Genomic DNA, 55133 nt, shown 5'->3' on the forward strand with positions numbered 1-55133 from the left:
CTCATGGCTGACCGGTGCGTAGCGTTGAAAAAGGAATAAGGCGAGGCTCCCACAGAGTGGCTCGGGTGGCAATACGCCTCAGTACGGTGCTCCGCTACAATAACCCCACACTCAACAAGAATGATGGAGACCATGAACAACACCGAACTGGGATTGATCCCCTATGAGCAGGGTGTATATGCCCTGGAATCCGGCTATGGCCGCCCCCATCTGGCGGCCATTCATCTCATCGTGGATGAGGGGCGGGTGGCAGTCGTGGATACGGCCAACAATGCTTCCCTGCCCCGCGTCCAGTCGGCCTTGGCGGCATTGGGGCTGACGGCGGATTGCGTGGACTACGTGGTTCTCACCCACATCCATCTGGACCATGCGGGCGGTGCCGGGGCGTATATGCAGGCCTTCGACAATGCCCGTCTGGTGGTCCACTCCCGGGGCGCACGGCACATGGCCGAGCCGTCCAAGCTTTGGGCCGGCGTGGTGGCCGTCTATGGGGAGTCCCGGGCCCGGGACTTCTACGGGGAACTGATTCCGGTGCCCTCTGAGCGGATCATCGAGGCCGGTCACGGAACCCGCCTGCAGTTGGGTAATCGGGAACTGCTGTGCCTCGATTTGCCCGGCCATGCCAAGCATCATTTGGGGCTGGTGGATCGCAAGGGGGGCGGCATCTTTACCGGCGATACCTTCGGCCTGTCCTATCGGGAACTGGACCTCCAGGTTGGGGACGAACTGAAACAGTTCGTCTTCCCCACCACGACACCCGTCCAGTTCGATCCGGCGGCCATGCATGCCTCCATCGACCTGCTGCTTTCCTTTGACCTGCCCTACATGTTCCTCACCCATTTCAGCCGGGTGCATGACGTCAAGCGCCTGGGGGCCGACCTGCATCGCCTGCTGGACGCCCACGTGGCGCTGGTCGAAGCTGTGGAAGGAAGCGGTCAGGTACGCCAGGAACAGCTGGTGGCCGGTCTCAACGACCTGCTGCTGGCAGAGGCGAAGCGCTACGGCTGGACCGTGCCGGAAGCGCAACTGCTGGAGATCTTTGCCCTGGATATCGAACTCAATGCCCAGGGCCTGGCCTTCTGGCTGGACAACCGCTAGGAGTCGGTTGCTCAGCCGATCAGGCGCCGTCGCCAGAAGGCCGCCAGCATGATGGTGGCGATGGCGCCCATCAGTCCCATGGCGAACCAGAATCCATCGGGGTGTTCCAGCCAGGGCATGACATGGAAGTTCATGCCGAAGACGCCGGCAATCAGGGTGGCCGGCATGAAAATGGTGGCCACCACGGTCAGTGCCCGAACCTCCATGTTCACCCGGTTGCTGACTGCGGAGAGGTAGATGTCCAGCAGGCCGGTCAGCAGGTCCCGCAGGTCCTCCAGGGACTCGATCAGATGGACGGTGTGATCGTAGACGTCGCGCAGGTAGAGCACCGTTTCCGCCCGGAAGAAACCGTCATGGCTGCGCAGCAGGACGTTGAGCACCTCCCGCAGGGGCCAGATGGCACGGCGCAGGGTGGTGATCTGCCGCTTGTGCCGGTGGATGGACTGCAATACCCCCGGCCGGGGGCGCCGGTTGATGAGGGAAGTCTCCAGAATTTCAGCATGGTCGCCCACCTGCTCGACCAGGGCGAAATAGCGATCCACCAGGGAGTCCAGCAGGGAATAGGCCAGATAGTCGGCGCCGAGGCGGCGAACCTGGTTGCGATTGGCCCGCAGCCGTTCCCGCAGTGCGCCAAAGGTGCCGGAGGGGCGCTCCTGGAAGGTGAGGACAAAATCCTTGCCCAGGATGATGCTGACCTGGTCGCTGGCCAGTTGGCGGCTGTGGGGCACGTAATCGAAGAGGCGCGCCACCAGGTAGAGATAGTCCTCGTAGTCGTCGACCTTGGGCCTCTGGTCTGTGTTGAGGATGTCTTCCAGCACCAGGGGGTGCAGGCCGAAACGTTTGCCGATGGCGGCCATCAGGTCCGGGTCCTGCAGGCCATAAACATTGAGCCAGAGAGTGCAGCCAGGGCGCCGGACCAGTCCGTCGACCTGCTCCCGGCTGCTCAACTCCTGCTCGTACAGACCGTTGCTGTCGTACTCGAGCAGCATCAGCGTGGGCGTGCTGGTCTTCACCTCGCCGAGATGGACCAGGCTGCCGGGCTCCAGCCCTGCCTTCTGGGAACGCAGTTTCTTGTCATGGCTCATGATGCAACCATGGTAGCAGCCCGGGCCCCGGGCAGCCAGGGAGCTGCGGCCTGGGGTATCATCGCCCGCCATGAACCAAATCGACTCCTCCCCCGATTACGAGCGCTGCTTCGGTGGCGTTGCCCGGCTCTACGGAACCCAGGCCCTGGCCCGCTTCCGGGCGGCCCATGTGTGCGTGGTCGGTATCGGCGGCGTTGGCTCCTGGAGCGTGGAAGCCCTGGTACGCAGCGGAGTGGGGGCCCTGACCCTGATCGATCTGGACCATGTGGCCGAATCCAATCTGAATCGGCAGATCCATGCCCTGGAGGCCACCCTGGGCCAGGCGAAGATCGAAGCCATGGCCGGGCGGGTGCGGCAGATCAATCCGGACTGCCGGCTGACCCTGGTGGACGACTTCGTCGAGCCCGACAACCTGGATGCCCTGCTCGGGGCCTTGCCGCCGGTGGATTATCTGGTGGATGCCATCGACGGGGTGCGGGCGAAAACCGCCATGCTGGCCTGGTGCCGGCGCCATGACTGGCCGGTGGTGACGGCCGGGGCGGCCGGCGGACAGATGGACCCGACCATGATCCGGGTTGCCGATCTCTCCCGTACCGTCCAGGACCCTCTGCTAGCCAAGGTGCGGGGCCAGTTGCGCAAGAGCCACGGCTTTCCCAAGGACCCGAAAAAGAAATTCGGCATTGACGCCGTCTATTCGGAAGAGCCCCTGCGTTATCCCGATACAGCCTGTTCGGCACCGGCCGGTGGCGGCGCAGCCGGCCTCAATTGCGCCGGCTTCGGTTCCGCCGTCACCGTGACCGCCAGCTTCGGTCTGGTGGCCGCCTCCGTCGTTCTGCGCCGGCTGGCCGCCTCCGTCTAGTCGGCCGCTTCCACCTGGCGCCGGATGACGGCATTGAAGGGGACGATCCATTCCGGGGCGAACTGCTTGTCGCAGGCGTTGACCTCGGCAATGGCCCGCAGCACGGAGCGGGTATGGCCCCGCTGGCCATGTTTCAGGGTGACCGCCTCGAAGGCATCCACAATGGCCAGGATCTTGGCCCCGTCGCAGATGTCCCTTTGCCCCAGGCCCTTGGGGTAGCCGGCGCCGTCGGGCATTTCGTGGTGCTCCGCCACCATGCGGGCAGCCTCCTCCCAGCCCTCCATGCGCTGCAGCAGGCCGGCCCCCTGCAGCGGGTGCTGACGCAGTTGCTGCTTTTCCTCGTCCGTCATGCGCCCCACCTTGAGCCAGACCGACTCGGGGACGAACATCATGCCAAGGTCGTGCATGTAGACCGCGGCTGCCAGCTGCACCGGGTCCACCGGCTTGCCTGCTTCCGCATTGGTGTCCAGGGCCAGTTTCAGCAGCCTGGCGCTGCGGCCCTTGAAGAGGGGGGAGCGGTTCTCGAACTGTTGGGCCAGGCTGCGGAAGAAGCGCAGGTCGTTGGCCAGATGTTCGTTGCTGCGCAGAACCGGCCGGGCCTGCCGCGGCGCAGTACCGATGCTGGCGATGGGCTGGAAGCCGGTGACCGCCTCGATCAGTTCGGCACTGTACTGGTCCACTTCGGCCGGCTGGCAGCCGCCCAGGGCGTCGAGGCCCTGGATCAGCTTGTCCAGGCGCAGATTTTCCACCGAGCGACCGGCGCCAATGGCGTCGATGGCCAGCTCCAGGCGGTCCAGGGCCAGCAGCACGGCTTCGCCGATGAGCTCGGAGAACTGCAGCTGTCCTTCCCGCAGGCGGGAGAGGATGGATTCGATGGGATGGGCGATGCGCACCGCCAGGTCCAGCTTGCACAGGGCGGCATCGCCCTTGATGGTGTGTACGGCGCGGAAGAGATCGGCCAGTACGGCCCGGTCCTCCGGGGCATTCTTCAACCGGCCGATGTCTCGCTCGATGGCTGGGATGTGGTCCCCCAGGGCATCCACGAAGTCCTGGAAAATTTCCGGGTCCGGGATCAGCGGGTTCAGCGTCTTGACGTTGCTCATGCTTTGTCTCCCCCTCTTGTTTGTTGGTATCAGTTTAATCCAGGCAGCAGCGCCCACCAGGGAAAAGTGCGGCTTATGGCATATCCGCAATTTTTAATGTGCATCAAAATGGCGGTGCACTTCAAAATGGATAATAACCGTACGTTTTATATGGATTAAGTGATGCCTCTGATGCCCTGGCTGCCCCAGTACGACCTGGGCTGCGCTCCCATGGATCACACCCACAAGGAGTTCGTGGAGTGGATCAACCGCCTGGCCGAAATTGCCGATGACCAGTTCCTGGATGGCTTCGACCAGTTCCTGGCCCACACCGTGGATCATTTCGAGCAGGAAGACCGCTGGATGGAGGCCTCCAACTTTCTTCCCATCCACTGCCATATGGATGAGCATCGGCGAGTCCTGCAGACCCTGCAGAGCATCCGCCGCTTCGTCAGCCGGGGCGACATTTCCATCGGGCGCAAGGCCGTGGCGGAACTGGTGGACTGGTTCACCACCCATGCCGCCACCATGGATACGGCCCTGGCCGTGCATATGCGCAACGTCGGTTACGCTCCCGTTCCGCTGGCGGCCTAAGCCAACATAACTCTCCCGTACCTAGCCCCGCGGACGAGGCTACTGGTCAGCATCAGTGGCGAAAGCGTTTGGCCGTTGTTTCGCCGGTCACGGGCATGTCGCTTTCTGCCAGACCGGAAACCTGGGCAAAGCAGCCATCCAGCGGACACTCCCTCCCCGGCGGGCAGCCGTGCTCCAAGGCGCATTGCCGTTGAGTCTGATCGGTCAGGACCATTTCGTGGACCGCTTCGCAGCGGCCGATGGAGCCATCGAAGAAGCTCATGACGTTCTCCTTAGCGTTCATGCCGGGGGGAAATCCCTACTTCGAGTATAGGCATCCGGCACCGCGTTTGCCGGGAAAAAGCTCGTAATCTCCGATATTTAGGAGTACAGTACGCCCTTCCCGTTGGAAGCCCCCATGTTGCGTATCGTCTGCATCGCGCTTCTTCTTTCCCTGACTGCCTGTGGCCTGGCCGACACCGCCACCACGGCTGCAGCAGGCGGAGCCGCCAAGGCTCAGGAAGTTCAGCAGGCCAAAGAGACCCAGGAAAAGCTGCAGGGACAGCTGGAACAGGCGGGTCGGCAGGGGCAGGAACGGGTTGATGCCGCAGAGCGGGAAGCGCGTTAAGGCGCTTTGATCCTCGCGGTTGTGGCCGTCGGGCCGGAGACATCCGTCTTCGGGGTTCGGCGGAAGTGGGCGCCTCGGCTTTTCCGGGGCTTGGTCGGGTCAATGATGACCCCAAATTGGCTGGCGATTCCCTGCGCTTGACCTGAGCTGCCTCGAGCGGCTCCACCTCATTACTGGAAGCTCCATGACATCCTCTGTCGACACCTTTGCCCAATTGGGCCTCTCCGAACCCATTCTGCAGGCACTGACCGATGTGGGTTATGAAACCCCGTCCTCCATCCAGGCCGAATGCATTCCCCTGCTGATGGAAGGGAAGGACCTGCTGGGCATGGCCCAGACCGGTACCGGCAAGACCGCCGCCTTCGCCCTGCCCCTGCTGCAGAAGCTGGACGTGACCCAGCGTTTCCCCCAGGCCCTGGTCCTGGCCCCCACCCGCGAGCTGGCCATTCAGGTGGCCGAGGCCTGTCAGAAATACGCCAAGCACCTGCCCGGCTTCCACGTGCTGCCCATTTACGGCGGCCAGAGCCTGGGCATCCAGCTGAAGCAGCTGCAGCGCGGCGCTCACGTCATCATCGGCACCCCGGGCCGGGTCATGGACCACCTGGAGCGCAAGAGCCTGGACCTGTCCCGCCTGAAGACCCTGGTGCTGGACGAGGCCGACGAAATGCTGCGCATGGGCTTCATCGACGACGTCGAGTGGATCCTCGAGCACATTCCCGCCGAGCGCCAGACCGCCCTGTTCTCCGCCACCATGCCGGAGCAGATCCGCCGTGTCGCCCAGAAGTACCTGCGCGATCCCCAGGAAGTGAAGATCAAGTCCGCCACCAGCACTGTCTCCGCCATCCAGCAGCGCTACTGGCAGGTTTCCGGCCTGCACAAGCTGGATGCCCTGACCCGCATCATGGAAGTGGAAGACAGCCTGGACGCCGCCATCATCTTCGTGCGCACCAAGACCGCCACCGAAGAGCTGGCCCAGAAGCTGGAAGCCCGGGGCTACGCCGCTGCCGCCCTCAACGGCGACATGAACCAGGCCAGCCGCGAGCGTGTCATCGAGCAGCTGAAGAGCGGCGGCCTGGACATCGTTATCGCCACCGACGTGGCCGCCCGCGGCATCGACGTGCCCCGTGTCAGCCACGTCATCAACTACGACATTCCCTACGACGTCGAAGCCTATGTGCACCGTATCGGTCGCACCGGCCGCGCCGGCCGTACCGGCACCGCCATCCTCTTCGTTTCCCCCCGGGAAATGCGCATGCTGCGCACCATCGAAAAGGTGACGCGCCAGAACATCTCCCCCCTGCGTCTGCCCACCAAGCAGGACGTGGCCGACCGCCGCGTCGCCCAGTTCAAGCAGCAGGTCATCAAGACCCTGGAGGCTGGCGAGCTGTCCTTTTTCGAGGAAGTGGTGACCCAGATCGAGGAAGAGGCCAATGTGGGCGCCCACGAAGTGGCCGCCGCCCTGGCTTTCCTGGTGCAGAAGTCCCGCCCCCTGCTGATGCCGGAAAAGGAAGTGCGCAGCTTCGAGGCCGACTCGGCCGAGGGCCGCCCCGAGCGTAAGGAACGTTTCGAGCGTCCCGAGCGGGGCGAGCGTTTCGAACGCAAGGAGCGTCCGGAGCGGGGTGAGCGCCCCGAGCGGACCGACGCCAAGAAGGGCAAGGGCCGGGATCTGGGCAACGTCGGCAACATGGTGCGCTACCGCATCGAGGTGGGCCGCAACCAGGGCGCCACGCCCAAGGACATCGTCGGCTGCATCGCCAACGAAGCCGACATCCAGAGCCGCTACATCGGCCACATTGCCCTGTTCGACGAGTACTCCACCGTGGAGCTGCCGGACAGCCTGCCCAAGGATGCCCTGATGCTGCTCAAGGAGGTGGAGATCAAGCAGTGTCCCCTGCTCATCCACCGTCTCGACGGCGAATCCGAGGTGATCGCGCCGCCCCGTCGCAAGTGGGGCGGCGATGTGGACGGCAACCGCGCTCCCCGCGGTGCGGCTCCCAGCGGCAAGGGCGGCTTCAGCAAGCCCGGTTTCGGCAACAAGAAGCCCGGCGGCGCTGGCGCTTTCGGCGGCAACAAGCCGCCGGCCAAGCGCCGCGCGCCGCGGGAAGGCTGAGGCCTGAACCGTACCCGGCCCAGCCGGGAGCAAAACAGAAGGGGCGCCGCGGCGCCCCTTTTTTCATGGCAGAAAAACTGCCGTCAGCCCTTGCTGGAAGTGCACATCAGGGTGGCTTCGCCCTCGATCACCGGCTTGCCGCCGACGGTGCAGACGGTGTCCAGCACCACCCGCTTCTTCTCCACCAGGACTTCCTTGACCGTGACCGTGGCGGTGACGGTGTCGCCGGGGCGCACCGGCGCCTTGAACTTCAGGGTCTGGCCCAGGTAGATGCTGCCGGGGCCGGGCAGGCGGGTGCCGAGCACGGCGGAGATGAAACCGACGGACAGCATGCCGTGGGCAATGCGCCCGCCGAACATGGTGGTCTTGGCGAATTCCTCGTTCATGTGCACCGCATTGGTGTCCATGGTGATGCCGGCGAAGAGGACGATGTCCGCTTCTGTCACGGTCTTGGCGGTGCTGGCGCTCATGCCGGGTTGCAGGTCTTCGATGTTGTAGCCGTTCAGTGCATTCATCCAGTTTCTCCGGTTATTGTCATGGTGATTCGCGGGGCTCGCCCGATGGTGCCTCCCGAGCCCATGCAGCCATGATAACGCTGGCATGTGACAAAAAGTTTTGCTGTGCAGCATGGAGGGCGGCCCCTTCGGCTGCCTTGCCGGGCGGCGGCACTTCTTGCCGCCGCTGGTGCCCAGGAAATACCGGGCTTCCCCGGCACCGTGTCGGAGATGGCGTCCCTCTTGGCTCTCCGGACAATGCCGGGAATCGGCCGGGAAACGGGCCTGCTTTTTGCAATACTGGGGACAGGATCAACGGGGGCCTTTTCCCCGAAGGAGGTCATATGTCGATCGACGGAACATCGGATGCGGGCCGGGATCTGGCCCTGCGCATCGCCACTTTCAAGGCCCAGACCCTGTCTGAACTGACCGGCGGCGGCAAGACCGGCAGCAGCGAGGGCTTCGGCGCCCTGCTTTCCAGCCTTAAAGGCGGCGCTGCCGCGGTCGAGTCTGCCGCCGGCAGCAGCGGCGTCCAGGGGCTTTCGCCCACCGGACGCAACGAGGCCTTGTTCGACCCGGAGTCGGCCTATCGCATGATGAGCGAGATCAACTACCGGAACGTGCTCTACAAGGGCCAGTTCGCCGAGCTGAGCCAGATGCAGACATCCCTGGAGACGATGGCCGTAGCGGGCACTGCCCTGGGAAGCGTCGATGCCGGCAGCAGCGACGACGCCATCCGCCAGAAGCTGGCGCAGTTCGTCAGCGACTACAACGCCTGGCGCACCGGCTTCGACGAAGACATGCAGCAGGGTGGCATCCTGGCCGACACCCAGGCGGCCCAGGTGGCCGGCTACGAGCTGGAGCAGAGCGTGGAGAATCCCTTCAATGGCGCCGACCTGGGACTGCGGGGGATGCCTGATCTGGGCTTGAGCATCGATCCGGTGACCAAGCAGGCAGTGCTGGATGAGGCCGCCCTGAGCCGTGCCCTGCAGCAGAACCGGGAAGGGGTGGTGGCGACGGTGCAGCAGTTCAGCGGCAACTTCGTCAAATCGGCCGAGCTGCTGACCTCCTCCAACAACTTCTTCGATCGCCAGCTGGACAACCTGAGCCGGGCCATCACCTATATCGCCGACAACCAGTCCTCCCTGCAGCAGGAATTCGGCCTGGGCGACACCTACCAACCGAAGGGCAAGCTGGCGGCGGCCCTGGCGGCCTACGAGCGGATGCTGGCCTAGGCCAGCTCGCCGACGATGGCACCGAGGCGGCGCAGGGCGGCGTCGATGGCCGGGGTATAGGGGGCGCCGCAGTTGAGGCGGAGATAGCCGTCGAAGCGGTTGGAGTTGGAGAACATCAGCCCCGGCGCAATGAAAATGCCTTCGCCCAGGGCCCGTTCAAAAACCTCCCGGGACGAGACGCCCGGCGGCAGCTGCACCCACAGGGCCAGCCCGCCCTGGGGCCGGGCGGCCAGGGTGCCGGCAGGAAAATACTCGAGCACCGCCTCCGTGGTGCGCCGGCGCTGGCTGCCGAGGGCCGCCCGCAGGCGCCGCAGGTGGCGGTCGTAGGCGCTGGAGCCCATGAAATCGGCGGCCACCAGCTGCCCCAGGGCCTCGTTCTGGCGGCTCTGGGCGTACTTCAGCATTTCCACCCGGGCCTGCCAGCGGCCGGCGCTGATCCAGCCCAGGCGCAGCCCCGGTGCCAGCACCTTGTGCAGTGAGGCGCAATGGATGACGCCGCCTTGCCGGTCCCAGTGCTTGAGGGCCGGCAGCACCGTATCGTCTTCCCCCAGGGGGCTGTAGGTGTCGTCCTCGATCAGGGCAATGCCCCGCTCGGCGCAGAGACCCACCAGCCGTGCCTTGTGGGCCTCGGGCATGGTGCAGCCGAGGGGGTTCTGCAGGTGGGGCACCACCACCAGGGCGGCGATGGGACCGTAATGGTCGCAGGCCAGTTCCAGGGCTTCCAGGGACAGGCCGGTCTGGGGGCTGGTGGGAATTTCCAGAGCCTTCAGGCCCAGGGTTTCCAGCACCTGCAGCAGCCCGTAGAAGGTGGGCGATTCCACCGCCACCGTGTCGCCGGGCTGGGTCACGGCCCGCAGGGCCAGGTTGAGGGCCTCCATGCAGCCCTGGGTGACGACGATCTCCTCCGCCCCCAGGTTCATGCCCGCGTCCAGGGCGCGCCGGGCCAGCACCTGCAGGAAGTCGGGACAGCCGTTGGGCGGCGGGGCGCTGACCAGCAGGTCTGGATGGCGCCGCAAAGCCCGGGCCGCCGCCAGGCGCAGGGCCTCGCCCGGATACAGTTCGGGGGCGCTGCGGGCGCTGGAAAAATTCACGCTGACCGGCTGCTGGCGGCCCCGGGCGATGATTTCCGAGACCCGGCCGTGGATGCCGACGAACTGGGCCGGGTCCGGCAACTGGCCGGCCCGGGGCTCGCTCGGCAGAGGCCCGGCGGGGCGGGCGGGGCGGCGGACGAAATTGCCGGAACGGGGCCGCGCCTCCAGCCAGCCTTCCTGTTCCAGCTGGCGGCACACCTGCACCGCCGTGCTCAGGCTGACGCCGTGGCGGCCCATGAGGGCGCGCACCGAGGGAAAGCGGTCGCCCACCAGCAGGGAGCCGTGGGCGATGGCCTCCCGGTAATGGGTGGCGAGACGCTGGTAGAGGGGGAGGGCGGTGTCCATGGCCCATGTTCTCCTGTGGCGGGGGCGGCGGCCAGATATAGATGGCCGGAATTTGCACCATAACAGATGGCGAAAGCCGGTGTCTGTAGCGGTTCTCCCGGGCGGCGCCTGTGCCTGCCGCGCCGATGGGGCTCTCTCTAGCATGGAGGCCGTCCCATCAACTCGCGGAGAACGGTCATGGAATCGAGACAGGTAAGCCGGCAACAGGTGCAACGGGGGCCGCAAGGGCAGGAGCAGGCCCAGTCCATCGAGCTGGCCGCCGGCATGGTGATGCAACTGGCGGTGCAGCCCGGCTGCCGCCTGTGGGTGGCGGCCGGGCGGGTGACGGTGCAGGGGCCGCCCCGCTGGCTGGGGGCCCGGGTGTGGTGGCCGCAGCGGCGGCTGGGGGCGGAGGAATGGTGCGACTGGTCGGAACACGGCGTCCTCGAGCTGCGGGGCGAGGATGGCGGCTCCACGCTGCTGTGGTGGCAGCCCGAGACCTACTCCCTATCTCTGCCTTGGCGGCGCGCCTACGGGGCGATCTGCGCCTGGCTGTCGCAGGCGCTGCCGGCGGCGATCCAGCGCCGGGTCAGGCGCCGCGCCATGCCTTCGGCCCAGGCCGGCAGCCCCGGCCAGTAATGGCAGGGGCGGCGCAGCAGGCCGCAGCGGTAGCAGGCTTCCTCCGCCAGCCATTCCAGGGCCGGGCAGGGGCCCTGCCGCCGGCGGAAGCGCAGCCTGGCCAGGGGGCAGGTCTCGGCCGCGCAGCAGACGCCGCAACCGTTGCAGGGCTGGCCGGCGTCGGGCTTGGGCGGAGCCTTGAGGTGCAGGTGGATGGTCTGGGTGTCCATGGTCGGGGCGGCTTGCTGGAGGAACTGCCTGCAGCGGGCGGCGTCCAACGGCTTCCTCAACGTGGGAAGGAGTGGTCCATGCAAAAGTGGTGCGCGAGTGTGTTGGCCGTGCTGCTGGCGGCTGTCAGTGTATCGGCCCTGGCCTGTCCTGGCGACAAGGCCAAGGATGAGGGCAAGCAGATGAGCACGCCGGCCAAGCCCAAGGGCTGAGATCCGGCTCAACCAGGAGAAGGCGCCCGCGGGCGCCTTTTTTATCGGCCCTTGGCGGGGGGCAGGAACAGTTCCGGATCCACCGCCGTGCCGTTGAGGAATACGGCCCAGTGCAGGTGGGGGCCGGTGACCCGGCCGGTGGCGCCGACGGCGCCCAGCTGTTCGCCCTGGGCCACCCGCTGGCCTTCCTTAACGTCCACGCGGGAGAGGTGCATGTGGGCGCTGATCAGGCCCTGGCCGTGGTCCACGAACACGGTGTTGCCGTTGAAGAAGAAGTTATCCGTGTTGACCACGGTGCCGGGGGCGGCGGCCCGCACCGGGGCGCCGCTGCCTGCGGCCACGTCGAGGCCGGCATGGGGCCGGCGCGGCTCGCCGTTGAAAAAGCGGCGCAGGCCGAAGCGGGAGGAGAGGCGCCCGTCGGCGGGCAGGCGGAAGGCGGTGACCGGCGCCGTGGCGGCGAAGTGGCGCTTGAGGCGGTCCTGGATTTCCTGCTCCCGGGCGATGCGCAGCTCGTCTTCCGGTGTCGGATTGACGTGGCGCGGGTTGCGCACGGTCAGGCGCTGCACCGGATAGTCCTTGGCCCGCACCTCCACCTCGGCCGTGGCTGCGTCGCTGCCTTCCAGACGCAGGCTGAGGCGCCCCGGCGGCATTTCCAGGGGAATGCCGAGCAGGGCCAGCCAGCGGCCCTCTTCCCGCACCACGGCCAGGGGCGTGTCACCGAAGAAGGCCCTGGGCGCTTTGCCGGCAGGCGCCTGCAGCGGCACCACCGCCACCCCGCCGGGAACCGGCAGATGGCGCGGCGCCGCCAGGGCGGGCCAGGCGGCGAGGGCCAGGAGGGGCAGCAGGAGGCGTTTCATGGGCGATCCGGAAGGGGGGGGAAAAGGCCGGGAGTGGTGCGGTGGCGAGGGGACGGTGGAGGATTGCAGGGCTGTGGCTGGAAAGGCAATAAGGACGGCGGTCTCCGGCAATGGTGCCCGGGAAAGCCCGTGTTTCCTGCCTGACGGCCATGCCATTGCCGGCATGGCCGTCCCGCCTGTCTCTCAGCGATAGCGGTTGATGGCGTCCCGGGTTTCCAGGGCCACCCGGCGGGCGGCAGCGGCGAAGTCCTCGCCCTTGCCGGCGTAGAGAATGGCGCGGGAGGAATTGATCATCAGGCCGGTGCCGTCGGCAGTTTTGCCGGCCTTGACCGTGGCTTCGATGTCGCCGCCCTGGGCGCCGATGCCGGGCACCAGCAGGGGCAGGTCGCCGGTCAGTTCCCGTACCCGGGCGATTTCGGCGGGGAAGGTGGCGCCCACCACCAGGGCGCATTGGCCGGTGGTGTTCCATTCCGTGGCCACCAGACGGGCGACGCGCTCGAACAGCTTTTCCCCGCCGCTGTTGCCAATTTCGAGGAACTGCAGGTCGCTGCCGCCGGGGTTGGAAGTGCGGCAGAGCAGGATCACGCCCTTGTCCGGGTAGGCCAGGTAGGGCTCCACGGAATCCTTGCCCATGTAGGGGTTGATGGTGACGGCGTCGGCGCCGAAGCGCTCGAAGGCCTCCACCGCGTACTGCTCGGCGGTGCTGCCGATGTCGCCCCGCTTGGAATCCAGGAGCACCGGGATGCCCGGGTGCTTTTCATGGATGTGGGCGATCAGGGCTTCCAGCTGGTCTTCGGCGCGGCGGGCGGCGAAGTAGGCGATCTGGGGCTTGAAGCTGCATACCAGGTCGGCGGTGGCGTCCACGATGCTCTTGCAGAACTCGAAGATGGCGTCGTCGCGGCCCTGCAGGTGGGCGGGGAACTTGGCCGGGTCCGGGTCCAGGCCGACGCAGAGGAGGGAGTTGTTTTTCTGCCAGGCGGCAGCGAGGGATTGGCGGAAGTTCATGGTCATCGGCTCGATCGGTGCGGGCGGCCGCCCAGGGCGGTGAAGGCCGCCATTGTACCGCCGGCGGCACCTCGCCCCAAGGGAAAGGCCGCGGCGGCCGGCGCCGAAGGGCCTACAGCCGCGCCAGTTGCCGCAGCCAGGCGATGGGGGCGGAACCGTCCTCGGAACTGCTGTTGCAGCGGCTGTCCCAGGGGATGTGCTGGCGCGGCAGGGTGGTGGTGCAGCGCCAGACGATGCGGGCGGCCGTGTCCAGGTAGGGGTAATAGACGATGTTGCTGCCTTCCGTCAGGCCCAGGGTGATGCGGCCGTTTTCCTCGTCCATGTGCACCCGGGCGATGCCCAGGGGCAGGCGGCCGAAGCCCAGCTCGGCAGGGGTGGCGGTCAGGGTGTGCTCCGCCTCGTAGCGGATCTTGGCAGCCTGGGCCAGGTTGTGGGCATAGGAGAAGAGGGGGTGGTACACCGTGCTGTGGCGGTAGTCCTCGTAGGCCGGCAGGGCCACCAGCATGAGGCTCAGCCCGAGTACGCCGAGGGTGGCCAGGTTGGCGAGGAAGCCGCCGCCGCCCACCGCCGGCAGCACCGCCGCCACGGGCCAGGCCAGCAGGTGGCGGCGCGGCACGGCCATGGGCGGGGACGGCAGGCGGGCCATGCGTTTGCACAGCCAGGGGGCGGTGGCGGTCAGTTCCTGCAGGGACATCCAGAAACCGCCGCTATGGGCGGCCTGGTCCACGAAGGCGTGGGCATCCAGGTTCTGCCAGCGGCGGGGGCCCGCCGCCAGCAGGGCCAGGGCCCGGATGGACGAGTGCAGGCTGCGGCAGCACAGGGTGCCGCAGCGGTCCGCCGTATATTCCTTGGCCCGCCGGTAGGCGCTGCCGAGCAGGGGCAGGGGCAGGGCGGGCAGGATCCACCAGCCGTAGCCGGCATGGGGCCGGGCCAGGTGGCTCAGTTCCCGCCCCAGATAGAAGTCCACCGCGTCCACATCGCTGTCCAGGGCGTCCACCAGTTCGGCCCGCAACATCACCAGGCGGTGCCGCAGCAGACGCCAGGCGAGGCTGTGCAACCGGCTCCAGCCGTGGATCAGGTAGGTCCGGGGCACCCGGGCCAGGCCCAGCTTGCGGCAGCAGCGCTCGAGGCGCACGTGCAGGTCCGGGTACTGGCGGGTGGTGATGCGGACGCCGTTGCCTTCCAGATGGGAGGTCAGGGCCTGGCGCAGGCAGTGGAGCAATAGTGCGGCAGGCGGCAGGGTGGCCCATATCCAGCCGTCGCTCCAGTAGGTGGCGAAAAACCAGGCGACGGAGGCGGGCAGGGCCAGGGCGGCAAAGAGGTATTCCTCCCGCCGGAAGAGCCTGGCCGGCGGCTGGAGCGGGCGCTGGGAGCGGATGACGGACATGGCGGCTCGACGGGGCGAATCGGAATGCCTGCATGATAGTCGGCCGGGAGCCGTCTGTAAGCCGGAGAACCGCGCCAGTTAAGGCTTTCGGGATATGCGGAAGGTCTGCTTTCATGGCTTTTGGCATAGCACCAAAAGCCGGTGGCGCCGGAATGGGGCCGGCCGATATGCTGCCGGCGCTGGCTCAGGCCAGGACGGCCCGGTTGCGTCCGGCCGCCTTGGCGGCGTAGAGGGCGTCGTCGGCCCGTTTCAGGGTGGCGTCCAGGTTCTCGCCGGGGCGGAACTGGGTCAGGCCCATGCTGACGGTGATGGGGGGCAGGTCCGGCCGGCGGCTGGCGTCGGCCTCGATGGCATTGCGGATGCGCTCGCCCAGCACCAGGGCGGCTTCGCCGCCGCAGCCGGGAAAGAGCATGAGGAATTCCTCGCCGCCCCAGCGGGCGCAGACGTCGTATTCCCGCAGGTTGCCGGCCAGGGCCTCGGCCACCTGGGCCAGGGCGGTGTCGCCGGCGGCGTGGCCGCAGCTGTCGTTGATGGCCTTGAAACGGTCGATGTCGGCCAGGGCGATGCAGAAGTCGCTGCCGTTGCGCTCGGCCTGGGCGATTTCCTGGGTCAGCCGGGCCTGCATGAAGCGGCGGTTGGGCAGGCCGGTGAGTTCGTCCTGGGTGGAGATGGTGTGCAGACGGTCGTTCAGGTCCCGCAGCATGGACTGGTACTGATCGCTGATGCGCACGATCTTTTCGATCTGGCGCACCTTGCGCTGGTAGTTCTCGGCGTAGGACTGGCCCCGGTCCCGCTCGGCCCGCTGGAAGCGGTCGGAGATGTGGGTCAGCCGGTCCAGCAGCCGTTCCTGGGTGCGGTAGCGGTCGTACAGCTCCTGCAGCAGCGCCAGCACGGCCGGATCGGCGGCGTTGTCGCGCAGCAGGGCTTCGATGCGGGCTTCCAGGTCCGGGATCTCGGACATGTCAGACCTTGGCCGCGATGTCGAAGGGGAAGGTGCAGTCTTCCTTGAACTCGGCGGCCAGTTCGCCCACCCGTTCGTTGGCGCCGTCGTAGGACCAGCGCACGCTGACCTGGCGGCCCTTGCGGTGGGCTTCTTCGAGCAGGTCCAGGATGTCCATGAGGGCGCGGATGCTGCTGGTGTTGAGGTACAGCAGCTCCAGTTCCAGGCGCAGGGGGCGCTCGGGCTGGGCCAGGTAGGCCTCGACCCAGTCGATCAGGGGCTGGAACAGTTCGAAGGAGTTTTCCGGGTAGGAGTCGCCCTGCATGGCGATCAGGCCGGCTTCCCAATCGGCCCGGATGGCCGGGCTGGCGTTGGTCTGGGGGATGTCGAGATTGTCCATGTTGTTTTTTTCCTAGAGCACGACCCGCAGGCTGAAGAAGGCGCGCCCGCCGTCCAGGGGGCGCAGGCTGCATTGCAGGGGGGCGGAGGCCTTGCGGGCCATGTCGATCAGGCCCAGGCCGGCGCTGCCGTCCAGGGCTTCCCGGGGCTGGCGCAACTGGGTCTTGAAGGCGGCCTTGAGACCGTCCTTGTCGAGCCGGGCCAGGGGTTCGACCCGCTGCAACAGGGCTTCGCCGTCGGCCGCCTCGAGCACGTTGCCGGCGCTCACCACGTAGCGGCCGTCTTCGTCCCGGGAGACGAAGACGCTGGCCGTCTCCATGGCCAGGGCGGGGCGCGACTGGGTGTAGCGGCGGATGTTCTGGGTCATCTCGATATACACCGAGAAGACGTCGGAAACGGCGGAGGGGGATTCCTGCAGGCCTTCCATGTGCTTGCGCAGGGCCGTGCCGATTTCCTCGATGAGGGTGGCGGTGATGGGGCCGTTGAAGCAGAGCATGATGCGCTCGCGGTTGAAGGTTTCCCGCAGGGCGAAAATGTCGAGGGAGGGTGCCGTCTGGGTCATGGAATCTCCTTGGGTGGCCTATCTTACCGCTGATCGTCGAAACGGAAAGCCAGGAGGGTGATGTCGTCCCGCTGGGCCAGGGGGCCCTGGTAGGCCTGGATTTCCTCCAGCAGGGCGCTCTTCTGCTCGGCCAGGGGCAGGTGGGCATGGGCCCGGATCCAGGCTGCCAGGCGGCGGGCGCCGAAGCCGTAGCCCTGGTCGCCGCCGGCCTGGTCCAGCAGACCGTCGCTGACCAGGTAGAAGGTGCGGCCAGCTGCCAGGGGCACCTGGGCGTTGTCGTAGCTGCCGCTGCGACGGTCGTTGACGCCGCGGCGGTGGCCCGGGATTTCCTCGCAGTTGTCGCCGTCGCTCCAGAACAGGCCCAGGCGGGCGCCGGCGAAGGTCACCAGGCGCCGCTCCAGGTCCACGTGGCACAGGCCCATATCCATGCTGGTGGCGATCTGGCGGCTGCGGTCGTCCCCGGGCAGCATGCCCCGGGCCACCTGGTCGGTACGCTGCAGCAGGGCCGCCGGGTCCTGCCAGGGTGTGTCGCCCAGGGCCACCTCCAGGGCGGCGTGGGCGATCATGGTCATGCAGGCGCCGGGAACGCCGTGGCCGGCGCAGTCCACCACGCCGAACAGGCACTGCCCGGTGGCGCTGCGGTACAGGTAGAAGTCGCCGCCCACCACGTCCCGGGGGCGCCACAGGACGAAGTACTGGCCCTGCAGATCGGCCTTGAGGGCCCTGTCCGGCAGGATGGCGTGCTGGATCAGGCTGGCGTAGCGGATGCTGTCGGTGACCTTGCGATGGGCGTCGGCCAGTTCCCGGGTGCGTTCGTCCACCAGCCGCTCCAGGTTCTCCGAGTGGGCCCGCACCTGCTGGGCCATGGTGTCGAAGGCCCGGGTCAGTTCGCCGATCTCGTCGCCCCGGTTCGAGCGCAGGCGTTCCCCGTAATGGCCGGCGCCGATGCGCTGTACGGCGGCGGTGAGGGCGGCCAGGGGGGCCAGCACCAGACGGTTGAGGCCGGCTGTATACAAGCCCACCAGGAGGGCCAGCAGCAGGAGCGAACCCAGGGCCAGGGCGGTGATCAGGGGCGCGTCGAAAACCCGGCTGGTGTTGAGGTCCACCGCCGTCAGCACGGTCCAGCGCAGGGAGGGAATGTAGGTGGCGGCAGCCAGGCTGGGGGCGCCTTCCAGCTTCAGGCGCAGGGTCGGCGTGCCTTCCCCTTCGTCGGAGGCGGCCGCCACCAGGGTGCGGCGCAGGGCCTCCTTGTCCGCCGGCCGCTCCAGCAGGCGGTAGATGGTCTTTTCGATGTTCTGGTTGCCGGCGGTGGCGTAGGCGATCTGGCGCGGGTCCGGGTGGGCGATGATGGCGCCGTTCTGGTCCAGCACCATGGTGACCACGCCGGTTTCCCGGTTGGCCAGGACGTTGCTGAGGAAGCGGCTGAGGTTGAGGCCGGTGCCGGCGATGCCGATGGGGCGCTCCCCTTCGTCCCGTACCACGATGTTGATCCAGACGTTGGTGACCTGCAGCTTCTTGTCGTAATCCACATTGAGGCTGTAGCCCTGGCTGCTCTTCAGGGTGGCGAAGAACCAGGCGTCGTCCGGGTTGGCCGGGTCGGCCGTGTAACGCATGGCGGCCCGGGGAGCGGCCTGCGGATCGGCGAAGTAGAAATGGCGGCTGCTGGCCAGGGCGGCGAAATAGGCCTGGTCGGCGAAGGCGCGGCGGAAACCTTCGCCTTCGCGGAAGAAACGCTCGGTCTTGGCTGCGTCCTGCTCGCCGGTCATCCATTCCCGGAGCACGGTGGATTCGGCGAAGCGCTGGGCCAGGGCCATTTCCCTCCCGACGGCGGAGAGAATGCGCTGCTTGGTCAGCTGGGCGTGGTTGCGGGCCAGGGCGGTGCCCAGGTTTTCGCGGATGTCTTCCGCCACCCGGATGCCGATGAGCAGGGCCGCCAGCAGGATGACGGCGGTGGCCGCCAGCAGCAGGCCCACGGTCTTGCTGCGCAAGCTCCAGCCGGCGCGGCCCGCCTGGGGCGGCGGCACGGGTGCGGGAAGTGGGGGCATGGCGCCTTTCCTGGCTTACTGTTGCTCGTCCGGGGACGCATCCGCGGCGGGTGGTGTCACTTCCCGCCGCTGCTCGGCCTTCTGGCGCAGGCGCTCGTTCTTGTCGTCGTTGGCGAAGCGGTAGCGGCCGGCGAGGACGCAGCCCTTCATGCCCGGATCGCAGGGCAGGTCATTCACCTTGCCGCAGCGATCGTTGGATTCGTGGGGGCAACCCCAGCCGCCGCCTGCCATGGTCCGCTCCTGGTTCCTGGTTCCTGGTTTTTCGCCCGGAGCCTCAGCCCGCCTTGCCCCAGGAGTCCTTGAGGGTGACGGCCCGGTTGAAGACCGGGGCGCCGGGTTGGGAATCCACCCGGTCGGCGACGAAATAGCCGTGGCGCTCGAACTGGAAGCGCTGTTCCGGCAGGGCATCCTTCAGGGCCGGTTCCAGTTGCACGGTGATGGCCACCTTGGACGCAGGATTGAGGTCGTCGAGGAAATCCCGGTCGCCGGCACCCGGGGCGGCGGCCTGGAACAGGCGGTCGTAGAGGCGCACTTCGGCGGTGTAGGCGTGGGCCACGGAGACCCAGTGCAGGTTGCCCTTGACCTTGTAGTTGTCGGCGCCGGGGGTGCCGGACTTGGAATCTTCCATGTACTCGCACAGCACGGCGGTGACATTGCCGGCGGCATCCTTCTCGCAGCCGGTGCACTTGACCACGAAGCCGTAGCGCAGGCGGGCCATATTGCCCGGGTAGAGCCGGTGGTAGCCCTTGCTGGGCTCTTCCATGAAGTCCTCCCGCTCGATCCACAGCTCCCGGGAGAAGGGCACCATGCGCTTGCCCAGTTCGGGCTTGAGCGGGTGGTTGGGGGCGAAGCACTCTTCGCTCTGGCCTTCCGGGTAGTTGGTGATGACGAGCTTGAGCGGGTCGAGCACGGCGATGCGGCGCTCGTCCAGCTCGTTCATGGTTTCCCGCATGCAGTCTTCGAGCAGGCTGTAGTCGATGAGGGAGTCGTGCTTGGAGACGCCGACCCGCTCCATCAGCAGGCGGAAGCCTTCGGCGGTGTAGCCGCGGCGGCGGGCCCCCACCAGGGTGGGCATGCGCGGGTCGTCCCAGCCTTCCACGTGCTTCTCTTCCACCAGCTGGATCAGCTTGCGCTTGGAGAGCACGACGTAGGTCAGGTTGAGGCGGGAGAACTCGTACTGGTGGGGCAGGGGGCGCTGCAGCAGGCCGCCCTCGGCCAGGCGTTCCAGGAGCCACTCGTAGAAGGGGCGCTGGTCTTCGAATTCCAGGGTGCAGATGGAGTGGGTGATGTTCTCCAGGGCATCCTCGATGGGGTGGGCGAAGGTGTACATGGGGTACACGCAGTACTTGTCGCCCGTGTTGTGGTGCGTCGCATGGCGGATGCGGTAGATGGCCGGGTCCCGCAGGTTGATGTTGGGGGCGGCCATGTCGATCTTGGCCCGCAGGATGTGGGCGCCGTCCGGGAATTCGCCGGCCTGCATGCGCTTGAACAGGTCCTGGTTCTCCGCCACGCTGCGGTTGCGGAAGGGGCTGTCCTTGCCTGCCTCGGTCAGGGTGCCCCGGTTGGCGCGCATTTCCTCGGCGCTCTGGCTGTCCACGTAGGCGTTGCCGGTGGCGATCAGGTACTCGGCGGCCTGGATCATCCAGGGGAAGTAGTTGGAGGCGTAGTAGAGGTTGTTCTCCTGGGCATCCTCCCAGTTGAAGCCCAGCCACTTTACCGCGTCCACGATGGAATCCACGTATTCCTGGTCTTCCTTTTCCGGATTGGTGTCGTCGAAGCGCAGGTGGCAGCGGCCGCCGTAGTCCCGGGCCAGACCGAAATTGAGGCAGATGGACTTGGCGTGGCCGAAGTGCAGGTAGCCGTTGGGCTCCGGCGGGAAGCGGGTGCGGATCTTGGCCGGGTCCAGGGCGCCGGCGGCGTGGTCGCTGGCCAGGCCGGGATGGCCGGCCCAGCGGCGCTGGGCGTGCTTGCCGGCGGCCAGGTCGGCCTCGACGATGTTGCGGATGAAATTGGCGGCGGGGGCGATCGGCGCGGCGTTCTTGTTGGGGTTGCTCACAGCGGGGTCCTTGAAGGTCTTTGTCCGCCATTTTAACCGGGGCCAGGGGCAAAACCGAAAAGACCCGGGTTAAAAGCCGCTAAAATTCACCCTTTGTCCCTTGGGGTGCGAGGTACGGCCGTGAACTGGAATGCCTTTCTTGCCATCGGCGTCGGTGCCGCCCTCGGCGCCTGGGCCCGCTGGGGCATGGGACTGCTGCTCAATCCCCTGTTCCTGGCCATTCCCCTGGGCACCCTGGCGGCCAACCTGCTCGGCGGCTACCTCATCGGCGTGGCCCTGGGCGTGTTCCACAGCTACGCCCACCTGTCCCCGCTGCTCAAGCTGTTCCTCATCACCGGTTTCCTGGGCGGCCTCACCACCTTCTCCAGCTTCTCCGGCGAAGTCATGGAGCGCTTGCTGGCCCAGCAATACGCCTGGGCCTTCAGCGCCATCGCTCTGCACCTGCTCGGCTCCCTGGCCATGACCTTCCTCGGCTTGTGGAGCGTCGGCGTGCACCGGGTTTGGCCCTGATTGCCTGAGTTATTTAGCGCTTCCATGCCACCAGGGCGATGCCCAGTGCGATGGGCAGCACCCCCAGCAGGTCGTCGGCGTACATGGTTTCGCCCAGCAGGGTGACGGCGAATAGGGTGCCGAAGAATGGATTGAGAAAGTGGAAGCTGCTGGCCGAACTGGCCTGGCCGTGGCGCAGCAGCCACAGCATGAGCAGGGTGCTGGCCAGGGAGACGGCGACGCTGTAGGCCAGACTGCCCCACAGGGCCGGGTGGGCCTCCAGGCGGAAGCCTTCCAGGCCCCAGGCCAGGGGCAGCAGCACCAGGCCGCTGGCCATGAACTGCAGTGTGATGGTCGAGATCAGGTCCTGCCCCGCCGCCACCTTCTTGCTCAATACCGTGCCCAGGGCCAGGGCCAGCGTACCGGCACCAATGGCCGTCAGATACAGGGGCTCCAGCTGTTCCACCGTCAGCCGGTGGCGGGTGATCCACAGCACGCCGCCCATGCCCAGGAGGATGCCGGCCAGCCGCAGGGGCGTCAGCCGTTCCCCTTCCAGGGCGGCAGCCATTAGCAGGGTGAGCAGGGGGCAGGAGCTGACCAGGACGGCAGTGAGGGCGGTGGGCACACTTTGCATGCCCCAGTAGGCTAGGCCCAGATAGGCTGCATTGCACAGCAGACCCGCCAGCAGGGCGCGTCCGGCCATGGCCGGCAGGCGCAGGCTGCGGCCGCCGGCCCGGGCCAGCAGGGCGAAGAGCAGGCCGGCGGCCAGGAAGCGGATGGCCAGCAGGGTCAGGGGAGCGGCGTGGTCGAGGCCGATGCGGCCGGCGACGAAGGCCGAACTCCAGATGACGCTGAAGGCGATGCCGGCGATCAGGACCCGGGTACGGGAGGGGGCGGCGGCAATGCCGGCGGGCAGCGGCGGGGCGATGGCGTTCATGGCGGGCTCCTGGGGCGTGGTGAAGACGACGGGCCCAACCCTACCGGGGTGTGGAATATTTGATAAATTAATAAATATCGAATCAATATTTTCAGGAGAAATGATGGCCCGACATCTCGACATGGACCTGCTGCGTGCCCTGGTGGCGACGGCGGAGGCAGCGAGCTTTTCCCTGGCGGCGACCCGCCTGGGCCGTACCCAATCGGCCATCAGCCTGCAGATCAAGCGGCTCGAGGAGCAGGTGGGCAAGCCCCTCCTGGTGCGCTCCCAGGGGCGGCTGGAGGGGGTGACGGAGGAGGGGCTGCTGCTGCTCGACTACGCCCGCCGCATCCTGTGCCTCAACGATGAGGCCATCGGCTGCTTTTCCGAGGCGGACCTGGCGGGCAGCCTGCGGGTGGGGCTGGCGGAGGAAGTGATGGAGCGGGACCTGGGCAGCGTGGTGGCGGAATTCCACAGCGCCTATCCCCGGGTCAAGCTGGCTCTGGAGTGTGATCTTTCGGCCCGCCTGGCGGCCCGGGTCGAGGCCGGCGAACTGGACATGGCCCTCATCAAGCGCATCGGCGAGCGGCCGACGGCGGCGGGCCGTACCCTGTGGCGGGAGCCCATGGTCTGGGCCGGCGGTGCCCACAGCAGCGCGGTAGCGGAGCGGCCTTTGCCCCTGGCCCTGTTTCACGAAGGCTGCATTTTCCGCGTCGTCGCCCAGGCGGCCCTGACCCAGGCCGGCATCCCCTGGCGTCTGGCCTTTGCCGGTCACAGCCACACCGGCATCCGCCACGTGTTGCGGGCCGGCCTGGCGGTTTCTCCCCTGCCGCTAAGCCTGCTCGGCGACGGCCTGCAACGTCACACCGAGGGGCTGCCGCCCCTGCCTGAGGTGGAGTGGGTGGCGCTGACCGGCGCCAGCGGTGAATGGCCCGCGGTGCAGCGCCTCATCGCCATGTTCGAGGCGCGCCTGTGGCAGCCCCTGCCCTGGCCGGGCGGTGGGCTGCCCCGGGTGGCGGCCTGAAATGGCGGGTTAGATGCGGAAGCGGGCCGTGGCCTGATTGAGGGCCTGGGCCGTCGCTTCCAGGGCGCTGGCGGCTGCTGCGGTGTGCTGCATGCTCTCGCTGGTTTCTTCCACCTGGTGGGCGATGCGCTCCACCTGCTGGGCCAGGGCGGTGCTGGCCTCGCTCTGTTCCCGGGTGGAGTCGGCCACTTCCCGCACCAGGGAGCGGGCGGATTCGGAACCGGCGGCGATGCGGTGCAGCAGCTCCGAGGTTTCGGCGGCGGCTTCCTTGGCCTTTTCCGCTTCCGGCAGGGCCGCGTCCATGACCTGGGCAGCGGTCAGGGTTTCGTCCTGGATGCGGCTGACGATGGAGGAGATTTCCACCGTGGCCTTTTCCGTCCGCTCCGCCAGCACCCGCACCTCGTCGGCCACCACGGCGAAGCCCCGGCCCTGTTCGCCGGCCCGGGCCGCCTCGATGGCGGCGTTGAGGGCCAGCAGGTTGGTCTGGCCGGCGATCTCCTTGATCACCTGGGCCACCCGGGCCACTTCCTGGGCGTTGTCGGTGAGGGCCCGCACCTGCTCCGCCGCCTTGCCCATGGTGTCCGCCATGGTGGCAATGTTGGCGGCGGTGGTGTCCACGCTCTTCTCGCCGACGCCGGCCAGTTCAGCCGCGTTGCTGGCGTGCTGTTCCGTGTCCCGGGCGTTGTCGGAAACGTGGGTGATGGAAACCGTCAGTTCCTCCATGGCGGCGGCCATGTTCTGGGTCGCTTCCGTCTCGGTTGCCGCCGAGTCTGCCACCCGGGTGGCGGTGCTGTTGATCTCCTGGGCGGAACTGGCTACCTGGCCGGCGCCCTGGGCGATTTCGCCGATCATCTGGCGCAGCACCTGCACCAGGCGGTTCAGTTCGCCCAGCATGCTTTCGTCCCGGGCGTTGCCGAGGGAAACGGTGAGATCGCCGCCGGCCACGGCCCGGATGGCGGTGACCGCCTCGGCCGGCTCGCCGCCGATCTGGCCCAGGGTGGCCCGGGCCAGGGCCCAGGAGAGGGCGCCCACGGCCAGCACCACCAGCACGATGATCAGGGCCACCAGGCGCAGCTGCTGGTAGAAGAGGGTGTCCAGGTCGTCGATGTAGAGGCCGGTCCCCACCACCCAGTCCCAGGCGGGGAAATGCTGCAGGTACTGCAGCTTGGGCACCTGCACGTCGCTGCCCGGCTTGGCGGTCATGGTTTCGGTGTAGCCGCTCTTGTCCAGGGCCACCTTGATCAGGTTGCGCACCGTGTAGGCGCCGGACTTGTCCTGCCGGTCCCAGTGGCTCTTGCCTTCATATTCGGGACGGACCGGGTGCATCACCCCCATGCCCTTGCTGTCGTAGATGTAGAAGTATTCCTTGCCCTGGTAGCGCATGCTGCGGATCACCGCCTTGGCCAGGGTCTGGGCCTCTTCCCGGCCCATGGCTCCCTTGGCTTCCTGGGCCTGGATATCCACGATGGCGGTCATGGCAATGTCGATGGCCGTTTCCAGGGTGGCCTTGCGGTCGGCCAGCAACTGCTGTTTGAGATGCAGGGCCTGGAAGGTGCCGAGAACGATGAGGCCGATCAGCGTGACAAGCAGGGAGACGGTCAGCCGCCCCTTGAGACTCATGGTCTTGAACATGGTTTCCCCCGTGGTGATTCCGCCGACCGTGGCCGGCAGGTTTTTATTGGCATGCAACTTTGTTGCTGCCGACAAGATTCCACTTTTGTCCGGGCAAGCAAGTGTGTAATTCCGCGAGACTCTGCCAAGGGAAACAGGTCCTTGTGCCAAAATACCGCCTTGCAATTTTTTCACCCCCCGATTGTGTCCCTCCCCCGTTCCGCTCCGCCCGCCTTTGCCGACTGCCTGACCCAGGATCGTCCCCGTCTGCGCGCCCTTTCCCGCAGCGCCGGCCAGCCCGGTCCCCATGCCGAGAAGGCCAAGGCCGACTACGAGGCCCTGCTGGCCCGCTCCCGCGCCGCCTGTGCCGAGCGGGCAGGGCGCCTGCCCAAACCGGAATATGCGGAGGACCTGCCGGTCAACGGGCGGCGGGAGGAGATCAAGGCTCTCATCGAGCAGAACCAGGTGGTCATCGTCTGCGGCGAGACCGGCTCCGGCAAGACCACCCAGCTGCCCAAGATCTGCCTGGAACTGGGCCGGGGGGCGGCGGGACTGATCGGCCATACCCAGCCCCGGCGTCTGGCGGCCCGCTCCGTGGCGGCCCGGGTGGCCCAGGAGCTGCAGACCCAGATCGGGGCCGGCGTGGGGGTGAAAATCCGCTTCCAGGACCGCAGCGGGCCCCAGTCCTATTTGAAGCTGATGACCGACGGCATCCTGCTGGCGGAGACCCAGACTGATCCCTACCTCAACGCCTACGACACCATCATCATCGACGAGGCCCACGAGCGCAGCCTCAACATCGACTTCCTGCTGGGCTATCTGAAGCAGCTGCTGGCCAAGCGCAAGGACCTCAAGGTCATCATCACCTCCGCCACCATCGACGCAGAGCGCTTCGCCCAGCACTTCGCCCAGCACGGCAAACCGGCGCCGGTGATCGAAGTCTCCGGCCGCCTCTACCCGGTGGAGGTGCGCTACCGCCCGGTGACGCCCCTGGAGGAAGACCAGGAGGAGCGGGATCTCTACGACGCCATCGTGGACGCGGTCCACGAACTGGGCCGGGAAGGCCCGGGAGACGTGCTGGTGTTCCTCCCCGGCGAGCGGGAAATCCGGGAGGCGGCCGAAGCCCTGCGCAAGCACCACTTCCCCGGCCCCCAGCCGGAAATCCTGCCGCTGTTCTCCCGCCTCTCGGCGGCGGAGCAGGACCGGGTCTTCAAGACCGGCGGCGGCCGCCGGGTGGTGCTGGCCACCAACGTGGCGGAAACCTCCCTCACCGTGCCGGGCATCCGCTACGTGGTGGATACGGGCCTGGCCCGGGTGAAGCGCTACTCCTACCGCAACAAGGTGGAAATGCTCCAGGTGGAGCGGGTCTCCCAGGCCGCGGCGCGGCAGCGGGCGGGCCGTTGCGGCCGGGTGGCGGCGGGGGTCTGCATCCGCCTCTACGACGAGGCCGACTTCAACGCCCGGGGCGAATTCACCGATCCGGAAATCCTGCGTTCCTCCCTGGCCGGGGTGATCCTGCGCATGAAGGCCTTGAAGCTCACCGACGTGGAGAGCTTCCCTTTCATCGAGGCGCCGCCGCCCAAGGCCATCAACGATGGCTATTCCCTGCTGCAGGAACTGGGCGGGCTGGACGAGGACAACCGCCTCACCGACGTGGGCCGGGGCCTGGCCAAGCTGCCCCTGGACCCGCGCATCGCCCGCATGATCGTGGCCGCCCGGGACCGGGGCTGCCTCAAGGAAGTGCTGGTCATCGCCGCCGCCCTCTCGGTGCAGGACCCCAAGGAGCGTCCCCAGGAGCGGCTGCAGGCGGCGGATGAAAAGCACCGCCAGTTCGCCGACGAGAAGTCCGAATTCCTCTCCTGGTTGAAGCTGTGGCACTGGTTCGAGGAACAGGCCCGACACCTCTCCGGGCGCAAGCTGGCCGAGGCCTGCAAGGAGCGCTTCCTCTCCTACCTGCGCATGCGCGAATGGCGGGAGGTGTACAACCAGATTCACGCCATGGTCACCGAGCTGGGCTGGCGCGAGAACGAGATTGCCGCCACCTACGAGCCCATCCACAAGGCGCTGCTGACGGGCCTCCTGGGCAACATCGGCTGCAAGTCCGACGACAGCAGCCACTACCTGGGGGCCCGGGGCATCCGCTTCCTCATTCACCCGGGCTCGCCCCTGCAGAAGAAGGCGGGCAAGTGGGTGGTCTGCGCCGAGCTGACGGAAACCACCAAGCTCTACGCCCGCTGCCTCGCCCGCATCGAGCCGGAGTGGCTGGAGGAGGTAGGCGCCCACCTGATCCGCAAGAGCTACTTCGACCCCCATTGGGAGAAGAAGGCCATGCAGGCCGTGGCCTACGAGCGCTCCACCCTGCACGGCATCGTCGTCAATCCCAAGAAGCGGGTGAACTTCGGCCCCATGAACCCGGAAGAGGCGCGCCTGCTCTTCATCCGCCAGGGGCTGGTGGGCGGCGAGATCAACGAGGACTTCGTGCGCCGCTGGCCTTTCTACCAGCACAACCAGAAGGCCATCCGGGACATCGAGAACCTGGAACACAAGCAGCGCCGCCAGGACGTGCTGGTGGACGACGAACTGATCTTCGCCTTCTACGACCACCTGATTCCCTCGGGCATCTACAACGGCGCCGACTTCGACAAGTGGCGCAAGGAGGCGGAGCGGGAGAACCAGAAACTGCTCTTCCTGCAGAAGGAAGACCTGATGCGCCACGAGGCGGCCGGGGTCACCACCGATGCCTTCCCGCCCCAGATGCGCCTCTCCGGTGTGGACTACGCCCTCACCTACCACTTCGAGCCCGGCAGCCCCCGGGACGGCGTCACCCTGGTGCTGCCCCTGGCCCAGCTCAATCAGGTGCCCGCCAACCGCTGCGAGTGGCTGGTGCCCGGCCTCTTGAAGGAGAAGGTGGTGCAGCTGGTGAAGACCCTGCCCCAGCGCATTCGCGCCAAGCTGGTGCCGGTGCCCGAGTTCGCCGAAGAGTTCATCGCCTGGGTGGGCAACGACGAGAAGCGCATGGCGCCGGGCATCATCGCCCCCCTCATCGACTTCATTTTCGAATCCCGGGGCCTCAATGCCCGGGGCTGGGCGGTGACGCCCGATGCCTTCCGCCCCGGCGAGTTGCAGGCCCACTTCTCCATGAACTTCAAACTGGTGGATGAGCATGGCCGCCAGCTGGACATGAGCCGCAGCCTGGCCCAGCTCCGCGGCGAATGGGGCCGGGAGGCGCGCCAGGAATTCCAGGAGCTGCACGAGACCCCCAGCGAATTCACGGGCCTCACCGACTGGACCTTCGGCAAGCTGCCGGAGCTGATGGAAGTGGCCGTGGGCGGCCAGATGGTGATCGGCTACCCGGGCCTGACGGAAGACGGCGAGACCGTTTCCCTGCGCGTGTACGACTCCCAGGAGGAAGCCCTGGCGGCCCACCGCCTGGGCCTCTCCCGCCTCTTCCAGCTGCAGCTGAAGGAGCAGGTGAAGTACTTCGAGAAGAACCTGCCGGGCCTGACCCAGATGGCCATGCAGTTCATGAGCCTGGGTTCTTCCGACGACCTGCGCCAGCAACTGGTGTCGGTGATTTTCGAGCGGGCCTGCCTGGTGGAGCCCTGGCCGGAAGATGCGGAATCATTCAAGGCCCGCTGCGCCGAAGGCAAGAACCGCCTGGGTCTGCTGGCCCAGGAAATCTGCCGCCTGGTGGGTCTGGTGCTGACCGAGTGGCAGGCCCTGGTGAAAAAGCTGCCGGCCTTCAAGGCCTTTCCCGGCGCGGTGCAGGACATCGAGAAGCAGATCGGCCGCCTCATCCACAAACGCTTCGTGCTGGAAACGCCCTTCGAGCGCCTGCAGCACTTCCCCCGCTACCTCAAGGCAGCGGCCATGCGCCTGGACAAGCTCAAGGCCAACCCGGCCCGGGACGTTCAACTGCTGGCGGACTACAGCACCCTGTGGACCCAGTACGAACGCCGCGCCCTGCAGTTGGCCAAACAGGGCGTCAGCGATCCCCAACTGGAGCAGTTCCGCTGGCTGCTGGAAGAACTGCGGGTCAATCTCTTCGCTCAGGAACTGAAGACGCCGGTGCCCGTGTCGGTGAAGCGTCTGCAGAAGCTGTGGGAAGGAATACAGTACGGTTGAAAGACGATTAGCCACAGAGGGCACGGAGAATACAGAGAGAAAATGCCTCTGCCCTGGGAGGTAATAGGGGCGCCACTCTTCCGCCATGCATGGTGGAGATTGGCTTCAGTATTGGTTTACAGGGTAGGTGCGGTTTGCAACCGCTCCGGCAGCTAAGGCGGAGTGCGACCCCTCGGTGATCTCTGTGCCCTCTGTGGCAAAAAAATAGGATGCCCGAATGCCCGAAATGATCCTCGCCCTGGTCCGCAGCCTCGGTACCCTCTCCCGCCGCCGCGTCTGGTGGCTGGTGTTGTCCCCCGCCGTGGCCGCCCTGGCGGTGTGGCTGACGCTGACCTTCCTGGTGCTGGACCAGCTCTCCGCCTGGTTCCTCGAGCAGCCCCCCATGAGCTGGCTCTCCGGCTGGGGCGCCGTGTGGCTGGCCAAGCTGCTGGCCGCCGGCGGCGGCTGGCTGGTGATCCTGGCCCTCTCCTATCTCACCGCCATGGTGCTGGCGGCGGTGTTCATCATGCCCATCCTGCTGCAGGTGGTGGCCGCCCGGGATTACCCGGAGGTGGCGGCCATGGGCAAGGACAGCTTCTTCGCCGGTGCCTGGAACAGCGTCTGGGCCGCCCTGCTGTTCATCGCCGGCTGGCTGCTGACCCTGCCCTTGTGGCTGATCCCCGGCCTGGGCCTGGTGCTGCCCCTGTTCTGGATGGCCTGGCTCAACCGCAAGACCTTTGCCTACGACGCCCTGGCCATGCACGCCACCGACGACGAGTGGCGCCTGATCCGGGAGCGCCGGGCCACGCCCCTGCTGGGCCTGGGCATTCTCCTGGCCCTGCTGGCCCATGTGCCGGTACTGGGCCTGCTGACCCCGGCCCTGGGCGCCCTGCTGTACATCCACTTCGGCCTGGAAAGCCTGCGCCAGCTGCGCGGCGGGGCCGTGGTGACCGTCGATGCGGTGGTGGTGGAAGAGCCCGTGCCCACCGACCGCTTCCTGCGCTGATTTTCATCCTTTACGACCTCAACGACGCGAGGACCCATGACTGCTTCCGTTTCCCAGACTGCCCAAGCCACGCGCTTCGGCGCCCTCATCATCGGCGACGAAATCCTCTCCGGCAAACGCCAGGACAAACACTTCGCCAAGGTGGCCGAACTGCTCGGCGCCCGGGGGCTGCAGTTGTCCTGGGTGCAGTACCTGGGGGACGACCGGGCCCGCCTGACGGAAACCCTGAAGCGCAGCTTCGCCAGCGGCGAGGCGGTGTTCTCCTTCGGCGGCATCGGCAACACGCCGGACGACCACACCCGCCAGGCCGCCGCCGCGGCCCTGGGGGAGGAGCTGGTGCTGAGCCCGGAGGCGGAGGCGGAGATCCGTGTCCGCTTCGGCGACGACATCACGCCCCAGCGCCTGCTGCTGGGCACCTTCCCGGCCAGCAGCCGCATCATTCCCAATCCCTTCAACCGCATTCCCGGTTTCATGGTGAAGGAGCATTACTTCGTGCCGGGCTTTCCCCAGATGGCCCATCCCATGGTGGAGTGGGTGTTGGACACCTTCTATGCCCATCTCTTCAACCGGGCGCCCAAGGAGGAGAAGGCCTTCCTCCTCACCGGCGACAGGGCCTACGAAAGCGCCCTGCTGGACCTGATGGAGCGCATCGTCGCCGAGTACCCGGAGCTGCGCCTGTTTTCCCTGCCGTCCCTGACCCAGGACGGTGTGCGCCGCCACCTGGAACTGGGAGTGGAAGGACAGCCGGAACAGGTGGAGCGGGCCATGGCGGAAATCCAAGGCGAGGTGGAGCGCCGCGGCATCACCTGGGTGTGGCGCGACTGAGTCCGGACTGAGCGGGTTGAGCGGGTTGAGCGGTTTTGCGGGGGATTTCGGCCCCCGGTTTCAGCTTCGCTTGCGGCAATAAAAAACCCCGGCCATGGCCGGGGTTGTGCTCGCCAAGCGGGGAACGCCCGCGGCAGATCTTACTTCTTGGCAGCTGCCTTGCTGGCAGCGCCCACGGCCTTGGCGGTGGCGTTGGAAGCCACGGCCACGTTGGCATCGGCGATGTCGGCCATCTGCTTGGCCATCTTGGTGAAGTGGTCGAAGGCCTGGGTGGAGGCGGACAGCATGGACTTCATGGCCGCTGCCACCACGTCGCCGCCCACGGGAGCGGAGGCGGAGGTCTTCTCGATGGCGGAGGTGGCCTTCTGGGACAGCTGGTTGTAGTGCTGTTCCATCAGATCGGTCACTTCCTTCTGGGTCGCGGTGATCAGCTCGTACAGGTTGCGGTAGTAGGCCGTGACCTTTTCCAGATTGGGCTGGGCCAGGGTGCTCTGCAGCTTGGCGGCTTCCTGCACGTCCTTGGCGCCCAGCAAAGTTTGGGTGCCGTTGACGGAAGAGTTGAGGAAGTCACGGGCAGCAGCCAGATTCAGTTCGGCGATTTTTTCCACGCCGTTGAAGGCGGTGTGCACCAGGGCCACCATCACTTCAGCGTTGGCTTTCTGGGCGGCGGTAAGCTGTTCGATATTCGGGTTGGTCATTGGGAAATCCTCCGCTTAGCGTTGAGATATAAGGGAATAATCCTGCTGGTTGAATATCGGCCCGGTATTGTTGTTAGTACGGCCTTGGGTCGAATTCCACTGCCTCGGCAGCGGCGCCGGATGAAGCCAGTATAGCAAATACTATATGACCATCACATGTCGCCGGCCACAACGAAAAAAACCCCGGCGCAAGGCCGGGGTTTCGGTGCTGTTCGCCTTAGGCGGTCTTTTTCTTGGCAGCGGAGGCGGCGGCGGAAGTGGCGCCGACGGCCTTCACGGTAGCGTTGGTGGCGGCAGCCACGTTGGCTTCAGCGATTTCGGCAACCTGCTTGGCAGCCTTGTTCATGCTGTCGTAGGCGGAGTTGGCAGCGGCGATGGCGGACTTGACGGCGGCCACGGCCACATCGGAACCGGCGGGGGCGGTCTTGGAAACCTTGTCCAGCAGGCCGGCCACGTTCTTGTTGAATTCGTTGAACTGGGCTTCCACGACCTTGGTCAGTTCTTCCTGGGTCTGGGCGGCGATTTCATAGACGCTGCGGGAGTAGGCCACGGCCTTCTCGACGTTGGGTTGGGCGATGGAGGCCTGCAGGGAGATGGCTTCCTGGGCATCCTTGGCACCCAGCAGGGCCTTGGTGTTGGCGACGCTGTCTTCGATGACGGCGCGGGCGGTGTGCAGGTTCAGGGCGGCGATGCGCTCGGCGCTGGCGAAAGCGGTGTTGGCCAGGGCCAGCAGGGAATCAACGGTGGCCTTGTTGGCGGCGGCGAACTGCTCGGGGGTAGCGAAAGTGGTCATGGTCATCTCCTAGAAAGTCAGTGTGGGAACACTCGCAGAGCAAGGCGGGACTGGCTTTTCTGACTGCGGCCGGTTGTTGCGCTGCAACATGTAGAGCCAATTATAGGGAGCGACAGATTTCTGTCAAGCATTTTTTGTGCGTCGCACAAAAAATTTTCTTTGCTTTGAAAACAGTGGCTTAACAGTCGTTGGGAGAGCCTGGGGATGGAGGCTTTGCGGCGGGGCGGGGGCCTGCCGCGGAGGGGGCGCCCCGGGGCGGCGGCGCGCCCCGGGAGGTGAGGTCAGCGATGCTTGAAGGCGGGCTTGCGCTTCTCGACGAAGGCAGCCATGCCTTCCTTCTGGTCTTCCAGGGCGAAGGCGGCATGGAACTGGCGACGCTCGAAGAGCAGGCCTTCATTGAGGCTGCTTTCGAAGGCCCGGTTCACGTTCTCCTTGATCATCATCACCACCGGCAGGGAGTAGGAGGCGATCTTCTCGGCGGCGCCGAGGGCTTCCTCCAGCAGCTTGTCGGCGGGCACGATGCGGGAGACCAGGCCGGCGCGCTCGGCTTCGGTGGCATCCATCATGCGGGCGGACAGGCACAGGTCCATGGCCTTGGCCTTGCCCACGGCACGGGGCAGACGCTGGGTGCCGCCGGCGCCGGGCAGGATGCCCAGCTTCACTTCGGGCTGGCCGAACTGGGCGCTGTCGGCGGCGATGATGAAGTCGCAGCTCATGGCCAGTTCGCAGCCGCCGCCCAGGGCGTAGCCGGCAACGGCGGCGATGACGGGCTTGCGGCAGGTCTTCACCTTCTCCCAGTTGCGGGTGATGTAGTCGCCCTTGTAGGCGTCCATATAGGAGAAGTCTTTCATCATGCTGATGTCGGCGCCGGCGGCGAAGGCCTTGTCGGAGCCGGTGATGACGATGCAGCCGATGTTCTCGTCGGCTTCGAATTCGGTGAGGGCGTCGCCCAGTTCATCCACCAGGGGGTCGCACAGGGCGTTGAGGGCCTTGGGGCGGTTGAGGGTGATGAGGCCGACGCGGCCCTTGGCTTCAGCGATGATGTACTCGTAAGTCACGAGGCTTTACTCCTTGCGCGATGGTAGGGAAATGGCGGGCTTCAGGGTGAGCGATTCCCGGCTCCCCGTAGCTCCTTGTTGTGATTCGGTGTCCTTGTTCTTCGGCTGGATGATGGCCCGCACCCGGCCCGGCGGCACGCCGGGGCTGGCCTCGCCGGGCATCTTGGAGGCGGTGACCAAGTACTGCTCGGTGAGGGAGTCGTACTGGATGTAATGGCCCTTGACCTCGTCCTGGCCGCTCTTGACCCAGGCCTTGTCGTAAAGCTCGGTCTTTTCCGTCTTGGCGTTGTGCTCGATGCGCAGGGCGATGCCTTCCACGTAGTCGTCCCGGCCTTCGCGCTTCTGCTTGAACTTGGCCGGATTGCCGGTGGCCACGCCCTTCTGGAAGCCGGCATCGTCCTGGGTGACGACGATGCGGTCGCCGCGGATGACCAGGGTGCCCTGGGTCAGGGTGACGTTGCCGTCAAAGACGTGCACCTTCTTGGCGTCGTCCACAGTGACCCGGTCGGCTTCCAGGTTCACCGGCTTTTCCCGGTCCGCCTTTTCGGCGTGGGCCGGCATGGCGGCGGCAAGGCTGAGGGCGCCCAGGAGGGCGGCGAGGCGGCGATTGATCATGTCAGCGCTTTTCATGTTTGCTGGCGAATTGGCCGGTGACCCGGGATTCAAGAATGGAGTTCATGGTGGCGTTATCCACTTGCAGGCCGGTCCCCTTGAGCCAGGACTTGCCCTGGACCATTTCCACCGGACTCTTGGTCTGTGCAGTTTCAGAGTCGGGGAATATGGTCAGGTCGGGACCGGTGGCGATCATGGCTTCCCGGTCCTTGAATGGGTCGCGGACAACGCGGACATTGTCTTTCAGCAGCACTTCGCTGGCGTCGCTGTTGATGTGGCCGGTGTCGCTGCTCATGGTGACCACGGGGCGCCCGGGCTTGATGAACTTGGCCACCGGTTTGACCACATCGGACTCGTCCGTGTCCGGATAATGGTCCAGGCGCTTGGCCGTCATCACATGGCGCAGCTGGCCCTGCTTATCGATCCGGCTCATGGTGAAGTCGTCGATGAAGTAGTCCACGTCGTGACGGAACTTGCCGCTGTGATCCGGCTCCGGCAGCTGGGTGGCCTTGGCCAGCCAGAAGGTGGCCGCAGTCAGGCTGCCCAGCAGGACGATGGGGAAGAGGGCGCTGGCGAAGCGTTCCAGACGTTTCATTGCAGGTAGGCGTCGAGCAAGGCCTGCAGCTGGCCCCGTTCCTGCAGGAGATGTTCGCAAGCTTCGCGCACGGCGCCATGGCCGCCCTGCTGGCGGCAGACGTAGCCGGCATGGCGCTTGACGAAGTCGTGGGCGTTGCCCGGGGCGGCGGAGAAGCCGCAGGCGCGCATGATGGGCAGGTCCACCACATCGTCGCCCATGTAGCCGGCTTCGGCGAAGGTCAGGCCTTCCCGCTGCAGCAGCTCGGTCATGACCTGGCGCTTGTCCTCCACGCCCTGGAACAGCAGGTCGATGCCCAGGTTGGCGGCGCGGGCGGCGACGCAGCCGGACTTGCGCCCGGTGATGATGGCCAGGCGCACGCCGGATTTCTGCAACATCTTCAGGCCGTGGCCGTCCAGGGTGTTGAAGACTTTGAGTTCCTTGCCGTCTTCCGTGTAGTAGAGGCCGCCGTCGGTGAGGACGCCGTCCACATCGAAGGCCATCAGCTTGAGATTGGTGGCGGCGTTCATCAGATCACCTTGGCCTGGAACAGGTCGTGCATGTTGAGGGCGCCCTGCAGGCGGCCTTCGCTGTCGGCCACCAAGAGCTGGTTGATCTTGTGCCGCTCCATCATTTCCACGGCTTCCACCGCCAGCTTGTCCACCCCGATGCAGCGCGGATTGGCGGTCATGACGGCAGTGATGGGCACCGACTTGAGGTCCACGTCCCGTTCGAAGGCGCGGCGCAGGTCGCCATCGGTGAAGATGCCCTGGATGCGCTGCTGGGCATCCACCACCGCAGTCATGCCGAGGCCGCCCTTGGAAATGGCCAGCACGGCTTCGGCCAGGCTGGCCTGGAGGGAGACCTGGGGCACTGCTGCGCCGGCGCGCATGACATCCCGTACATGGGTCAGCAGGCGCCGGCCCAGGGAACCGCCGGGATGGGAGCGGGCGAAGTCTTCCGGGCCAAAACCGCGGGCGTCGAGCAGGGCCACCGCCAGGGCATCGCCCAGGGCCAGGGCCGCGGTGGTGCTGGCCGTCGGCGCCAGGTTGAGGGGGCAGGCCTCCTGGGCCACCGCTGCGTCCAGATGGGCGTCGGCCTCCTTGGCCAGGGCGGACTTGACGTTGCCTGTCATGGCGATGAGCTTGGCGCCCTGCCGCTTGATGATGGGGACGATGGCCAGCAATTCGGTGCTTTCGCCGGAATTGGAAAGGGCGATCAGCACGTCCTGGCGCAGGATCATGCCTAGGTCGCCGTGGCTGGCTTCCGCCGGGTGCACAAAGTAGGCCGGCGTGCCGGTACTGGCCAGGGTGGAGGCGATCTTGCGGCCCACGTGGCCAGACTTGCCGATGCCGCTGACAATGACTCGGCCGGAGCAATTGAGGATGAGGCTGACCGCCTTCAGGAAGTCGTCGTCCAGTCGCTCGCTCAGGGCGGCGACGGCATCGGCCTCGATGCGCAGGACTTGGCGGGCTAGTTCGAGCACGGCGGCCGGGTTGAGGGCGGAAGTTTGGTTCATGGGATGGCAGCGGTTATGATTGTGCGAAGTATACCACCCCTGCCAGTGAAGCCCGGCGGGGCGCGGTTTTCCGCCCATCCGCCCGCCTTCCCCCTATCGGCCCATGAATTCCCTGCAACTGGTCCTGCTGCTGCTTGCCGCTGCCGTCCTGGTGGTGACCCTGTTCCGTCGCCTCGGGCTGCCGCCGATCCTGGGCTATCTCCTGGTGGGCGTGCTCATCGGCCCCCATGCCCTGAACTTCATCAAGGATGTGAGCGGCGCCGAGCACCTGGCCGAATTCGGGGTGGTGTTCCTGATGTTCTCCATCGGCCTGGAATTCTCCCTGCCCAAGCTCTACGCCATGAAACGGGTGGTGTTCGGCCTGGGGCTGATGCAGGTGCTGCTGACCATCGTCCTCGCCGTCGGCCTTAGCGTCGGTACCGGCCTGGGCTGGCAGGCCGGGGTGGCCCTGGGCGGCGTCTTTGCCATGTCCTCCACCGCCGTGCTGTCCAAGCTGCTGGCCGAGCGCCTGGAGCTGGAGTCGCCCCACGGTCGCGACGTCATCGGCGTGCTGCTGTTCCAGGATCTGGCGGTGGTGCCCCTGCTGATCCTGATTCCCGCCTTTTCCCGGCCGCCGGGGGAAATGGCCCTGGAGATCGCCTGGGCCATGGGCAAGGCGGCGGTGGTGCTGAGCCTGGTGCTGTTCCTCGGGCAGAAGCTGATGCGGCGCTGGTTCTACATCGTCGCCCGGGGCAAGTCCGCCGAGCTGTTCATGCTCAATGTGCTGCTCATCACCCTGGGGCTGGCCCACATCACCGAAATGGCCGGCCTCTCCCTGGCCCTGGGGGCCTTCGTCGCCGGTATGCTGATTTCGGAAACCGAGTACCGCTACCAGGTGGAGGAGGACATAAAGCCCTTCCGCGACGTGCTGATGGGGCTCTTCTTCGTCACCGTGGGCATGCTCCTGGACGTGGGGGCCGTGCTCGACTACCTGCCCTGGGTGCTGCTGGCCCTGGCCATCCTGCTGCTGGGCAAGTTCGGCCTGATTGCCGCCCTCTCCCGCAGCTTCGGGGCGACGCCGGGCAACGCCATGCGGGTGGGCCTGTGGTTGTGCGCCGGCGGTGAATTCGGCTTTGTGCTGCTGACCGAAATCAGCGCCTCCAGCCTGGTGCCGGAGGCCGTGCTGCAGGTGGTGCTGACGGCCCTGGTGCTGTCCCTGCTGCTGGCGCCCCTGATCGTGCTCTACAGCGACAAGCTGGTGCTGCGCTTCGCCGCCAGCGAGTGGCTGATGCGTTCCATGGAGCTGACCAAGATCGCGGCCCAGACCATGAGTACGGAGAAGCACGCCATCATCTGCGGCTTCGGCCGCAGCGGCCAGTACCTGGCCCGCTTCCTGTCCCGGGAGAACATTTCCTACGTGGCCCTGGACCTGGACCCGGAGCGGGTGCGGGAAGCGGCGGCGGCCGGCGAGACGGTGGTCTATGGCGATGCCGCCCGGCGCGAGACCCTGGTGGCGGCCGGGGTGTCCCGGGCCAGCGTGGTCATCGTCAGCTTCGCCAACACCATTGCTGCAGAAAAAGTGCTGCACCATGTGCAGGAGCTGAAGCCGGACCTGCCGGTGGTGGTGCGGACCATCGATGAGTCCGACATGGACACCCTGAGCCGGGCGGGGGCGGCGGAAGTGGTGCCCGAATCCCTGGAGGCCAGCATCATGCTGGCTTCCCATGCCCTGGTGCTGCTCGGGGTGCCGATGAACCGGGTGCTGAAGATGATCCGGGACATCCGGGGCCAGCGTTATCGCCTGCTGCGGGGCTTCTTCCACGGTCTTTCCGACCGGGACAGCGATCTCAGCGAAACCCAGCAGTTCCGCCTGCATTCGGTGGCCCTGGGGGTCGGTGCCTATGCGGTGGGACGCAGCCTGGAGGAGCTGAATCTGGCCTACTTCGGTGTCGAGATCAGTGCCGTGCGCCGGCGCGACATTCGGGCCCTGGAGCCCCTGCCGGAAACCCGTTTCCGGGAAGGAGACGTGGTGGTGCTGCTGGGCTCGGTGGCCAGCCTGGAAGCGGCGGAACTGCGCCTGCTCAAGGGCTGACAAGAAAAAGGGCACCCGCAGGTGCCCTTTTTCCCTGGTGAAGCTGGTCTTAGAAGGCGGTGCAGACGATATAGGTGTTGTTGTCCTGAATGCCGCCGGTGCCGGTGGTGGGCACGGCGGTCAGGGCGGTGCCGGCATAGGTGCCGGAAGCCACGCGCACGGAGCCGGTGGCGGTGTTGCCGTCGTCCAGGGTGATGTCGATCTGCTTGGCGAACTTGCCCTGGATGCCTTCGGAACAGACAAAGTAGGAGCCGGTCATGCCGGTGATGGGGCTGGTGCTCTGGATGCCCAGGCGGCCGCCGTCGGCGTTGGTGGGCATGGCGGCAGCCGGATCGGTGAAGTTGGCATTGCCGGCCGCCAGGTTGGCCAGGCGCACCTGTTGCCAGAAGGCGACGCTCTCGTCGGTGGCCGTGGTGGAGTTGTAGTTGCCTTCGATGCGGCCGTTACCCTGGGTGGTGGAGGTGACGGTGAGCAGGGTCACGCTGGCGTTGGTGGCGGCGGAACCCAGGTGGGTGGCCACGTCCCGGTCGTCGCCCGGCAGAGCCCGGTACTTGTCCTGGTAGCCGTAGATGAAGAGGGGGACGGTCTTGAAGTCGTTGATGAAATTTTTCACCTTGGCGCTGTTGATCAGTTCCTGACCCTTCAGCACCCCGCCCAGAAGCAGGCCGATGATGACGAGTACAATGGCAATCTCAACCAGGGTGAAGCCTTTTTGGCGTGCGGACATGGCGGTCTCCTTCCAATTTGAAAATGCGTCTGCTTTTTCCAAGCACATCATATGCCATGGGCCTGGAAGGCATTATGGGTGCAATTCTGACGGGAAAGCGCCGAAAAGTGTCAAATTCTTGACGCACCCGTCGGAGAATCGTCACCCGTTCCTGTCGCGGGAGGGGCCGTGCTAGCCAGAACCCGTCTTGCCCTGGGCCCCGAGAGCCTGCTGGTGGCGCTCCTCGGCCTCTACCATGTGGCCCTCGCGGTGGGACCGGAGCAGCCCTGGGGGCGGGGCCTGTGGCTGGCCCACATCGGCCTGCTGATCCTCTGGCAGCCTTTCGTCGAAACCGGCCGTCGACTCAGTGTGGCCGAACTGGCCCTGATGGGAGCCGGCATCCTGCTGCTGACCCTGGGCCTCAACGACTGGCTGCTGATCTTCTGGACCGCCATCCTCTCGGCCCTGGTGGGCGGCCGGGTCCTCTTTGTCCGCCGCCGGCGCCAGCGCATTTTCCTGCTCCTGGCCTTCGGCTATCTGCTGGGCGCCCTGCTGGCCTGGCAGGTGCCCCAGGTGGTGCCCCGGGAAATGGCCGTGGATCCGGCCCTCAGCCCCGTGTTCATCTACGCCCTGCCTCTGCTGCTGCTGTCCATGCTGGTGTGGCCCCGCTCCCGGGAGGAAGCGCCCCCGCGCCGGGCCGAGATGGTGGACTTCGTCTACAGCCTGTTCGTCTTTCTCCTGCTGGCCGTGCTGGTGCTGGGCACCCTGGCCTTCATGCTGCTAGACCGCAGCGGCTATGGCGTGGCAGTGGCCTCCACCGTGTTCATCATGGCCGGCCTGCTGTTCCTGCTGGCCTGGGCCTGGGACCCCCGGGGCGGCTTTTCCGGCTTCGGCGTGCTTTTTTCCCGTTACGTCCTGAGCGTGGCCCTGCCCTTCGAGCAGTGGATGCGGCGCCTCACCTACCATGCCGAGTTCGAGGTCGATCCGGAACGTTTCCTCGGCCAGACCCTGGAGGAGATGCTGGCCCTGCCCTGGGTCCTGGGCGGCACCTGGGCGGCGGAACACCGGCACGGCGCCTTCGGGCTGGCCGACGGCGCCTTCTCCCAGCGCTTCGAATGTCCGCCCCTGAACGTGACCCTGTTCACCCGGCACAAGCTGTCGCCGGCCCTGATGCTGCATTTTCATCTGCTGCTGCGGCTGCTGGCCGAGTTCTACCTGGCCAAGCTGCGGGGCCGGGCCCTGCAGCAGATGAGCTACATCCAGGCCGTGCATGAGACGGGCGCCCGTCTCACCCACGACGTGAAAAACCTGCTGCAGTCCCTGACCAATCTCTGCCATGCGGCCGAACAGGCGGAAGCGGACGATGCCGAGGCTTTCCAGGCCCTGATGCAGCGCCAGCTGCCCCTGATCACCCAGCGTCTGCGCCAGGCCCTGGACAAGCTGGAGCAGCGGCCCGCCGCCGACGGTGAGGAGCCCGCTGCCGGTAGCTGGTGGACGGCCCTGGGCCAGCGCTACAGCGGCGAGGCAGTGACCTTTACTGCTTGGCGCGGGGGCGAGCAGCCCCTGCCTGCCGGGCTGTTCGACATGGTGGCGGAGAACCTGCTGCAGAACGCCCTGAGCAAGGCCGCCAGGGAAATGGACCTGCGCATCGAGGCACGCCTGCTGCCCGGGGCGGACGGGGCGGGTCTGGAGCTGCAGGTGGAGGACTCGGGCAGTCCGGTGCCGCCTGAGCTGGCGGCGGAACTGGGGCGGGCGCCGGTGAGCTCGGCCCACGGGCTGGGCATCGGTCTCTACCAGGCCGGGCGCCTGGCGGCCGAGAGCGGTTACGAACTGTGCCTGGCCGCCAACGAGCCGGGCCGGGTGTGCTTCAGCCTGCGTCCCCTCAGCCGGTGACCTCGGTCGGCACGGCGCCGAGGCTGCTGCCGGTGCCGCCGTCGCTGCGCTTGCCGGCCAGCCGGTACACCGTCATGTTGCCCTTGCCCTTGAGATAGAGGGTCTGGGGCTCGTAGAAATCGTAGCGGTCCCGCAGGCGACGGTAGGTGGTTTCATCCACCTGGATCATGCCGGGCACGCCTTCCGTGGTGATGCGGCTGGCGATATTGACCGTGTCGCCCCACAGATCGTAGATGAACTTTTTCTTGCCCACCACGCCGGCCACCACCGGCCCGGTGCCGATGCCGATGCGCACTTCCAGGTGCATGCGGTTCACCTCGAAATCCCGGTGCAGCAGATCGCGCACGGCCAGGGCCAGGTCGGCGATGGCGTCGGAATACTCCTCCCGCTCCTGACTGAGGCCGCCGGCCACCATGTAGGCGTCGCCGATGGTCTTGATCTTCTCCAGGCCGTAGGCTTCGGCCAGTTCGTCGAAGGAGGAGAAGATGCGGTTGAGCATGGAGAAAACCTGCTGGGGCGACAGGCCCTCCGCCACCTTGGTGAAATTGACGATGTCGGCGAACATCACCGTGACATCGGCAAAGCCGTCGGCGATGGTCTGGTTGCTGTGTTTCAGCCGTTCCGCCACGGCCCCCGGCAGGATGTTCAGCAGCAGCCGTTCCGAGCGTTCCTGTTCCGCCTGGAGCAGGGCGTGGGCCTCCACCATGCGTTCCTGCAGCTTCTGCTTCTCCAGGGTGGCAAAACGCAGCAGCAGATAGACGATGCTGGAGACGGCGGCAAAGTTGAGGGCGAAGAAGAAGATGCTGGTGCGCAGGGGCACGTGGCTGGCTTCCATGGCCGCCATGTCGGCCAGGTAGAAGTCGAAGAAGCCGGAGAGGGCGGTGAGGAACAGGTAGGCGATGAACCAGGCCAGGGATTCCCGCACGCCGAAAAACAGGATGGCGCCGATGGGCGCCAGCAGGCCCCACAGGCTGATGCCCGAGGCGGTGATGAAGTTGCCCATGCTCCACTGGGCAACGAAGGGCATGAACAGGAACAGCCCCAGCTGGGTGGTGCGGAACAGGGTGAAATTGCGGGTCTTGAAGTAGAGCAACAGGTTGCCGGTGAGCAGCAGCTGGAAGATGAAGGGGATGGTGGAGGAGAAGCGCGGCCCCAGTTGCCAGTAGAGCAGCAGCCAGAGCATGGAGGCGGCGCTGATGAGGCCCGTGGCGAAAATCAGCAGGGACTTGTTGAGGCGCATCTCCTCGCTGTCGTTGGCCGAGAGGCCGACGTCGCGGAAGGAATGGAAGAAGGAGTCGGAGGACATGGGCCGGGGTCGATGCGAAGGCGTGGGCGGATGGTCTGAGTGTGGCAGTTGGGGCCGGGGCCGGTCAATGCTTGAAGCTGTCATTTCCTCACAGGGAACGGCCGGCGGCGATCAGGCGGTTGAACAGGAGATTGGGCGACAGCCACAGCACCTGGTCGTCGAAGCCCTGCTGGGTGACGGCCCGGCTGACGAAGACATTGTCGCCATCGTGATTTTCCACCTCATCGGCATCGCTGCTGGCGCCGTTGGCGGCCCCCTGGGCGTTGATGGCGCCCAGGCCGTTCTTGCCGTGGGAGAGCACCAGGGCCGGCAGGCCGGAGGCCAGGGTGGAATTGGCCACGGAGCAGCCGCTGCTGGCCGAGGCGACGCTGCAGATCGTGATGTCGCCGGCGCTGGTGGCAAGCCCGAAGCCGTCCTTGTTGTTGCTGAAACGGGTGTGCACCCGGTAGCGGTAGTGATTGCGCCAGCTGTCGTACTGGCCCAGGCCCAGGCTGGTCCACGGCAGCACGCCCTCGGCGCTGGGGCAGTTGCCGCTGCCGTCGCGGGCCTCTTCCACCCCGTCGTAATCCGTGTCTGGGCAGGGCAGGAAGGGATGCTGGCCGCTGCTCGAATAGTGGCTGGCCGCATAGCCGATGAGGGCGTCGCCGATGTCCTGCAACTGCTTCTTGGTGTCGCCGTTGTCCCGTACTTCGGTCTGGGCCGACAGGGAAAAGAGCATGCCCCCGGTGAGCAGGGCCACGATGACCAGCACGATGGCCAGTTCAACCAGGGTGAAGCCGTGGGGGCGGCGCAGATGGGGGCTCATGGGATGAACTGGGCCTTGAAGTTTTGCAGCAGGATCAACTGGCCGCCGCTGCCGAAGCCGGTGGTGAAACCCAGCCGGACGTTGCGCAGGGACTCGCTGCCCGAAAAATCGCTGATGGATATGGTATCCCTGATGGTGGGCGGCGAACAGGCGGCGGTATTGGGGGCGAAGGTGGTGCTGAGATCCGCCATGGCCACGTCCTCGACGAAACAGAGGGAATTGCTGGTGGGGAAGGCCCAGGCCTTCAGGTCGTAGGTGCCGGCCCCGGCGCCGCTGTCGTAATTGCGGCTGATTTCCAGGCGGATGCGTACCAGCTGCCCTAGGGTGGCCAGGCCGCTAGGCGTGGCCAGGCCGCTGGTGAGGGCGGCTGGGTTGCGGGGGGAATCGCCGCTGCCGCGGCCGAAGCCGTGTACGTTGTCGTCCCACAGGGGTTCGGCAACGCCGGCCCACCAGTTGGCCTCCCGGTAGCCCCAGTAGGTGAAGGCCAGGTGCCGGATGGTCAGGGGGTCCTGGCGGCCATAGGCATGATTGCTGTTGCTCTCGTTGTATCCCAGGTTCTGCACGAAATCGAATTCCAGGCCGAGCTTGGGCGGGGCGATAGGGCGCAGGGTGACGCCGGCGGGCGGCGTCGGCTCGCCGGAGTAGCCCAGGTGCTGGTCCGGTGCGCCGCACATGGATGCGTCCGGGTTGCGCTCGGCATCGGCGATGGTGAAGGTGAAACCGTCGCCCCGGTCCTGCACCCGGTATTCGAAAAAGGCCCGCAGGCCGCTGCCGAAGCGCACCACCTGGTTGAACCAGAGACAGCCGTAACGCAGGTTGGGCGGGCTGCCGATAGGCACGTCGCTGGTGCCCAGGGTGGCGGTGCCGGCGCCGCTGTCCACGGCAAGGGTGGGGTTGCCGCTGGCAAGCTCGTTGCGGATGGCGGTGGCGGCGCCCAGGTCGTTGCTGAAATTGAGGGTGACGCTTTCCTTCAGGCACAGCACCACGTCGCCGGCCGCCTGGCTCTTGTCGTAGGCGGCCAGGGCCTGGGGCAGGGGGAACTGGCGGGCGGCCGCGTCGGTGGCCGTGGCCGCGGCGATGTTGGCGGCGGCCAGGAAGCTGGAGGCAGAAGCGCCTTCCGTGGCGGTGCGGGGCCCCGTGGCGGCCCGTTCCCCGGTGAAAATGAGGGCGCCCCGGCAGGGCTTGCCCCGCACCGTGAGGCAGCCATCGCTGCCGCAGTTGAGGTAGCGCAGCTGGTTGTCCCAGTGACGGCGGAACTCCTCGTCGCCACTGCCGAGGCTGGTGCTGAAATCGAAGGCGGCCGGCAGGCGCTGCAGTCCGTCGCTCGAGGCGTCCCCGGTCGGCAGGCTGGGAGCCGCATCCAGCGCGGACTTCAGGCCTGCCATCAGGGTGTCGATGCGGCTCGGAAAATCGCTGCGCTGCTTGATGCGCTGGAAAATGTCCCGGGGGCTGAGCCACAGCAGCAGATCGTTGTTGGAGGTGCTGCCCGGGGTGCCCTGGGTCAGGCTGAGACTGGCGCCGCCGCCGAAGCTGTAGTTGCCGTCCAGGTAGTTGGCCGCATTGGGGCTGTCGCCGCCGGGGCAGGCGCCGCTGCCGCCGCTGCGGTTCTGGCCGCCCAGGGCGATGCCGGGGGCGAAGAGGACGGCGACGGCGCCGCCCTCGGCGTTCTCCGGCTCGGTCAGGATCTGGCTGCCGTCGCTGCTGCGCACGGCGAACTGGCCCTGGCTGTCCCAGTTGAGGGGCGTGCTCTTGGGGCTGTTCTTGAAGCGGCCGACGGCGTACCACAGGCATTCCCCGCCTTCATCCTGCAGCATCGGCAGGCCCAGGGTCTTCCACGGCAGGAGGCCGACCACGGTGGTGCCGGCGGTGCCGCAACTGGCTTCGGCCTCGCCGTCGTTGTTGGTGTCGGGGCAGGGCAGCTGGCCGAAGACCTGGCCGCTGTTGCGCTGGTCGTAGGTGGCGGCGAAGCCGAGCAGGGCTTCCCGGGCCTGGGCCAGGGCCGCCATGGAGGCTTCCGCCCGGACCTGGGGATTACTGGAGACGGCGGTCAGGTGCCGGTAAAGGCCGTAGGCCCCAAGCACGAAGACGATGAGGAAGAAAGCCAGCAGGGCGGCGCCGCGCTGACGGCAGGCGGGAGCAGGGTGGCGGGCCACGGCTCAGGGCGCCGCAGGGCGCCTGCCGGCGGGGGCGGGATGGACCCGCAGCACGCTGCCGTCGGGCAGCAGGCCGGCGGATTCGTTGCTGCCGCGGCGATGGGAGTCGCCGACGCCGAGGCTGGTGCTGCTGTCGTTGCCCAGGTCCTTCAGGGTGGCGCGGCCCGGGTGGCGGCCATCGGGCCGCACCTGCAGGCCGCTGATGTCCTCCCGGTCGTGCTGGACCATGCCGTTGATCCAGGCCGAGCCCTTGCCGCTGGAGCGGCGCACGATGCCGTTGAGGGTCACCACCGGTTCTTCCGTGGCATGGCTGGTGTCCTGGATGTTGTACAGCCGCTGGCGCTCCAGGGCCTGGCGCCGTTCCGGCGTGAAGAAGAGGCGGCCCAGGGCTTCGTCGGCCAGGAGCGGCGAGGCGGCAGCGCCCAGGGCCAGGAGCAGGCCGGCGAGCCTGGCCAGGCGGGCGCCGGGGCGGGCGGCTTGGGGAGGGCGCAGGGAATGGGCGTTCATGGCAGGTTCCTCCCCGTCTCAGCGGGTTTGGGGGCCTCGCAGGGTGATCCAGTCCAGCAGGCACTGGGCCTTGAGGTTGGCGTGCAGGCCCTGGCTCTCGCCCGGAGGGCGGGGCTGGCGGCTGACTTCGCAGCTGCGCACCAGGACCTGGGCCTTGGCCGTGTTGCGCAGGTCGGCGAGGACGTTGAGCAGATCCTCCTCATGCAGCAGCTGCAGTTGCAGGCGCATGGAACTGACCTGGAAGCTCCACGGCCCCTGGCCGTTGCCCAGGGGCTGCTGGGGCGAGAACTCGTACTGGATGTCCAGCAGGCGCCGGTTGTTGCGGATGTCCCGCAGCAGCTCGACCCAGTCCAGGCGCTGTTCCTCGCCGATGACGCCGCGGGCGGTCAGGTTGCTGAAGAGGGCGGCCTTGAGCTTGATCTCGCTTTCCTCTTCCCGTACCTGCTTCAGCTTGGCCTGGGCCTGGGCGTTGTGGGCCTGGGCCGTTGCCAGCAGGCGACGGGCCTGTTGCTGCTGCTCCAGGGAAAAGAGCACCAGAACGGCGCCGCCGAGGCAGAAGAGGACGAAGATCACCAGGCTGAGGCGCAGCTTGCGCCAGTCGGCTGCGGTCAGTTTCATGGCGTCACCCGATGCACGATCTGCACGACGAAATGACGGGGCTCGGCGCTGGCCGGGGCATCGTCGCTACTGCTGCCGCCCTTGAGGGACTTGCCCGATTCCACGTCGAACGGTTGCTGCTGCACATTCACCTGCAGGCCGGGCTGCTGCCGCAGGGCCGCCAGGAAACGCTCGAAAATGGCCAGCACCTGGCGCGGATTGGCCTGGGGGCCGGTGGGAATGCTGCCCCGCACCAGGGCGCTTTCGTCCCCCTCGCCCGGCGCTGCCGCCGCGGCAGTGGCGTTGCCATTGCCTCCGGCGCTGGTGCCGCCCCGCTGCCAGGCGATGGTGTCCAGCTCCACCTGGGGCGTTGCTTCCAGGGCCCGGCTGAGCAGCAGGTAAAAGTCTCGCGGGGTGGTGGGCTGCCGTTCCATGGCCTGGTAGCGGTTGATGACCTGGCGCAGGGTGTCGTTGTCCACCGGCATGGGCGGGAAAGTCCGGGCCAGTTCCGCATAGCGCTGGGCCGCGCTGTCGGCCTGGGCCTGGATGGCGGCCCGTTCGCTGCCGAGGCGGCTGGCGTCGTACAGCTGCTTGCCGGCGAAAAGCAGGCAGGCGAGGAAGACCAGCAGCCCGCCGGAAGAGAGCAGGGCCTGGAGCTGCCACACCCGGTAGTCGTGGCGCAGGGGCGGCGGCGCGAACTGCTGGGCCGGCGTCTGGACGGCCAGCAGGTGCAGGAACAGGGCTTCGCTGCGGCTGTCCTCCGGGGCATCGGCCAGGCCGATGAGGCGGGCGGCCTCGTCGTTGCCGACGATGCGGAAGGTGACGGCCGGGCTGTCGCTGCAGGCTTCCTGCACCGCCCGCACCGCCTGGGGATGGACCAGGGCCAGGGCCTGCAGGGACTGGCCCCGGGCCAGCAGGCGCTGGCTGGTCAGGTACTGGTGCATCTTGGCCGCCTCTGCCGCCATGGCGTGGCCGATGCCGTGGATGCTGGAATCGTGCAGGGGCACCAGGCGCGAGAAGTGCAGTTCGCCCTTGTCGAAGAAGCTCTGGCGCAGGCTGTGATCCTGCACCGTCAGCATCAGGCAGGGGGCCGGGCCGGGCTGCAGCTTTTTCAGCAGTTGGGGGCCGAGCAGGGGCAGGGAGTAGATGCCCACCAGGGGCACGCCCAGGGACTGGATCAGGGCCGTCCACGGCATGATCTGGGCCGGGTTGGTGAAGCCGGCCAGCAGCAGGCGTTCGTCCTTGCGCCGGTTCTTCTCGAAGCCCAGGCGCTGGGCCATGTTCAGGTTGGTGCTGTAGAAATACTGGCCCAGCTTGCGCTGGATCACGGCTTCCCGGTCCTTGCCCTGGAGGAAGGGGATGGTGTCCAGCTGGAAGCCTTCGTCGGCCACGTTGATGAGGAGGTAGAAAAGGTCGTGGCGACGCTTTTCCAGGTACTGGCGGAAGGCCACCAGGCCCTCCTCCGAATGGGGGAAGCTGGCCTGGGCGTCCAGGCGGCCGCCCTTCCAGGCATGGGCCGAGAGCTGGTGGGCGGAGAGGTAGAGGAGATGGCGCTGGGGCATGGTTCAGGTCTTGATCTTGCTGATGACGTCGTACACCGGCCCCAGGACAGCCAGCATGATCCAGCCCAGGACCGAACCGAGGATCAGGGTCAGGGCCGGCTCGATCAGGGACTGGATTTTCTCCACCGATTCCTTCACATCCCGGTTGAAGAAATAGCTGACATTGCGCAGAGCGGTGTCGAGGGAGCCGGTGCTTTCCCCCACTCGCAGCATGCGGATGACCAGGGGCGGAAAGAGACCGATGGTGTGGAAGGCGGTGGTGACGTTCTGGCCTTCGCCGATCAACTGCTCCACCTTTTCCAGTCCCTGGCGGACGACCTGATTGCCTACCACCTCTTCCGTGGTGCGGATCGATTCCAGGATGGGGATGCCTGAGGAATAGAGCAGGGCGAAGGTGTTGGCGAAGCGCGAAAGCACGATTTTCTTCAGGATCGGCCCGAAGACCGGTAGCTTCAGCTTGAAGGCATCGAAACCGTGCCGCACCGCTGGATTGGTGTGCAGCAGGTAGCTGAGCAGGGCGATGCCGAGGATGGGCAGGAGCAGGGCCAGGTACCAGTAATTGACCAGCAGGTCGGAGACGAAGAAGAGGGCCCGGGTCTGGGCCGGCAGTTCCTGGCCCATGTTGCGTACGAACTGCTTCAGCTGGGGCACCATGTACACCATGAGGAAGAAGGTGGCGCCCAGGACGATGGTGCCGACGAAGGCCGGGTACATCAGCAGCTTCTTGGTCTGGGAGGCGATCTCGTCCTCCCACTTGAGGGATTCGGTGAGGTTCTGCAGCACTTCGGAGAGCTGGCCGGTCAGTTCCCCGGCCCGCACCAGGCTGACGAAGACCTTGGTGAACACCCGGGGATGCAGGGTCATGGCCTGGGACAGGGTCTGGCCGCCCTCGATGGATTCCACCAGGCTGGCGATGACTTCGCGGAAGCGCGGATGTTCCAGGGAGTCCCGCAGGTCGGAGAGTCCTTCGAGGATGGGTACGCCGGCCCGATTCAGCTGTTCCAGGTGGAAACAGAAGTTGATCAGTTCCCGGCGCGGCACCGAGCCGCCGAACATCTCCCAGCTGCTCACCGGGGTGCCGTTGACCAGGTCCATTTCCATGCGCTTGAGGCGCATCTCCAGGTCCACCAGATTGATGGCGTCGAGGCGCCCCTGGATCATGCGGCCATCCGCATCGACGGCCTTGTAGTTGAAGAGTCCCATGGCCGGACCCTACATCCGGTCGGTGAGGTCCACCACCCGGGACAACTCCTCCAGGGAGGTGGAACCGTCAAGTACGCGGCGCAGGCCGTCGTCGGCCAGGGGGCGGAAACCCTGGCGGGTGGCCTCGTTGCGGATTTCCCGGGCCGTGGCGCGGCGCGCCACCAGCTCGTCCATGGCCGGCGTCATGCGCAGCAGTTCCATGATGGCGATGCGGCCCCGGTAGCCCTGGAAGTCGCAGCGCTCGCAGCCGCAGGGGCGGTAGATCACCGGCCGCGGCCCTTCGGCTGGAATGCCCAGCAGGCGGGATTCGTGGGCTTCGGCCTGGTAGGGCGTCTTGCAGCCGGGGCAGAGGCGGCGCACCAGGCGCTGGGCGACGATGCCGATGATGTTACCGGCCATCAGGTCCGGCAGGATGCCGATGTCCAGCAGGCGGGGAATGGCGCCGATGGCCGAGTTGGTGTGCAGGGTGGAGTACACCTGATGGCCGGTCATGGCGGCGCGGAAAGCCATTTCGGCAGTGTCCGTGTCGCGGATTTCGCCCACCAGGATCACGTCCGGGTCCTGGCGCATCATGGAGCGGATGCCGTTGGCGAAGTCCAGTTTGGCCGATTCCGCCACCGAGGTCTGGCGCACCAGGGCCATGGGGTATTCCACCGGGTCTTCCAGGGTCATGATGTTCACGCCCTCGGAATTGATGTGGTTGAGCACCGAATAGAGGGTGGTGGTCTTGCCGCTGCCGGTGGGGCCGGTGACCAGGATGATGCCCTCGGGCCGGGCGATCATCAGCTTGAGCAGGTCCAGATGGTCCTCCGCCAGTCCCAGACCCTCCAGGGGCACGATGCCCTTCTGCCGGTCCAGGATGCGCAGCACCACGTTTTCGCCGTGGATGGTGGGCTGGGCCGCGACCCGGAAGTCCACCTGGCGGCCGCTCAGCACCAGGTTGATGCGGCCGTCCTGGGGCGCCCGGGTCTCGGCGATGTTCATGCCGCTCATGACCTTGATGCGCACCGCCATGGCCGGCCAGTAAGACTTATGCAGGGCCCGGATCTGCCGCAGCATGCCGTCGATGCGGTAGCGGATGCGCAGGAAGTTGGCCTCCGGCTCGAAGTGCACGTCGGAGGCGTCCCGCTTCACCGCGTCGGCCAGGATGGCGTCGATCAGCCGCACCACCGGCTGGCTGTATTCGTCGGAGGAGGACTGCAGGCTCTTCCAGTCGATCTCGCCGGTCTCGATCTCGTGCAGGATGCCGTCGATGGACAGCTCGTAGCCGTAGTACTGATCGATGGCCCGGTCGATTTCCGATTCGCCGGCCAGCAGGGTCTCGATCTCCAGTTCGGCGTTGAGCTGGCTGCGCACCTTGTCCAGGGCGACGATGTCGTTGATGTCCGCCAGGGCCAGGGTCAGGCGGTGGCTTTCCGCATCGAAGTCCAGGGGCAGGATGTGGTGGCGCTTGGCCAGTTCCCGCGGCACCAGTTTGAGGGCGGAGGGGTCGATGACGGCCCGGGAGAGGTCGATGGAGCGCTTGCCCAGGCTTTCCGAAAGGGCTTCCCGCAGGGTCGTTTCCGAGACGAAGCCGAGGGATACCAGCAGCTTGCCCACCGGCTGGTTGGACTTCATCTGCTCCAGCAGGGCGATGCGCAGCTGGTCTTCGGAGATGATCCCCTGGGCGATGAGAATCTGGCCCAGGGGGCGGCGCTGGGGGCTGGGGGCGTTCATGGCGCGGCCAACTCCTGCAGCCGGCGCCGGGCGCCTTCCTTGTCGAACATGGCGGAGCGGCCGGCGGCGGCGCCGAGGGCCGCCTGGTAGTACTGCTGGGCCGGCTTGACCTGGCGCAGGTGGTCCAGGCTCACCGCCAGATTGAAGAGATAGTCCGGGTTGTCGCCGTCGCTGGCCAGGGACCTGAAATAGGCCTGCTGGGCTTCGCTCCAGCGGCCCTGGCGGGCGTACACATTGCCCAGGGCGAAGTGGGCGTGGCCGGCCTCGGGCTGGGTCGCCAGCAGATTCTTCAGGCGGCTTTCCGCCGCCGCCGGATCGCCGTTGCCGAGGAGGGATACCAGGCCGGCCAGGGCCACCGGGTTTTTCGGGTCCGCCTCCAGGGCCTTCAGGTAGAGGGCTTCGGCCTTGGCCGTCTGGCCCTCGCGGCCGGCAATGCTGGCCATGCCGAGCAGGGCGTCGGTGTTGCGCGGGTCGGCCTGCAGCACCTTGTCGTAGTCCTGCACCGCGGCGGCGAAATCCTCCCGCTGCAGGGCGCCGTAGGCCCGTTCCAGCAGCGGGTTGGTGGCCGGCTTGCCGCGGCTGAGGCGGATGGGGCTGGGCTCCTCCGGCGGCAGCGCCGGCTGGCGTTCCTGGGGCATGGGGCGCTCCCGGGTAAGGGGGGCGGGCATTTCCGGCATGGGCTGGCTGGGAGGCGCTTCCACAGCCGCGACTGGCATGGGGGGCGCGACGATGGGCGTCGCCATTGGTGCCGGCGGCAGGGGTTGGGGCTGCACCGGTGTCGGCGCCGGGCGGGCGATCATGGGGTTCTGGCTGAGGCCCTGCAACTGGAACCAGAAATAGATGCCGATGCCGAGCAGGCCCACCGCCAGGGCGCCCAGGGCAAGCCACAGCTTGTTGCGGTTGGGCGGTGTGCCGTTGCCGGCGGCCAGCTTGGCGTTGAAGAGATTGCGGGCCGCCTGGCGCTCCGCTTCCATATCGGCTGCGGCGGCAGGGGCGACACTTGGCGTGGGCGGCGGGGCGGGCTGGTGGGAGGATTGGGGCGGCGGGGCGGCGGGGCTGGGCGCCGGGCTGGCGGCCACCGCCGCCAGGTCGGCATCCACCGTTGCCAGGTGGTCGTCCAGATTGGGCAGGGGCGACTGCCCCTGGCTGCCGGGCTGGGGGCTCACCGGCTCCAGGCTCAGTTCGCCGGGCGCCCCGGTGGCGGGGGCCGCGTTGCGCTTGGCCTCCTCCGCCTTCTTCAGGGCATCCATGAGCAGGCTCACGGCCGCGGCTCCATGCCGGAGGGCGCCATCTGCTGCTGGGGCCCCGGGTTGTTGGCGAAGAAGTCCTTGGTCGGCAGGGCGTCCCTCAGGTTGGCGTAGTCGCCGCCGATGCTGGCTTCGCGGATGATGACCGGGCGCAGGAAGATGACCAGTTCGGTCTTCTGCAGGGAGTCGTCCTTGGCCGAGAAGAGGCCGCCGGCCACGGGCAGGCGGGAGAGTCCGGGAACGCTGTCGGCCCGGTTCTGCAGCATCTCCTCCATGAGACCGCCCATGACGGCGATGTTGCCGTTTTCCACCCGCAGCACCGATTCCATCTCCCGGGTGCGGATCACCGGGACCTTGCTCTCGATGCTGTCGGCCAGGCCGTTGATGCCCTTCTTCAAGGCCGGATTGGGGTCGGGGATTTCATCCACCACCCGGGAGATGCTGGGGCGGATGTTGAGCAGCACCGTGTCGTCGCCGCTGATCTGGGCGGTGACGTTCATGACGAAGCCCACCGGCACCGAGTTGAGGGTGGTGGTGTAGGTGGTGACGGTGTTCACCTGGTTCTGGCTGGTGTCGGCCTTGATGGTGAAATAGACGTGGTTGTCCACCACCTTGATCACCGCCGTCTGGTTGTTGAGGACGCTGATCTTGGGGCTGGACAGCACCTTCACCGTGCCGAAGGTTTCCAGCAGGCGCAGGGCGCCGGTGAAGCCGCCGCCGGAGGTGGAGTTCTTGTAGCCGATCTCGAAATTGCTGCCGCTGGCGATGATGCCGGCCACGGCACCGCCCAGGGTCTGGGTCAAGGTGAAGCCGGCGGCACCGCCGGTGATGCGGCTCCAGTTGATGCCCTGCTGGTAGTTCTGGTCCAGTCGCACTTCGGCGATGGTGGCTTCGATCAACACCTGGCGCCGGGCGCTGCCCATCACCTGGTCCACGTATTCCTGGATTTTCTCGTGCTGGCGCGAGGTGGCGCGCACCGTGACAATGCCCGTTTCCGGATGGGCCATGACCGAGGCCGCCTCGCGGAAGGTGGTGCGCCGTACCACCATGGCGCCGCTGTTCTGCAGGGTGGCCGGATTGGCGCTGCCTGCCAGGCTGGTGGCGGGCGCCGAGGTGCGGCTGCCGGCGGTCGGGGGCGTGCCAGTGCCGGTGGTGGTCTGGGTGGCGGCCATTTCGGTGACCGTTTCCGAGGAGCCTTCGGGCATGACCTTGTCGGTTTCCCGCAGGATGTCCTTGATGTTCTGGATCAGGTTGTCCCAGAAGTGGTGCTGGGCCTTGTTCTCGATGCGGGTGACGGAACTGTTGCCGGTGCCGGCGGTGCCCGGGACGGTGGTGGTGCCGGTAGTGCTGGCCCCGGCGCCAGCGGTGGCGATCTGGGTGGTGACCGAGACGGTGCCTGCTGTGTCCCGGGTCATGTTCACGTAGTCGATCTTGTAATTGCGCAGGTAGGGTGTGTCCGGCATCACCGCCAGATTGGGGCCGTCCAGCTCGAAGCGCATGTCCACCTGCTTGGCCAGGCGGTTGAGGATCTGGGGCAGGGTCTGGTCGATGGCGTTGAGGGTCACCGTGCCGCTGATGCCTGGGTGGATATCCACGTTGAGCTTGGCGTCCCGGGCCAGGGCGAACAGCAACTCCTGCACCTTGACGTTGTTCACCACCACCGAATAGGTCTCGGTGCGGGGGGCAATCCGGGGTTTGGGCAAGGCCGCCGTCTGCATCACCGGTGCCGGAATGGCGCCGCTGACCACGGGCGCCGAGTCCGCCTGCAGGTGGGCCTTGCTGGGGTCCTTGGCAACGGGGGAGGCGCAGGCACCGAGTAGCCCCAGTGAGCATGCGGCCCATAGAGAAAGCAGTGGGAAATGCTTGGGGCGGGAGGCGTGGCCGTCGGGGCGATGGCCGTATTGGGCAGGCTTCATGGGGCGGGCCTTGTCAGTTGTCTCGTTATGGGGCCGTTCTTATGTAACGCTATGTTTTAACGTCAATTATTGTTTGAAGCTCGATTCACTCTAGCATAATTGTTTTTGTAGAAATGGGGCTTTCCTCACACTTTCCCGCCTGTTTTTCCAATTTTTAACGTAGCCGCTGCACTTGCCGCGGATAGGGGCGGGTGTTGCGGATGGCTTCGGGGAGGGCGGCCAGGGCGGCCACGGCGCTGCTGCGGTCCGGAAAGTCGCCGTAGGTCACACCCCAGCGCGGCCCCTCGGCTGCACTCCGGTAGTAGGCGCGCAGCGTTCCGGGCGGCAGGCTGCGGGCGGCCTGGGTGAGGAAACTTTCCACTTCCCGGGTGGCGCTGCCTTTGACCGCCAGCAGTTGCAGCACATAGTGACGGTCGTCCGCCTGGGCTAGCCAGGACTGGTGTGCCGCCAGGGCTTCCCGGGTGAGGCGGCCGGCGTTCTGCGGCAGATCGGCGGGGAGTTTGGCGGTAGCGGCGCTAGGAGGGGCGGCCTGGGCTTCCTGCGGTACGGATTCGGGGGCCGGTGTCGCCGGTGAGTCCTGGGCGGGCGACGTTGCCGCGGGGGTGGCGGTGGCGCTTGCGGTGGCCGGTGAAGGCGTGGCGGCGGGGAATTGGGGGGCGGATACGGCAGCTTCGGAGGGAGTGGCGGCGACGCTCTGCCGTCCCGCCCAGTAGGCGCCAAAGGTGAGGGCCAGGCCCAGGGGCAGGACCAGCAGGATGGGGCGTAGGGCGGTGACCGCCTTGTTGCTGGCAGCCGGCAGTGGGGTGAACTGGGCGTCCGTCACCGCGGCTTGCACCTGGGGCTGGTCCACCAGGTGGGTGTTGGCCGCAAAGGCAGCCAGCATGGCCTTGTCCGCCAGGATGTTGATGCGCCGGGTAAGCCCTTCCGATGCGGTGTCGATGCCTTGCAGGGCCCGCGGGCTGAAGATGTCCGGTCCGTGGTAGCCGGCAGCCCGCAGGCGGAACATCAGGTAGGGGCCGATGTCGGTGCGGCGCAGGGGCTCCAGGCCGAAGTTGTGGGTGATGCGTTCCTTCAGCTGGCGCAGGTCCGGCTGGGCCAGGCGCTCGTCCAGCTCCGGCTGGCCGAAGAGGACGATCTGCAGGAGCTTGTGGCGGGAGGATTCCAGGTTGGAGAGGAGGCGGATTTCCTCCAGGGTTTCCCCCGGCATGGCATGGGCCTCGTCGATCAGCACCACCACCCGGCGTCCGGCGGCATAGCTTTGCAGCAGGCGTTCCTGCAGGGCCTTGAGCAGCAGGGAGGGGCGTCCTTCGGGCAGCTCCAGCTGCAGCTCGGCG

At 66.9% G+C, this 55133-nt stretch carries 52 protein-coding genes (2 of these 52 cut by a window edge); 15 read left to right on the top strand and 37 right to left on the bottom strand.

Going from position 1 to position 55133, the window contains the following annotated elements; genetic code table 11:
• Nucleotides 1-134 carry the beginning of an alpha/beta fold hydrolase gene (locus AZSP09_RS15285; RefSeq protein WP_232058807.1) on the bottom strand. Its footprint begins 829 nt before the window's first position, so only the first 134 of its 963 coding nucleotides appear in the window; it begins with the start codon at nt 132-134; its stop codon lies off the left edge, out of view.
• On the opposite strand from AZSP09_RS15285, the gene AZSP09_RS15290 reads away from it, so the two are divergent.
• Nucleotides 133-1098 (top strand): MBL fold metallo-hydrolase, encoded by a 966-nt coding sequence (locus AZSP09_RS15290; protein WP_152090514.1) that lies wholly within the window; start codon nt 133-135, stop codon nt 1096-1098. The two genes, AZSP09_RS15285 and AZSP09_RS15290, sit on opposite strands and share 2 nt — an antisense overlap.
• An 11-nt stretch (nt 1099-1109) precedes the next feature.
• Here AZSP09_RS15290 and corA read toward each other — a convergent pair whose 3' ends face one another.
• A complete protein-coding gene (gene corA / locus AZSP09_RS15295; RefSeq protein WP_152090515.1) occupies nt 1110-2183 on the bottom strand; it encodes a magnesium/cobalt transporter CorA in 1074 nt (357 codons plus the stop codon).
• A gap of 70 nt (nt 2184-2253) precedes the next feature.
• Here corA and tcdA point away from each other — a divergent pair, with 70 nt between their 5' ends.
• Nucleotides 2254-3042 (top strand): tRNA cyclic N6-threonylcarbamoyladenosine(37) synthase TcdA, encoded by a 789-nt coding sequence (tcdA, locus tag AZSP09_RS15300; RefSeq protein ID WP_152090516.1) that lies wholly within the window; start codon nt 2254-2256, stop codon nt 3040-3042.
• Here tcdA and AZSP09_RS15305 read toward each other — a convergent pair.
• Nucleotides 3039-4145 carry an HD-GYP domain-containing protein gene (locus AZSP09_RS15305; RefSeq protein ID WP_152090517.1) on the bottom strand — a complete coding sequence of 369 codons (1107 nt, stop codon included), beginning with the start codon at nt 4143-4145 and terminating at the stop codon, nt 3039-3041. The genes tcdA and AZSP09_RS15305 overlap by 4 nt on opposite strands.
• A 162-nt stretch (nt 4146-4307) precedes the next feature.
• Between AZSP09_RS15305 and AZSP09_RS15310 the strand changes: the two genes are divergently transcribed.
• Entirely contained in the window at nt 4308-4718 is a 411-nt protein-coding gene (locus AZSP09_RS15310; RefSeq protein ID WP_014236444.1) for a hemerythrin domain-containing protein, read from the top strand.
• A 52-nt stretch (nt 4719-4770) separates the two neighbouring features.
• On the opposite strand, the gene AZSP09_RS15315 is transcribed toward AZSP09_RS15310, so the two are convergent.
• On the bottom strand, nt 4771-4980 hold the full coding sequence (locus tag AZSP09_RS15315) for a hypothetical protein (protein WP_152090518.1): 210 nt from the start codon (nt 4978-4980) through the stop codon (nt 4771-4773).
• A gap of 135 nt (nt 4981-5115) precedes the next feature.
• Here AZSP09_RS15315 and AZSP09_RS15320 point away from each other — a divergent pair, with 135 nt between their 5' ends.
• Nucleotides 5116-5325, top strand: coding sequence for a hypothetical protein (locus AZSP09_RS15320; RefSeq protein WP_014236446.1), 210 nt, complete (start codon nt 5116-5118; stop codon nt 5323-5325).
• Nucleotides 5326-5509: 184 nt separating this feature from the next.
• On the top strand, nt 5510-7435 hold the full coding sequence (locus AZSP09_RS15325) for a DEAD/DEAH box helicase (protein WP_152090519.1): 1926 nt from the start codon (nt 5510-5512) through the stop codon (nt 7433-7435).
• An 83-nt stretch (nt 7436-7518) separates the two neighbouring features.
• On the opposite strand, the gene AZSP09_RS15330 is transcribed toward AZSP09_RS15325, so the two are convergent.
• Nucleotides 7519-7950 carry a MaoC family dehydratase gene (locus AZSP09_RS15330; RefSeq protein ID WP_014236448.1) on the bottom strand — a complete coding sequence of 144 codons (432 nt, stop codon included), beginning with the start codon at nt 7948-7950 and terminating at the stop codon, nt 7519-7521.
• A 323-nt stretch (nt 7951-8273) separates the two neighbouring features.
• Between AZSP09_RS15330 and fliD the strand changes: the two genes are divergently transcribed.
• A complete protein-coding gene (fliD, locus tag AZSP09_RS15335; RefSeq protein ID WP_152090520.1) occupies nt 8274-9164 on the top strand; it encodes a flagellar filament capping protein FliD in 891 nt (296 codons plus the stop codon).
• Here the strand turns inward: fliD and AZSP09_RS15340 are convergent.
• Nucleotides 9161-10600 carry an aminotransferase-like domain-containing protein gene (locus AZSP09_RS15340; RefSeq protein ID WP_152090521.1) on the bottom strand — a complete coding sequence of 480 codons (1440 nt, stop codon included), beginning with the start codon at nt 10598-10600 and terminating at the stop codon, nt 9161-9163. The genes fliD and AZSP09_RS15340 overlap by 4 nt on opposite strands.
• 177 nt (nt 10601-10777) lie before the next feature.
• Between AZSP09_RS15340 and AZSP09_RS15345 the strand changes: the two genes are divergently transcribed.
• Complete coding sequence (locus AZSP09_RS15345; RefSeq protein ID WP_152090522.1) at nt 10778-11218, top strand: hypothetical protein; 441 nt, start codon at nt 10778-10780, stop codon at nt 11216-11218.
• On the opposite strand, the gene AZSP09_RS15350 is transcribed toward AZSP09_RS15345, so the two are convergent.
• Nucleotides 11110-11427, bottom strand: a complete 318-nt coding sequence (locus AZSP09_RS15350) for a hypothetical protein (protein WP_165397545.1) — start codon at nt 11425-11427, stop codon at nt 11110-11112. The two genes, AZSP09_RS15345 and AZSP09_RS15350, sit on opposite strands and share 109 nt — an antisense overlap.
• A gap of 78 nt (nt 11428-11505) precedes the next feature.
• Here AZSP09_RS15350 and AZSP09_RS20645 point away from each other — a divergent pair, with 78 nt between their 5' ends.
• Complete coding sequence (locus AZSP09_RS20645; protein WP_014236453.1) at nt 11506-11637, top strand: hypothetical protein; 132 nt, start codon at nt 11506-11508, stop codon at nt 11635-11637.
• A gap of 41 nt (nt 11638-11678) precedes the next feature.
• Here the strand turns inward: AZSP09_RS20645 and AZSP09_RS15355 are convergent, their stop codons facing one another.
• The 9 genes from AZSP09_RS15355 to AZSP09_RS15395 all read right to left on the bottom strand — a co-directional run bounded on the left by AZSP09_RS15355 (nt 11679) and on the right by AZSP09_RS15395 (nt 20888).
• A complete protein-coding gene (locus AZSP09_RS15355) occupies nt 11679-12494 on the bottom strand; it encodes a M23 family metallopeptidase (RefSeq protein ID WP_152090523.1) in 816 nt (271 codons plus the stop codon).
• A gap of 183 nt (nt 12495-12677) precedes the next feature.
• Nucleotides 12678-13499: an orotidine-5'-phosphate decarboxylase gene (pyrF, locus tag AZSP09_RS15360; protein WP_152090524.1), complete on the bottom strand. Its 822-nt coding sequence runs from the start codon at nt 13497-13499 to the stop codon at nt 12678-12680.
• Nucleotides 13500-13611: 112 nt separating this feature from the next.
• Complete coding sequence (locus tag AZSP09_RS15365; protein WP_152090525.1) at nt 13612-14886, bottom strand: M48 family metallopeptidase; 1275 nt, start codon at nt 14884-14886, stop codon at nt 13612-13614.
• A 184-nt stretch (nt 14887-15070) separates the two neighbouring features.
• A complete protein-coding gene (gene siaD / locus AZSP09_RS15370) occupies nt 15071-15847 on the bottom strand; it encodes a biofilm regulation diguanylate cyclase SiaD (protein ID WP_014236457.1) in 777 nt (258 codons plus the stop codon).
• 1 nt (nt 15848) lies between these two features.
• Nucleotides 15849-16226, bottom strand: a complete 378-nt coding sequence (gene siaC / locus AZSP09_RS15375) for a biofilm regulation phosphoprotein SiaC (RefSeq protein ID WP_014236458.1) — start codon at nt 16224-16226, stop codon at nt 15849-15851.
• A 12-nt stretch (nt 16227-16238) separates the two neighbouring features.
• A complete protein-coding gene (gene siaB, locus AZSP09_RS15380) occupies nt 16239-16787 on the bottom strand; it encodes a biofilm regulation protein kinase SiaB (protein WP_014236459.1) in 549 nt (182 codons plus the stop codon).
• Nucleotides 16788-16810: 23 nt separating this feature from the next.
• Nucleotides 16811-18832, bottom strand: coding sequence for a biofilm regulation protein phosphatase SiaA (gene siaA, locus AZSP09_RS15385; RefSeq protein ID WP_152090526.1), 2022 nt, complete (start codon nt 18830-18832; stop codon nt 16811-16813).
• 15 nt (nt 18833-18847) lie between these two features.
• Nucleotides 18848-19063, bottom strand: coding sequence for a hypothetical protein (locus tag AZSP09_RS15390; protein WP_014236461.1), 216 nt, complete (start codon nt 19061-19063; stop codon nt 18848-18850).
• Between the two features lie 43 nt (nt 19064-19106).
• Nucleotides 19107-20888 carry a glutamine--tRNA ligase/YqeY domain fusion protein gene (locus AZSP09_RS15395; protein WP_152090527.1) on the bottom strand — a complete coding sequence of 594 codons (1782 nt, stop codon included), beginning with the start codon at nt 20886-20888 and terminating at the stop codon, nt 19107-19109.
• Nucleotides 20889-21008: 120 nt separating this feature from the next.
• On the opposite strand from AZSP09_RS15395, the gene crcB reads away from it, so the two are divergent.
• Entirely contained in the window at nt 21009-21398 is a 390-nt protein-coding gene (gene crcB / locus AZSP09_RS15400) for a fluoride efflux transporter CrcB (RefSeq protein ID WP_152090528.1), read from the top strand.
• Between the two features lie 13 nt (nt 21399-21411).
• Here crcB and AZSP09_RS15405 read toward each other — a convergent pair whose 3' ends face one another.
• Nucleotides 21412-22314, bottom strand: a complete 903-nt coding sequence (locus tag AZSP09_RS15405) for a DMT family transporter (RefSeq protein WP_172974777.1) — start codon at nt 22312-22314, stop codon at nt 21412-21414.
• Nucleotides 22315-22417: 103 nt separating this feature from the next.
• Between AZSP09_RS15405 and AZSP09_RS15410 the strand changes: the two genes are divergently transcribed.
• Complete coding sequence (locus AZSP09_RS15410; protein ID WP_172974778.1) at nt 22418-23317, top strand: LysR substrate-binding domain-containing protein; 900 nt, start codon at nt 22418-22420, stop codon at nt 23315-23317.
• Between the two features lie 9 nt (nt 23318-23326).
• Here AZSP09_RS15410 and AZSP09_RS15415 read toward each other — a convergent pair whose 3' ends face one another.
• Nucleotides 23327-25006 carry a methyl-accepting chemotaxis protein gene (locus AZSP09_RS15415; RefSeq protein ID WP_152090531.1) on the bottom strand — a complete coding sequence of 560 codons (1680 nt, stop codon included), beginning with the start codon at nt 25004-25006 and terminating at the stop codon, nt 23327-23329.
• Between the two features lie 126 nt (nt 25007-25132).
• On the opposite strand from AZSP09_RS15415, the gene hrpA reads away from it, so the two are divergent.
• The 3 genes from hrpA (at nt 25133) to AZSP09_RS15430 (ending at nt 30863) form a co-directional block, all read left to right on the top strand.
• Complete coding sequence (gene hrpA, locus AZSP09_RS15420; protein ID WP_232058808.1) at nt 25133-29053, top strand: ATP-dependent RNA helicase HrpA; 3921 nt, start codon at nt 25133-25135, stop codon at nt 29051-29053.
• Between the two features lie 217 nt (nt 29054-29270).
• Nucleotides 29271-30038, top strand: coding sequence for an EI24 domain-containing protein (locus tag AZSP09_RS15425; RefSeq protein ID WP_152090533.1), 768 nt, complete (start codon nt 29271-29273; stop codon nt 30036-30038).
• 36 nt (nt 30039-30074) lie between these two features.
• Nucleotides 30075-30863 (top strand): competence/damage-inducible protein A, encoded by a 789-nt coding sequence (locus AZSP09_RS15430; protein WP_152090534.1) that lies wholly within the window; start codon nt 30075-30077, stop codon nt 30861-30863.
• 140 nt (nt 30864-31003) lie between these two features.
• Here the strand turns inward: AZSP09_RS15430 and AZSP09_RS15435 are convergent, their stop codons facing one another.
• The 7 genes from AZSP09_RS15435 to AZSP09_RS15465 all read right to left on the bottom strand — a co-directional run bounded on the left by AZSP09_RS15435 (nt 31004) and on the right by AZSP09_RS15465 (nt 36117).
• Nucleotides 31004-31561, bottom strand: coding sequence for a phasin family protein (locus tag AZSP09_RS15435; protein ID WP_014236472.1), 558 nt, complete (start codon nt 31559-31561; stop codon nt 31004-31006).
• 217 nt (nt 31562-31778) lie between these two features.
• Nucleotides 31779-32354, bottom strand: coding sequence for a phasin family protein (locus tag AZSP09_RS15440; protein WP_014236473.1), 576 nt, complete (start codon nt 32352-32354; stop codon nt 31779-31781).
• Nucleotides 32355-32635: 281 nt separating this feature from the next.
• Nucleotides 32636-33412, bottom strand: coding sequence for an enoyl-CoA hydratase (locus tag AZSP09_RS15445; protein WP_014236474.1), 777 nt, complete (start codon nt 33410-33412; stop codon nt 32636-32638).
• Nucleotides 33413-33418: 6 nt separating this feature from the next.
• Complete coding sequence (gene lptA, locus AZSP09_RS15450; RefSeq protein WP_152090535.1) at nt 33419-34027, bottom strand: lipopolysaccharide transport periplasmic protein LptA; 609 nt, start codon at nt 34025-34027, stop codon at nt 33419-33421.
• 1 nt (nt 34028) lies between these two features.
• Nucleotides 34029-34619, bottom strand: a complete 591-nt coding sequence (gene lptC / locus AZSP09_RS15455; protein WP_152090536.1) for an LPS export ABC transporter periplasmic protein LptC — start codon at nt 34617-34619, stop codon at nt 34029-34031.
• On the bottom strand, nt 34616-35128 hold the full coding sequence (locus AZSP09_RS15460) for a KdsC family phosphatase (RefSeq protein ID WP_152090537.1): 513 nt from the start codon (nt 35126-35128) through the stop codon (nt 34616-34618). Before AZSP09_RS15460 ends, lptC begins: the two co-directional genes overlap by 4 nt.
• Nucleotides 35128-36117 carry a KpsF/GutQ family sugar-phosphate isomerase gene (locus tag AZSP09_RS15465; RefSeq protein WP_152090538.1) on the bottom strand — a complete coding sequence of 330 codons (990 nt, stop codon included), beginning with the start codon at nt 36115-36117 and terminating at the stop codon, nt 35128-35130. The genes AZSP09_RS15460 and AZSP09_RS15465 overlap by 1 nt, the downstream gene beginning before the upstream one ends.
• Before the next feature lie 103 nt (nt 36118-36220).
• On the opposite strand from AZSP09_RS15465, the gene AZSP09_RS15470 reads away from it, so the two are divergent.
• A complete protein-coding gene (locus AZSP09_RS15470) occupies nt 36221-38188 on the top strand; it encodes a monovalent cation:proton antiporter family protein (RefSeq protein ID WP_152090539.1) in 1968 nt (655 codons plus the stop codon).
• A 49-nt stretch (nt 38189-38237) separates the two neighbouring features.
• Here the strand turns inward: AZSP09_RS15470 and AZSP09_RS15475 are convergent, their stop codons facing one another.
• Nucleotides 38238-38915 carry a prepilin-type N-terminal cleavage/methylation domain-containing protein gene (locus tag AZSP09_RS15475; RefSeq protein ID WP_152090540.1) on the bottom strand — a complete coding sequence of 226 codons (678 nt, stop codon included), beginning with the start codon at nt 38913-38915 and terminating at the stop codon, nt 38238-38240.
• A gap of 168 nt (nt 38916-39083) precedes the next feature.
• Between AZSP09_RS15475 and AZSP09_RS15480 the strand changes: the two genes are divergently transcribed.
• On the top strand, nt 39084-40787 hold the full coding sequence (locus tag AZSP09_RS15480) for an ATP-binding protein (protein WP_014236481.1): 1704 nt from the start codon (nt 39084-39086) through the stop codon (nt 40785-40787).
• Here the strand turns inward: AZSP09_RS15480 and AZSP09_RS15485 are convergent.
• The 11 genes from AZSP09_RS15485 to AZSP09_RS15535 form a co-directional block, all read right to left on the bottom strand.
• Nucleotides 40777-42093 carry an adenylate/guanylate cyclase domain-containing protein gene (locus tag AZSP09_RS15485; protein WP_014236482.1) on the bottom strand — a complete coding sequence of 439 codons (1317 nt, stop codon included), beginning with the start codon at nt 42091-42093 and terminating at the stop codon, nt 40777-40779. The two genes, AZSP09_RS15480 and AZSP09_RS15485, sit on opposite strands and share 11 nt — an antisense overlap.
• 88 nt (nt 42094-42181) lie before the next feature.
• The gene (locus AZSP09_RS15490; protein WP_152090541.1) at nt 42182-42898 is read right to left on the bottom strand and encodes a type II secretion system protein; all 717 of its coding nucleotides are present in this window, start codon (nt 42896-42898) and stop codon (nt 42182-42184) included.
• The gene (locus tag AZSP09_RS15495; protein WP_152090542.1) at nt 42895-45051 is read right to left on the bottom strand and encodes a hypothetical protein; all 2157 of its coding nucleotides are present in this window, start codon (nt 45049-45051) and stop codon (nt 42895-42897) included. Before AZSP09_RS15495 ends, AZSP09_RS15490 begins: the two co-directional genes overlap by 4 nt.
• Nucleotides 45052-45054: 3 nt before the next feature.
• Entirely contained in the window at nt 45055-45558 is a 504-nt protein-coding gene (locus AZSP09_RS15500) for a hypothetical protein (RefSeq protein WP_152090543.1), read from the bottom strand.
• A gap of 18 nt (nt 45559-45576) precedes the next feature.
• Nucleotides 45577-46176, bottom strand: coding sequence for a hypothetical protein (locus AZSP09_RS15505; protein WP_152090544.1), 600 nt, complete (start codon nt 46174-46176; stop codon nt 45577-45579).
• On the bottom strand, nt 46173-47717 hold the full coding sequence (locus AZSP09_RS15510; RefSeq protein ID WP_152090545.1) for a hypothetical protein: 1545 nt from the start codon (nt 47715-47717) through the stop codon (nt 46173-46175). Before AZSP09_RS15510 ends, AZSP09_RS15505 begins: the two co-directional genes overlap by 4 nt.
• Nucleotides 47718-47720: 3 nt before the next feature.
• Nucleotides 47721-48920 carry a type II secretion system F family protein gene (locus AZSP09_RS15515; protein ID WP_152090546.1) on the bottom strand — a complete coding sequence of 400 codons (1200 nt, stop codon included), beginning with the start codon at nt 48918-48920 and terminating at the stop codon, nt 47721-47723.
• 9 nt (nt 48921-48929) lie between these two features.
• Nucleotides 48930-50636, bottom strand: a complete 1707-nt coding sequence (locus tag AZSP09_RS15520; protein WP_152090547.1) for a GspE/PulE family protein — start codon at nt 50634-50636, stop codon at nt 48930-48932.
• Nucleotides 50633-51898 carry a tetratricopeptide repeat protein gene (locus AZSP09_RS20650; protein ID WP_152090548.1) on the bottom strand — a complete coding sequence of 422 codons (1266 nt, stop codon included), beginning with the start codon at nt 51896-51898 and terminating at the stop codon, nt 50633-50635. The genes AZSP09_RS15520 and AZSP09_RS20650 overlap by 4 nt, the downstream gene beginning before the upstream one ends.
• Nucleotides 51895-53799, bottom strand: coding sequence for a pilus (MSHA type) biogenesis protein MshL (mshL, locus tag AZSP09_RS15530; protein ID WP_152090549.1), 1905 nt, complete (start codon nt 53797-53799; stop codon nt 51895-51897). Before mshL ends, AZSP09_RS20650 begins: the two co-directional genes overlap by 4 nt.
• A 154-nt stretch (nt 53800-53953) precedes the next feature.
• Nucleotides 53954-55133, bottom strand: the 3' portion of a protein-coding gene (locus AZSP09_RS15535; protein WP_152090550.1) for an AAA family ATPase. Its footprint extends 272 nt past the window's final position; only the last 1180 of its 1452 coding nucleotides appear in the window; its start codon lies beyond the right edge, outside the window — the gene reads right to left on this strand; the stop codon is at nt 53954-53956.

Origin of the sequence: Azospira sp. I09, from assembly GCF_009177135.1 — a bacterium.
In the GTDB taxonomy this organism is placed as follows: Bacteria; Pseudomonadota; Gammaproteobacteria; order Burkholderiales; family Rhodocyclaceae; genus Azospira; species Azospira oryzae.

Excerpts from the sequence above, each read along its gene's own strand:
- AZSP09_RS15365 (WP_152090525.1), bottom strand. The coding sequence starts at position 14,886 with ATGTCCGTCATCCGCTCCCAGCGCCCGCTCCAGCCGCCGGCCAGGCTC.
- AZSP09_RS15520 (WP_152090547.1), bottom strand. The coding sequence starts at position 50,636 with ATGAACGCCCCCAGCCCCCAGCGCCGCCCCCTGGGCCAGATTCTCATC.
- AZSP09_RS15340 (WP_152090521.1), bottom strand. The coding sequence starts at position 10,600 with ATGGACACCGCCCTCCCCCTCTACCAGCGTCTCGCCACCCATTACCGG.
- siaC (WP_014236458.1), bottom strand. The coding sequence starts at position 16,226 with ATGGACAATCTCGACATCCCCCAGACCAACGCCAGCCCGGCCATCCGG.
- AZSP09_RS15425 (WP_152090533.1), top strand. The coding sequence starts at position 29,271 with ATGCCCGAAATGATCCTCGCCCTGGTCCGCAGCCTCGGTACCCTCTCC.
- AZSP09_RS15500 (WP_152090543.1), bottom strand. The coding sequence starts at position 45,558 with ATGAACGCCCATTCCCTGCGCCCTCCCCAAGCCGCCCGCCCCGGCGCC.
- tcdA (WP_152090516.1), top strand. The coding sequence starts at position 2,254 with ATGAACCAAATCGACTCCTCCCCCGATTACGAGCGCTGCTTCGGTGGC.
- AZSP09_RS15440 (WP_014236473.1), bottom strand. The coding sequence starts at position 32,354 with ATGACCACTTTCGCTACCCCCGAGCAGTTCGCCGCCGCCAACAAGGCC.
- AZSP09_RS15515 (WP_152090546.1), bottom strand. The coding sequence starts at position 48,920 with ATGGGACTCTTCAACTACAAGGCCGTCGATGCGGATGGCCGCATGATC.
- AZSP09_RS15305 (WP_152090517.1), bottom strand. The coding sequence starts at position 4,145 with ATGAGCAACGTCAAGACGCTGAACCCGCTGATCCCGGACCCGGAAATT.
- pyrF (WP_152090524.1), bottom strand. The coding sequence starts at position 13,499 with ATGAACTTCCGCCAATCCCTCGCTGCCGCCTGGCAGAAAAACAACTCC.
- AZSP09_RS20645 (WP_014236453.1), top strand. The coding sequence starts at position 11,506 with ATGCAAAAGTGGTGCGCGAGTGTGTTGGCCGTGCTGCTGGCGGCTGTC.
- AZSP09_RS15350 (WP_165397545.1), bottom strand. The coding sequence starts at position 11,427 with ATGGACACCCAGACCATCCACCTGCACCTCAAGGCTCCGCCCAAGCCC.
- siaA (WP_152090526.1), bottom strand. The coding sequence starts at position 18,832 with ATGCCCCCACTTCCCGCACCCGTGCCGCCGCCCCAGGCGGGCCGCGCC.
- lptA (WP_152090535.1), bottom strand. The coding sequence starts at position 34,027 with ATGATCAATCGCCGCCTCGCCGCCCTCCTGGGCGCCCTCAGCCTTGCC.
- AZSP09_RS15405 (WP_172974777.1), bottom strand. The coding sequence starts at position 22,314 with ATGAACGCCATCGCCCCGCCGCTGCCCGCCGGCATTGCCGCCGCCCCC.
- AZSP09_RS15465 (WP_152090538.1), bottom strand. The coding sequence starts at position 36,117 with ATGAACCAAACTTCCGCCCTCAACCCGGCCGCCGTGCTCGAACTAGCC.
- AZSP09_RS15290 (WP_152090514.1), top strand. The coding sequence starts at position 133 with ATGAACAACACCGAACTGGGATTGATCCCCTATGAGCAGGGTGTATAT.
- AZSP09_RS15410 (WP_172974778.1), top strand. The coding sequence starts at position 22,418 with ATGGCCCGACATCTCGACATGGACCTGCTGCGTGCCCTGGTGGCGACG.
- siaB (WP_014236459.1), bottom strand. The coding sequence starts at position 16,787 with ATGACCCAGACGGCACCCTCCCTCGACATTTTCGCCCTGCGGGAAACC.
- AZSP09_RS15355 (WP_152090523.1), bottom strand. The coding sequence starts at position 12,494 with ATGAAACGCCTCCTGCTGCCCCTCCTGGCCCTCGCCGCCTGGCCCGCC.
- AZSP09_RS15435 (WP_014236472.1), bottom strand. The coding sequence starts at position 31,561 with ATGACCAACCCGAATATCGAACAGCTTACCGCCGCCCAGAAAGCCAAC.
- AZSP09_RS15485 (WP_014236482.1), bottom strand. The coding sequence starts at position 42,093 with ATGTCCTCCGACTCCTTCTTCCATTCCTTCCGCGACGTCGGCCTCTCG.
- AZSP09_RS15510 (WP_152090545.1), bottom strand. The coding sequence starts at position 47,717 with ATGCCCCAGCGCCATCTCCTCTACCTCTCCGCCCACCAGCTCTCGGCC.
- siaD (WP_014236457.1), bottom strand. The coding sequence starts at position 15,847 with ATGTCCGAGATCCCGGACCTGGAAGCCCGCATCGAAGCCCTGCTGCGC.
- corA (WP_152090515.1), bottom strand. The coding sequence starts at position 2,183 with ATGAGCCATGACAAGAAACTGCGTTCCCAGAAGGCAGGGCTGGAGCCC.
- AZSP09_RS15470 (WP_152090539.1), top strand. The coding sequence starts at position 36,221 with ATGAATTCCCTGCAACTGGTCCTGCTGCTGCTTGCCGCTGCCGTCCTG.
- AZSP09_RS15345 (WP_152090522.1), top strand. The coding sequence starts at position 10,778 with ATGGAATCGAGACAGGTAAGCCGGCAACAGGTGCAACGGGGGCCGCAA.
- mshL (WP_152090549.1), bottom strand. The coding sequence starts at position 53,799 with ATGAAGCCTGCCCAATACGGCCATCGCCCCGACGGCCACGCCTCCCGC.
- AZSP09_RS15475 (WP_152090540.1), bottom strand. The coding sequence starts at position 38,915 with ATGTCCGCACGCCAAAAAGGCTTCACCCTGGTTGAGATTGCCATTGTA.
- AZSP09_RS15490 (WP_152090541.1), bottom strand. The coding sequence starts at position 42,898 with ATGAGCCCCCATCTGCGCCGCCCCCACGGCTTCACCCTGGTTGAACTG.
- AZSP09_RS15320 (WP_014236446.1), top strand. The coding sequence starts at position 5,116 with ATGTTGCGTATCGTCTGCATCGCGCTTCTTCTTTCCCTGACTGCCTGT.
- AZSP09_RS15315 (WP_152090518.1), bottom strand. The coding sequence starts at position 4,980 with ATGAGCTTCTTCGATGGCTCCATCGGCCGCTGCGAAGCGGTCCACGAA.
- AZSP09_RS15460 (WP_152090537.1), bottom strand. The coding sequence starts at position 35,128 with ATGAACGCCGCCACCAATCTCAAGCTGATGGCCTTCGATGTGGACGGC.
- AZSP09_RS15505 (WP_152090544.1), bottom strand. The coding sequence starts at position 46,176 with ATGAAACTGACCGCAGCCGACTGGCGCAAGCTGCGCCTCAGCCTGGTG.
- AZSP09_RS15310 (WP_014236444.1), top strand. The coding sequence starts at position 4,308 with ATGCCTCTGATGCCCTGGCTGCCCCAGTACGACCTGGGCTGCGCTCCC.
- AZSP09_RS15325 (WP_152090519.1), top strand. The coding sequence starts at position 5,510 with ATGACATCCTCTGTCGACACCTTTGCCCAATTGGGCCTCTCCGAACCC.
- AZSP09_RS15330 (WP_014236448.1), bottom strand. The coding sequence starts at position 7,950 with ATGAATGCACTGAACGGCTACAACATCGAAGACCTGCAACCCGGCATG.
- AZSP09_RS15430 (WP_152090534.1), top strand. The coding sequence starts at position 30,075 with ATGACTGCTTCCGTTTCCCAGACTGCCCAAGCCACGCGCTTCGGCGCC.
- lptC (WP_152090536.1), bottom strand. The coding sequence starts at position 34,619 with ATGAAACGTCTGGAACGCTTCGCCAGCGCCCTCTTCCCCATCGTCCTG.
- AZSP09_RS15390 (WP_014236461.1), bottom strand. The coding sequence starts at position 19,063 with ATGGCAGGCGGCGGCTGGGGTTGCCCCCACGAATCCAACGATCGCTGC.
- fliD (WP_152090520.1), top strand. The coding sequence starts at position 8,274 with ATGTCGATCGACGGAACATCGGATGCGGGCCGGGATCTGGCCCTGCGC.